Annotated in this window: 46 protein-coding genes and 1 riboswitch (1 of these 47 running past the window's edge); of the genes, 21 read left to right on the top strand and 25 right to left on the bottom strand. The window is 66.4% G+C overall.

The window, feature by feature from the left end; genetic code table 11:
• Nucleotides 1–283 (bottom strand): RseA family anti-sigma factor (locus tag C2U58_RS08540; RefSeq protein ID WP_253256687.1); only part of this gene is annotated, 283 nt, incomplete at its 3' end.
• Nucleotides 280–900, bottom strand: coding sequence for an RNA polymerase sigma factor RpoE (rpoE, locus tag C2U58_RS08535; RefSeq protein WP_102945429.1), 621 nt, complete (start codon nt 898–900; stop codon nt 280–282). The genes C2U58_RS08540 and rpoE, both read right to left, overlap by 4 nt.
• A gap of 214 nt (nt 901–1,114) precedes the next feature.
• Here rpoE and C2U58_RS08530 point away from each other — a divergent pair, with 214 nt between their 5' ends.
• The 4 genes from C2U58_RS08530 (at nt 1,115) to C2U58_RS08515 (ending at nt 5,574) form a co-directional block, all read left to right on the top strand.
• Nucleotides 1,115–3,178: a 3-hydroxyacyl-CoA dehydrogenase NAD-binding domain-containing protein gene (locus C2U58_RS08530; RefSeq protein WP_102945428.1), complete on the top strand. Its 2,064-nt coding sequence runs from the start codon at nt 1,115–1,117 to the stop codon at nt 3,176–3,178.
• Between the two features lie 145 nt (nt 3,179–3,323).
• A complete protein-coding gene (locus C2U58_RS08525; protein WP_102945427.1) occupies nt 3,324–4,187 on the top strand; it encodes a pirin family protein in 864 nt (287 codons plus the stop codon).
• 61 nt (nt 4,188–4,248) lie between these two features.
• Nucleotides 4,249–4,977: an aquaporin Z gene (gene aqpZ, locus C2U58_RS08520; protein WP_102945426.1), complete on the top strand. Its 729-nt coding sequence runs from the start codon at nt 4,249–4,251 to the stop codon at nt 4,975–4,977.
• Nucleotides 4,978–5,112: 135 nt separating this feature from the next.
• On the top strand, nt 5,113–5,574 hold the full coding sequence (locus tag C2U58_RS08515) for a hypothetical protein (RefSeq protein ID WP_102945425.1): 462 nt from the start codon (nt 5,113–5,115) through the stop codon (nt 5,572–5,574).
• A 47-nt stretch (nt 5,575–5,621) separates the two neighbouring features.
• On the opposite strand, the gene C2U58_RS08510 is transcribed toward C2U58_RS08515, so the two are convergent.
• Nucleotides 5,622–6,470 carry a pirin family protein gene (locus C2U58_RS08510; RefSeq protein ID WP_102945424.1) on the bottom strand — a complete coding sequence of 283 codons (849 nt, stop codon included), beginning with the start codon at nt 6,468–6,470 and terminating at the stop codon, nt 5,622–5,624.
• A gap of 199 nt (nt 6,471–6,669) precedes the next feature.
• Here C2U58_RS08510 and C2U58_RS08505 point away from each other — a divergent pair, with 199 nt between their 5' ends.
• Both C2U58_RS08505 and C2U58_RS08500 read left to right on the top strand, forming a co-directional pair.
• Nucleotides 6,670–8,751, top strand: coding sequence for a carbon starvation CstA family protein (locus C2U58_RS08505; protein WP_102945423.1), 2,082 nt, complete (start codon nt 6,670–6,672; stop codon nt 8,749–8,751).
• Nucleotides 8,751–8,975 carry a CstA-like transporter-associated (seleno)protein gene (locus C2U58_RS08500; RefSeq protein WP_068853636.1) on the top strand — a complete coding sequence of 75 codons (225 nt, stop codon included), beginning with the start codon at nt 8,751–8,753 and terminating at the stop codon, nt 8,973–8,975. Before C2U58_RS08505 ends, C2U58_RS08500 begins: the two co-directional genes overlap by 1 nt.
• 266 nt (nt 8,976–9,241) lie before the next feature.
• Here the strand turns inward: C2U58_RS08500 and C2U58_RS08495 are convergent, their stop codons facing one another.
• The 3 genes from C2U58_RS08495 to C2U58_RS08485 all read right to left on the bottom strand — a co-directional run bounded on the left by C2U58_RS08495 (nt 9,242) and on the right by C2U58_RS08485 (nt 12,549).
• Nucleotides 9,242–10,492 carry a DUF819 family protein gene (locus C2U58_RS08495; protein ID WP_102945422.1) on the bottom strand — a complete coding sequence of 417 codons (1,251 nt, stop codon included), beginning with the start codon at nt 10,490–10,492 and terminating at the stop codon, nt 9,242–9,244.
• A gap of 82 nt (nt 10,493–10,574) precedes the next feature.
• Entirely contained in the window at nt 10,575–11,861 is a 1,287-nt protein-coding gene (locus C2U58_RS08490) for a HAMP domain-containing sensor histidine kinase (protein ID WP_102945475.1), read from the bottom strand.
• The gene (locus C2U58_RS08485) at nt 11,848–12,549 is read right to left on the bottom strand and encodes a response regulator transcription factor (protein ID WP_102945421.1); all 702 of its coding nucleotides are present in this window, start codon (nt 12,547–12,549) and stop codon (nt 11,848–11,850) included. The genes C2U58_RS08490 and C2U58_RS08485 overlap by 14 nt, the downstream gene beginning before the upstream one ends.
• Before the next feature lie 131 nt (nt 12,550–12,680).
• Here C2U58_RS08485 and C2U58_RS08480 point away from each other — a divergent pair, with 131 nt between their 5' ends.
• The 3 genes from C2U58_RS08480 to C2U58_RS08470 all read left to right on the top strand — a co-directional run bounded on the left by C2U58_RS08480 (nt 12,681) and on the right by C2U58_RS08470 (nt 17,296).
• Nucleotides 12,681–14,393, top strand: coding sequence for a glycosyltransferase family 39 protein (locus tag C2U58_RS08480; RefSeq protein ID WP_253256686.1), 1,713 nt, complete (start codon nt 12,681–12,683; stop codon nt 14,391–14,393).
• Nucleotides 14,394–14,625: 232 nt separating this feature from the next.
• Complete coding sequence (locus C2U58_RS08475) at nt 14,626–15,237, top strand: phosphatase PAP2 family protein (protein WP_253256693.1); 612 nt, start codon at nt 14,626–14,628, stop codon at nt 15,235–15,237.
• Between the two features lie 79 nt (nt 15,238–15,316).
• Nucleotides 15,317–17,296, top strand: coding sequence for a M2 family metallopeptidase (locus tag C2U58_RS08470; protein WP_102945418.1), 1,980 nt, complete (start codon nt 15,317–15,319; stop codon nt 17,294–17,296).
• Between the two features lie 126 nt (nt 17,297–17,422).
• On the opposite strand, the gene C2U58_RS08465 is transcribed toward C2U58_RS08470, so the two are convergent.
• Both C2U58_RS08465 and C2U58_RS08460 read right to left on the bottom strand, forming a co-directional pair.
• Complete coding sequence (locus tag C2U58_RS08465; RefSeq protein WP_102945417.1) at nt 17,423–17,809, bottom strand: hypothetical protein; 387 nt, start codon at nt 17,807–17,809, stop codon at nt 17,423–17,425.
• 51 nt (nt 17,810–17,860) lie between these two features.
• A complete protein-coding gene (locus tag C2U58_RS08460) occupies nt 17,861–19,084 on the bottom strand; it encodes a multidrug effflux MFS transporter (RefSeq protein WP_102945474.1) in 1,224 nt (407 codons plus the stop codon).
• A gap of 291 nt (nt 19,085–19,375) precedes the next feature.
• A riboswitch (glycine riboswitch) is annotated at nt 19,376–19,477 on the top strand.
• 86 nt (nt 19,478–19,563) lie between these two features.
• On the opposite strand from C2U58_RS08460, the gene gcvP reads away from it, so the two are divergent.
• The 3 genes from gcvP to C2U58_RS19840 all read left to right on the top strand — a co-directional run bounded on the left by gcvP (nt 19,564) and on the right by C2U58_RS19840 (nt 23,514).
• Entirely contained in the window at nt 19,564–22,443 is a 2,880-nt protein-coding gene (gcvP, locus tag C2U58_RS08455) for an aminomethyl-transferring glycine dehydrogenase (protein WP_172448106.1), read from the top strand.
• Nucleotides 22,444–22,703: 260 nt separating this feature from the next.
• Nucleotides 22,704–23,018, top strand: coding sequence for a hypothetical protein (locus C2U58_RS08450; RefSeq protein WP_172448105.1), 315 nt, complete (start codon nt 22,704–22,706; stop codon nt 23,016–23,018).
• Between the two features lie 121 nt (nt 23,019–23,139).
• Complete coding sequence (locus C2U58_RS19840) at nt 23,140–23,514, top strand: hypothetical protein (RefSeq protein WP_146033437.1); 375 nt, start codon at nt 23,140–23,142, stop codon at nt 23,512–23,514.
• A gap of 80 nt (nt 23,515–23,594) precedes the next feature.
• Here the strand turns inward: C2U58_RS19840 and C2U58_RS08440 are convergent, their stop codons facing one another.
• The gene (locus tag C2U58_RS08440; RefSeq protein ID WP_102945413.1) at nt 23,595–24,989 is read right to left on the bottom strand and encodes an amino acid permease; all 1,395 of its coding nucleotides are present in this window, start codon (nt 24,987–24,989) and stop codon (nt 23,595–23,597) included.
• 136 nt (nt 24,990–25,125) lie between these two features.
• Complete coding sequence (locus C2U58_RS08435; RefSeq protein ID WP_102945412.1) at nt 25,126–25,836, bottom strand: AraC family transcriptional regulator; 711 nt, start codon at nt 25,834–25,836, stop codon at nt 25,126–25,128.
• A gap of 170 nt (nt 25,837–26,006) precedes the next feature.
• Between C2U58_RS08435 and C2U58_RS08430 the strand changes: the two genes are divergently transcribed.
• A complete protein-coding gene (locus C2U58_RS08430; RefSeq protein ID WP_102945411.1) occupies nt 26,007–28,091 on the top strand; it encodes a catalase in 2,085 nt (694 codons plus the stop codon).
• A gap of 12 nt (nt 28,092–28,103) precedes the next feature.
• The gene (locus C2U58_RS08425; protein WP_102945410.1) at nt 28,104–28,520 is read left to right on the top strand and encodes a hypothetical protein; all 417 of its coding nucleotides are present in this window, start codon (nt 28,104–28,106) and stop codon (nt 28,518–28,520) included.
• 136 nt (nt 28,521–28,656) lie between these two features.
• Here the strand turns inward: C2U58_RS08425 and C2U58_RS08420 are convergent, their stop codons facing one another.
• Nucleotides 28,657–29,001, bottom strand: a complete 345-nt coding sequence (locus C2U58_RS08420; protein ID WP_146033436.1) for a hypothetical protein — start codon at nt 28,999–29,001, stop codon at nt 28,657–28,659.
• A 284-nt stretch (nt 29,002–29,285) separates the two neighbouring features.
• Nucleotides 29,286–29,939, bottom strand: coding sequence for a hypothetical protein (locus C2U58_RS19835; RefSeq protein WP_146033435.1), 654 nt, complete (start codon nt 29,937–29,939; stop codon nt 29,286–29,288).
• Between the two features lie 434 nt (nt 29,940–30,373).
• Here C2U58_RS19835 and C2U58_RS08415 point away from each other — a divergent pair, with 434 nt between their 5' ends.
• Both C2U58_RS08415 and C2U58_RS08405 read left to right on the top strand, forming a co-directional pair.
• A complete protein-coding gene (locus C2U58_RS08415) occupies nt 30,374–31,732 on the top strand; it encodes a GlcNAc-transferase family protein (RefSeq protein WP_102945408.1) in 1,359 nt (452 codons plus the stop codon).
• Between the two features lie 521 nt (nt 31,733–32,253).
• On the top strand, nt 32,254–32,793 hold the full coding sequence (locus C2U58_RS08405) for a hypothetical protein (RefSeq protein ID WP_146033434.1): 540 nt from the start codon (nt 32,254–32,256) through the stop codon (nt 32,791–32,793).
• On the opposite strand, the gene C2U58_RS08400 is transcribed toward C2U58_RS08405, so the two are convergent.
• The 8 genes from C2U58_RS08400 to hflK form a co-directional block, all read right to left on the bottom strand.
• Nucleotides 32,759–33,577, bottom strand: a complete 819-nt coding sequence (locus C2U58_RS08400; RefSeq protein WP_102945406.1) for a hypothetical protein — start codon at nt 33,575–33,577, stop codon at nt 32,759–32,761. The two genes, C2U58_RS08405 and C2U58_RS08400, sit on opposite strands and share 35 nt — an antisense overlap.
• 64 nt (nt 33,578–33,641) lie before the next feature.
• Nucleotides 33,642–33,866 carry a hypothetical protein gene (locus C2U58_RS08395; RefSeq protein WP_102945405.1) on the bottom strand — a complete coding sequence of 75 codons (225 nt, stop codon included), beginning with the start codon at nt 33,864–33,866 and terminating at the stop codon, nt 33,642–33,644.
• An 86-nt stretch (nt 33,867–33,952) separates the two neighbouring features.
• Nucleotides 33,953–34,210, bottom strand: a complete 258-nt coding sequence (locus tag C2U58_RS08390; protein ID WP_102945404.1) for a helix-turn-helix transcriptional regulator — start codon at nt 34,208–34,210, stop codon at nt 33,953–33,955.
• Between the two features lie 112 nt (nt 34,211–34,322).
• Entirely contained in the window at nt 34,323–34,727 is a 405-nt protein-coding gene (locus tag C2U58_RS08385) for a hypothetical protein (RefSeq protein WP_102945403.1), read from the bottom strand.
• Nucleotides 34,690–35,367 carry a transcriptional regulator gene (locus C2U58_RS08380; protein WP_253256685.1) on the bottom strand — a complete coding sequence of 226 codons (678 nt, stop codon included), beginning with the start codon at nt 35,365–35,367 and terminating at the stop codon, nt 34,690–34,692. The genes C2U58_RS08385 and C2U58_RS08380 overlap by 38 nt, the downstream gene beginning before the upstream one ends.
• A gap of 105 nt (nt 35,368–35,472) precedes the next feature.
• A complete protein-coding gene (locus C2U58_RS08375) occupies nt 35,473–36,765 on the bottom strand; it encodes an adenylosuccinate synthase (protein WP_070207108.1) in 1,293 nt (430 codons plus the stop codon).
• Nucleotides 36,766–36,983: 218 nt separating this feature from the next.
• A complete protein-coding gene (locus C2U58_RS08370; protein ID WP_102945402.1) occupies nt 36,984–37,847 on the bottom strand; it encodes a protease modulator HflC in 864 nt (287 codons plus the stop codon).
• Nucleotides 37,844–38,977, bottom strand: a complete 1,134-nt coding sequence (gene hflK, locus C2U58_RS08365; protein WP_070207110.1) for an FtsH protease activity modulator HflK — start codon at nt 38,975–38,977, stop codon at nt 37,844–37,846. The genes C2U58_RS08370 and hflK overlap by 4 nt, the downstream gene beginning before the upstream one ends.
• Nucleotides 38,978–39,164: 187 nt before the next feature.
• On the opposite strand from hflK, the gene C2U58_RS08360 reads away from it, so the two are divergent.
• Nucleotides 39,165–40,160, top strand: a complete 996-nt coding sequence (locus tag C2U58_RS08360; RefSeq protein ID WP_102945401.1) for a YhdH/YhfP family quinone oxidoreductase — start codon at nt 39,165–39,167, stop codon at nt 40,158–40,160.
• A gap of 89 nt (nt 40,161–40,249) precedes the next feature.
• Nucleotides 40,250–40,633 (top strand): twitching motility response regulator PilH, encoded by a 384-nt coding sequence (pilH, locus tag C2U58_RS08355; protein ID WP_102945400.1) that lies wholly within the window; start codon nt 40,250–40,252, stop codon nt 40,631–40,633.
• 37 nt (nt 40,634–40,670) lie between these two features.
• Here pilH and C2U58_RS08350 read toward each other — a convergent pair whose 3' ends face one another.
• On the bottom strand, nt 40,671–41,570 hold the full coding sequence (locus C2U58_RS08350; protein ID WP_070207113.1) for a DnaJ C-terminal domain-containing protein: 900 nt from the start codon (nt 41,568–41,570) through the stop codon (nt 40,671–40,673).
• A 223-nt stretch (nt 41,571–41,793) separates the two neighbouring features.
• Here C2U58_RS08350 and C2U58_RS08345 point away from each other — a divergent pair, with 223 nt between their 5' ends.
• The 3 genes from C2U58_RS08345 to C2U58_RS08335 all read left to right on the top strand — a co-directional run bounded on the left by C2U58_RS08345 (nt 41,794) and on the right by C2U58_RS08335 (nt 43,761).
• Nucleotides 41,794–42,276: a peroxiredoxin gene (locus C2U58_RS08345; protein ID WP_102945399.1), complete on the top strand. Its 483-nt coding sequence runs from the start codon at nt 41,794–41,796 to the stop codon at nt 42,274–42,276.
• A 30-nt stretch (nt 42,277–42,306) separates the two neighbouring features.
• On the top strand, nt 42,307–42,903 hold the full coding sequence (locus C2U58_RS08340) for a ferritin-like domain-containing protein (protein ID WP_172448104.1): 597 nt from the start codon (nt 42,307–42,309) through the stop codon (nt 42,901–42,903).
• Nucleotides 42,904–42,984: 81 nt separating this feature from the next.
• On the top strand, nt 42,985–43,761 hold the full coding sequence (locus tag C2U58_RS08335) for a hypothetical protein (protein WP_253256684.1): 777 nt from the start codon (nt 42,985–42,987) through the stop codon (nt 43,759–43,761).
• Between the two features lie 26 nt (nt 43,762–43,787).
• On the opposite strand, the gene pbpC is transcribed toward C2U58_RS08335, so the two are convergent.
• The 4 genes from pbpC to acnD all read right to left on the bottom strand — a co-directional run.
• A complete protein-coding gene (pbpC, locus tag C2U58_RS08330; protein WP_102945398.1) occupies nt 43,788–46,169 on the bottom strand; it encodes a penicillin-binding protein 1C in 2,382 nt (793 codons plus the stop codon).
• On the bottom strand, nt 46,166–51,076 hold the full coding sequence (locus C2U58_RS08325; protein ID WP_102945397.1) for an alpha-2-macroglobulin: 4,911 nt from the start codon (nt 51,074–51,076) through the stop codon (nt 46,166–46,168). The genes pbpC and C2U58_RS08325 overlap by 4 nt, the downstream gene beginning before the upstream one ends.
• A gap of 158 nt (nt 51,077–51,234) precedes the next feature.
• Nucleotides 51,235–52,425: a 2-methylaconitate cis-trans isomerase PrpF gene (gene prpF / locus C2U58_RS08320; protein WP_102945396.1), complete on the bottom strand. Its 1,191-nt coding sequence runs from the start codon at nt 52,423–52,425 to the stop codon at nt 51,235–51,237.
• Between the two features lie 49 nt (nt 52,426–52,474).
• Nucleotides 52,475–53,233, bottom strand: partial view of a Fe/S-dependent 2-methylisocitrate dehydratase AcnD gene (acnD, locus tag C2U58_RS08315; protein WP_102945395.1) — the 3' portion only. 1,860 nt of this gene lie beyond the right edge of the window; only the last 759 of its 2,619 coding nucleotides appear in the window; its start codon lies off the right edge, out of view — the gene reads right to left on this strand; it ends in the stop codon at nt 52,475–52,477.

The raw sequence follows: 53,233 nt of genomic DNA, 5'->3' as shown, positions 1-53,233 counted from the left end.
GCGCGCGCGACACCGGCGCCGCCTGCGCAGCCGCCGGTCGCGGCTCGGCGCCCACGGCCGCCTGGATGCGATCGGCGAAATCGGCCGGGGCCGGCGCGCAGGCCTGGCCGCGCAGCACGTCGCCCAGCAGCTGCCAGCGTTCCTGGCAGCGGGAAAGGTCTTCGTCGTGTTCCAGTCGGCGCAGCAGGAAGCGGGCTTCCTCCAGCGGCAGCTCACCGTCGACCAGCGCCGACAGCTGTTGGCGGTGGTGGGCGTCGAATTTGTCTGGCAATTGATTGCTCATGCGCGGCTCTTTTCGCGGGTGGCGCTGCCGATATCCAGCAGCGGCCGAAGTTCAGTGTCGATCGCCTCGCGGGCGCGGAAGATCCGCGAGCGCACGGTGCCGATCGGGCACCCCATCTTCTGCGCGATGTCTTCGTAACTCAGGCCTTCCACCTCGCGCAGGGTGATGGCCGATCGCAGTTCTTCCGGCAGCGCCGCTACCGCCTTCATTACCGTGTTTTCCAACTCCTGGCGCATCAGCTCACGCTCGGGCGTGTCGGTGTCGCGCAGGCGGGTGCCGCTGTCGAACTGCTCGGCGTCACCGATGTCGATGTCATCGGTGGGCGGGCGGCGGTTGTGGGCGGCAAGGTGGTTCTTGGCAGTATTCACGGCGATCCGGTGCAACCAGGTATAGAACTGGGCGTCTCCACGGAAACTGTTGATCGCGCGGTAGGCGCGGACGAACGTGTCCTGGGCGACGTCCTGACATTCACTCCAGTCGGCGATGTAGCGCCCGATCAATGCGACGATCCGGTGTTGGTACTTGCGCACCAGCACATCGAACGCCGCACTTTCGCCGCGCTGCACGCGCCGGACCAGCTCCAGGTCCAGCTCCTGTGGTGTTTCGACCTCGGCCATTGGGGGCCGCACTCCTGTCAGCCCAACCGACGTCGGGCAATGAGACTGCCAATCCCGGGAAAAGTTCAGCGCCCATCCGTGAACGCCGCACCAGCTTTTAACTACGGTTCCGTTAAGGTTCCCTCCCTCCCCCCAGCTATAGGGATTTGACGGGGAGGAAACAACCTCTGGATCATAGCCCCCTTCTCCATACACAACCGGATGGAACGTCCCCATGCTCTCAGGCTTCGATGGGCTCCGCTTCTCACATTGGCACCCCGAGATCCGTGACGATGGTGTCGTGGTGCTCAGCCTCGACCGCCAGGACAGCAGCGTCAATGCGATGTCGCAGGACGTCCTGCTGGAACTGGGCGACCTGGTCGAACGCCTGGCGCTGGATCCGCCCAAGGCGGTGGTGGTGCAGTCGGTCAAGCCGGCCGGGTTCATCGCCGGGGCCGACCTGAAGGAATTCCAGGAGTTCGACCGCCGCGGCACCGTCAATGACGCGATCCGCCGTGGCCAGACCACCTACCAGAAGCTGGCCGAGCTGCCCTGCCCGACCGTGGCCGCCATCCATGGCCACTGCCTGGGCGGCGGCACCGAGCTGGCCCTGGCCTGCCGCTACCGCGTCGCCTCCAACGATCCCTCCACCCGGATCGGCCTGCCGGAAACCCAGCTGGGCATCTTCCCGGGCTGGGGCGGCAGCGCGCGCCTGCCGCAGCTGGTCGGCGCCCCGGCGGCGATGGACATGATGCTGACCGGCCGCAACCTGTCGGCATCGGCCGCCCGCAACATCGGCCTGGTCGACAAAGTGGTGGCCCCGGCCGTACTGCTCGACACCGCCGTGGCGCTGGCGCTGGCCGGCACCACCCGCCCGTTCAAGCAGCGCCTGACCGCGTGGGCGACCAACACCTGGCTGGCGCGCAAACTGCTGGCGCCGCAGATGGCCAAGCAGGTCGCGCGCAAGGCGAAGAAAGAGCACTACCCGGCCCCCTACGCGCTGATCAACACCTGGGCGCGCACCGGCGGCAGCGGCATCCAGGCCCGCCTGGACGCCGAGCGCCGCGCGGTGGTCAAGCTGGCCGGCACCCCGACCGCGCGCAACCTGATCCGCATCTTCTTCCTGACCGAACGCCTGAAGGCGCTGGGCGGCAAGGACCATGGCATCCGCCACGTGCACGTGGTCGGCGCCGGGGTGATGGGCGGCGACATTGCGGCTTGGTCGGCCTACAAGGGCTTCGAGGTCACCCTGCAGGACCGCGAGCAGCGCTTCATCGACCCGGCCATGGAACGCGCGCAGGCGCTGTTCGCCAAGAAGGTGCGCGATGAATCCAAGCGCCCGGCGGTGGCGGCACGGCTCAAGGCCGACCTGGCCGGCGACGGCGTGGCCGTGGCCGACCTGGTGATCGAGGCGATCATCGAAGATGCCGAAGCCAAGCGCGGCCTGTACCAGACGCTGGAGCCGAAGATGAAGGCCGACGCGCTGCTGACCACCAACACCTCGTCGATCCCGCTGGTGGAACTGCGCGACCACATCCAGCGTCCTGCGCAGTTCGCCGGCCTGCACTACTTCAACCCGGTCGCGCAGATGCCGCTGGTGGAAATCATCCATCACGACGGCATGGCGCCGGAAACCGAGCGCCGCCTGGCCTCGTTCTGCAAGGCGCTGGGCAAATTCCCGGTACCGGTTGCGGGCACCCCGGGCTTCCTGGTCAACCGCGTGCTGTTCCCGTACATGCTGGAAGCGGCGACCGCGTATGCCGAAGGCATTCCCGGCCCCGTGATCGACAAGGCCGCGGTGAAGTTCGGCATGCCGATGGGTCCGATCGAACTGCTCGATACGGTGGGCCTGGACGTGGCGGCCGGCGTCGGCAAGGAGCTGGCACCGTTCCTCGGCCTGCAGATTCCCGCCGCACTCCAGACCGTCGAACCCGGCAAGCGCGGCAAGAAGGACGGCCAGGGCATCTACAAGTGGGACAACGGCCGCGCGCAGAAGCCGGACGTGCCGGCCAATTACCAAACGCCGGACGACCTGGAAGATCGCCTGATCCTGCCGCTGCTCAACGAAGCGGTGGCCTGCCTGCACGACGGCGTGGTCAGCGACGCCGACCTGCTGGATGCGGGCGTGATCTTCGGCACCGGCTTCGCGCCGTTCCGTGGCGGTCCGATCCAGTACATCCGCGCGACCGGCGCCGATGCGCTGGTGGAACGCCTGAAGGTGCTGCAGCAGCGCCATGGCGACCGCTTCGCACCGCGCCCCGGTTGGGACGCGGCGGTGTTGCGTGAACCGGTGATCTGATTGAAACCACGACAACGCCACCGCACGGTGGCGTTGTTGTTTTCCGGGTACCGCAAACGAAACACCCTGTTACCCGAACGGGCCATGCACCGCGTGGATGCGCGTGCCATCCTTTCCGCCTGTCCCCGCCAGCGAGAAAGCCCGCATGACGACCATCATCGCCCCGCGCGTCCATGACATCGGCGGCCTGGAAGTGCGCCGCGCCGTGCCCAGCATCCAGGCACGCAGCATTGGCCCGTTCGTGTTCGTCGACCAGATGGGCCCAGCGGTGATGGCGCCCGGCACCGGCATCGACGTCCGCCCGCACCCGCATATCGGCCTGGCCACGGTGACCTTCCTCTGGTCCGGCGCCATCGGCCACCGCGACACGCTCGGCTCGGACCAGGTGATCCGCCCCGGCGACGTCAACTGGATGACCGCCGGGCGCGGCATCGCGCACTCCGAACGCACGCCGCCGGTGGAACGCGAACACGACCACCCGGTGCATGGCATGCAGACCTGGGTAGCGCTGCCGAAAAGCCATGAAGAAACCGATCCCGGCTTCTTCCACCACAGTGCCGCCACCCTACCGCAGCAGCGTCGCAACGGCGCATGGCTACGCGTGATCGCCGGCCGCGCCTACGGTGAAGAATCGCCGGTGAAGGTGTTCACCGACACCCTCAACGTAGCCATCGACCTGGACGCCGGCGCCGAACTCGACCTGGACACCGGCCACCTCGAGCGCGCGCTCTACATCCTCGAAGGCGCTGCACAGCTGGATGGTGTCGACCTGCCTGCACAGCACCTGGTCATCCCCGAAAGAAACGCACGTGGCCGGTTGCGTGCCAAGACGCCGTTGAAGGCCATGCTGCTCGGTGGTGAACCGCTGGATGGACCGCGCCACCTCTGGTGGAACTTCGTGTCCAGCTCGAAGGAACGCATCGAACAGGCCAAGCACGACTGGGAATCCGGACGGTTCGGCACCATCCCCGGCGACGACAAGGAATTCATTCCACTGCCGGAGCGTTGAGCGCACGCCGCATTGTCCGATTTCCGCCGTGTTCCCCCTTGGACACTCGTGGAGATTCCCAATGAGCATGGGCAAGCGCGTGGTTGCCGAATTCCTCGGCACGTTCTGGCTGGTGTTGGGCGGCTGTGGAAGCGCCGTCCTCGCCGCGAAATTCGGCGGCGATGGCAACCCGCTCGGCATCGGTTTCCTTGGCGTTGCACTGGCCTTCGGCCTGACCGTCCTGACCGGCGCCTACGCGTTCGGCCACGTCTCCGGCGCCCATTTCAATCCGGCGGTCAGTGTCGGGCTCTGGGCTGGCGGGCGCTTCCCCACCCGCGACCTGCTGCCGTACATCGTGGCCCAGGTGCTGGGCGGCCTGCTGGCCGCGTTCATCCTGCTGCAGATCGCCTCCGGCGCACCGGGCTTCCAGATCGACGGCAGCCAGGCCGGCGCGTTCGCCAGCAACGGCTACGGTGCGCTCTCGCCCGGCGGGTACAGCGTAGCCGCCGCGTTCCTGTGCGAAGTGGTGCTCACCGCCATGTTCCTGGTGGTGATCATGGGGGCCACCCATGGCCGGGCCCCGGCCGGATTCGGTCCGCTTGCCATCGGCCTGGCCCTGACCTTGATCCATCTGATCAGCATCCCGGTCACCAATACGTCGGTGAACCCGGCCCGCTCCACCGCCGTGGCCGTATTTGCCGGCAGCGGCGCGCTCGGGCAGCTGTGGCTGTTCTGGCTGGCGCCGCTGCTGGGCGGCCTGATAGGCGGGATCGTCTACAAGTGGATCGGAGCCGAGCCGTCACCTGGCTAACCGGCTTCAGATTCATTTGAAACGGTTATTTGAAGATCCAGTCACATTCCGTTAAGGTCAAAATCACCAGGCCGTCACCCGGCGGGCGTCATTGCGCCGCCGGGCATGGCTGGGCCAATTCATACGGGGGAACGCATGAAGATCCTGCACGCCTTGGTTGTACTGGGGTTGTCACTTGTTGCCAACGTTGCGTTGGCGCAGTCGGCGGCCAAATGTCCTGCACTGCCAGCCGACAGCAACCTGCAATGGCAGGAAACCGCGCAAAGCACCTATGTGCTGTGCAAGGCGGTCGACGCCGGCGGTCGCGAGGTCATGACCCTGATGCTGACCGGGCGCGACCCGAGCATTCCGCTCAACCGCGCGCTTCGGGAGGAAAAAGGCGGCTTCGCCGGGGAGTCGCTGTACTGGTACAAGCCGGACCTGGGCGGCCAGGAGCCACCGGGCTACGCGACCCGGCGCATGACCGTCGTGAAGTTCGACAAGAACCAGTACGCGCAGATCTCTCTGTACCCGGGCGATGCCAGCGAGCTGCGTTCGCTGCAGCTGATGTCGCAGGGCATGAACCTAAATCCGTCCGCGGTGGCCGCAGAACGGTGACGGCATCGGGGATGCTGCACGCATCCCCGACGACGCTGTCGAACGGTCTAAAAGCGGCCTTCCTGGAAATCCACGAAGGCCTGCATCAGTTCCTGCTTCGTGTTCATCACGAACGGCCCGTGGCGCATGACCGGTTCGCGCAGCGGACGCCCCGCGACCAGGATCAGGCGCGCACCGCCCGTGCCTGCGCGCAGCTGCAGCCGCTCGCCACCCCCGAGCACGGCCATGTCCTGCCGGCCGACCGGGCGGGCATCATCGCCCTCGCCCACCACCAGGTCGCCTTCGAACACGTAGGCGAACGCGTTGTGGCCTTCGGGCAGCAGGTAGTCCCAGCCGCTGCCGGCGGCAAGCTCAACATCCAGGTACAGCGGGTCGGTGGCCGGCTGCACGATCGGGCCGACGGTGTCGCCGACCTGTCCGGCAATCACCTTGACCTGCACGCCCGGCGCCGGCTGCACCACCGGAATGCGGTCGGGGGCGAATTCCTGGTACGTCGGGTCGGTCATCTTGTCGCGTGCCGGCAGGTTCACCCACAGCTGGAAGCCGCGCATCCGGCCGGATTCCTGCTCGGGCATCTCCGAGTGCACCAGGCCACGGCCAGCGGTCATCCACTGCACGCTGCCCGGGGTCAGCAGGCCTTCGTTGCCATGGTTGTCCTTGTGGCGCATGCGGCCGTCGAGCATGTAGGTGACGGTCTCGAAGCCACGGTGCGGGTGGCTCGGGAAGCCGGCGATATAGTCCTCGGCACGGTCGGTGCCGAATTCGTCCAGCAGCAGGAACGGGTCCAGGTCGGGCAGCGAGGGGCCGCCGATCACCCGGGTCAGGCGCACGCCGGCGCCGTCGGACGTGGGCATGCCGCGGATGGTGCGCTGCACGCGTGCGGGGGAGGTGCTCATGTTGGCTCCGACAAGAGGATACTGGGTACAAGATGGGCGCAGCCCTGGACGGCGCCAACCGCCACGCCCGCAACCGATTGTTCCAACGGTGGGGATTCGAGTCTACGACCAAAGTACTAGCGGCAAGCCTGCGCGCGCGCATTGACCCGGTCGATGCGAGGGCGGACCCTTAACGAGTTCTTCAGGGAGACGCAATCTCATGAAAGGTTTTTCCAAGCTGGGCTGGGCGGCGCTCGCGCTGCTCGGCGCATTCTGTCTGGGCACCGTCGCGTTGCGACGGGGTGAGTCCATCAACGCGCTGTGGATCGTTGTTGCTGCAGTCTCGATCTATCTGATCGCGTATCGCTTCTACAGCCTGTTCATCGCCGACAAGGTGATGCAGCTGGACCCGACCCGGGCGACGCCTGCGGTGCTCAACAACGACGGCCTGGATTACGTCCCGACCAACAAGCACGTGCTGTTCGGCCACCATTTCGCGGCGATCGCAGGTGCAGGTCCGCTGGTCGGCCCGGTGCTGGCGGCACAGATGGGCTACCTGCCCGGCCTGTTGTGGCTGGTGGTCGGCGTGGTGCTGGCCGGTGCGGTGCAGGACTTCATGGTGCTGTTCATTTCCAGCCGCCGCAACGGGCGTTCGCTGGGTGACCTGGTGCGCGAGGAAATGGGCCAGGTGCCCGGCACGATCGCGTTGTTCGGTGCGTTCCTGATCATGATCATCATCCTGGCGGTGCTGGCGATGGTGGTGGTGAAGGCGCTGGCGGAAAGTCCGTGGGGCATGTTCACGGTGATTGCGACGATGCCGATCGCGATCCTGATGGGCGTGTACATGCGCTACATCCGGCCGGGCAAGATCGGTGAGATTTCGGTGGTGGGGTTGATCCTGCTGCTGCTGGCGATCTGGTACGGCGGCCGTGTGGCGGCGGACCCGGTCTGGGGCCCGGCGTTCACGTTCACGGGGGTGCAGATCACGTGGATGCTGATCGGGTACGGGTTCGTGGCGTCGGTGCTGCCGGTGTGGCTGCTGCTGGCACCGCGCGACTACCTGTCGACGTTCCTGAAGATCGGTACGATCGTGGCGCTGGCGATCGGCATCCTGATCGTGATGCCGGAGCTGAAGATGCCGGCGCTGACGCAGTTCGCGGCGAGCGGCGATGGTCCGGTGTGGAAGGGCGGGATGTTCCCGTTCCTGTTCATCACCATTGCGTGTGGTGCGGTGTCGGGCTTCCATGCGCTGATCGCGTCGGGTACGACGCCGAAGCTGCTGGCCAATGAAAGCCACATGCGCTACATCGGCTACGGCGGCATGCTGATGGAGTCGTTCGTGGCGGTGATGGCGCTGGTGGCGGCGTCGATCATCGATCCGGGCATCTACTTTGCAATGAACAGCCCGGCGGCGGTGATCGGTGCCGATGCGGCATCGGCGGCGCACTACATCACGACGACGTGGGGCTTCACGATCACGCCGGAACAGCTGGAGGCGACGGCGCTTGCCATTGGCGAGCCGACCATCCTGCACCGTGCGGGGGGGGCGCCGACGCTGGCGGTGGGTATCGCGCAGATCCTGCACCAGGCGATCCCGAGCGGCAGCAACGCGATGATGGCGTTCTGGTACCACTTCGCGATCCTGTTCGAGGCGCTGTTCATCCTGACGGCGGTGGACGCGGGTACGCGTGCGGGCCGCTTCATGCTGCAGGACCTGCTGGGCAACTTCATCCCGGCGCTGAAGAAGACGGAGTCGTGGACGGCGAACATCATCGCGACGGCGGGCTGCGTGGCGCTGTGGGGCTACCTGCTGTACACGGGCGTGGTGGATCCGTTCGGTGGCATCCAGACGCTGTGGCCGCTGTTCGGCATCTCGAACCAGATGCTGGCGGGTATCGCGCTGATGCTGGGTACGGTGGTGCTGTTCAAGATGAAGCGTGATCGGTATGCGTGGGTGACGGCGGTGCCAGCGGTGTGGCTGCTGATCTGCACGACGTATGCGGGTCTGATCAAGATCTTCGACAGCAATCCGTCGCAGGGCTTCCTGGCGCAGGCGCACAAGTACCAGGATGCGATTGCGAGCGGGACGATCACGGCGCCGGCGAAGACGGTGGGGCAGATGCAGCAGATCGTGGTGAACGCGTATGTGAACACGGGCCTTACGGTGCTGTTCCTGTTCGTGGTGTTCGCGATCCTGGCGTATGCGATCAAGACGATCGTGGTGGCGCGTCGTTCGCCGCAGCGTACGGACCGTGAGACGGAGTACGTGGCGCTGCAGCCGCACCAGATGGCGGACCTGTGATGAGTACGGGTCTGGTTCCGGTCGGGCAGTACCAGGCGCATCGCCGGATCTGGCGGCGCCTGGTGCAGACGGCACGGCTGTGCTGTGGCATTCCCGACTACGACAACTATGTGCGGCACGTGCTGGAGAAGCATCCGGACCGCACGCCGATGGACTACAAGACGTTCTTCCGGGAACGTCAGGAGGCTCGGTACGGTGGGCGGAATGGTGGTCGTTGTTGTTGACCCTCCGTTTTTGTTGATCGTGTAATGCGAAAAGGCGGCGCCATTAGGCGCCGCCTTTTCTTTTGGCTCTGTCTTGCTATCGGTTTTGGGCGGGGCGGGGATGGGTTTGCGGGGGACGCCGTGAATCCGTCCATGGAGGCTAAGTCGCGGCATCCATGCCGCTCATTCCCCCGCAAACCCACCCCCGCCCCACCCTCGATACATTCCCGGTGACGGAACGGAAAGCAGTAGAGCCGGGCTCTGCCCGGCTGTTCTTGCATTCCTTCTTACGCGCCGGCCATCCACTTCAATATCAAACCGGTTACGTATGCGAGGCCGGTGCCTGTTGCGTACCCCACCGTGCCCAACAAGACGCCTACTGGCGCGAGGCTTGGATGGAATGCTGCCGCCACCACCGGTGCCGATGCCGCCGCACCAATGTTCCCCATCGAACCAATGCCGAAGAAGAACAGCGGCGCTCTTACCAGCTTCGCCACCGTCCACAGCACCAGGATATGGGTGAGCATCCAGATCACGCCGAGCAGGAACAGCCAGGGCCGGTCGAGCAGCGAGAGCAGGTTCATCTGCATGCCGATGCAGGCGATCAGGAAGTAGAGGAACACGGTGCCGAGGCGTGAGGCGCCGGCGGATTCCAGCGTGCGTGCGCGGGTGAAACTGAGGCCGAGACCCAGAAGGGTGGAGAGCAGGACGACCCAGACGAAGGCACTGTCGAGGCTGAACTGGCTGGCCCAGCTGATGTTGGCTTTGAACCAGGCGCTCAGGGGTGCGGCAATGGCATGGGCCAGCCCTACCCCGGCGAGGGCGACGCCGACGATCAGCATGAGGTCGGTGAGGGTGGGAATGCGGGCGTTCTGGGCCTCGTAAGCGCTGATGCGCGCTTTCATTTCGTCGATGGCGCGGGTGTCGGCGCCGTTGCGGGTGTCGATCTGGGTGGCGCGGTTGGCGAGGAACAGCAGGACGGCCATCCACAGGCTGGCGCAGGCGACGTCGACGACGGCGAACTGGCCGAAGGTGGTGGCGTCGGTGCCGAATACTTCGCGCATGGCGACCATGTTGGCGCCGCCGCCGATCCAGCTGCCCGCCAGGGCGGCCATGCCGGACCAGGTGTCACCGGCCACGGTCTCGGGGTGGATCCAGGACATCAGCTGGAAGGACACCACGGCGCCGAGCATGATGCCGAAGGTGCCGGCGCAGAACACGACGAGCAGTTTGGGGCCCAGCTTGAGCACGCCTTTGAGGTCGATCGACAGGGTCAGCAGCACCAGTGCGGCGGGCAGCAGGACGTCGCGGGCGATGGGGTTGTACAGGGCGGTGTTGTGGCCGTCGATCAGGCCGGCGGTGTTGTAGATGGCCGGGATGAAGTAGCACAGCAGCAGTGCGGGGACCCAGGCGAAGATCTTTTTCAGCAGCGGGGTCGGGCCGCTGGCGGCCCAGAAGATCAGGGCCAGGGTGGCGGCGATGAGGCCAAGGCCAACGATGTCGTTGGTGATGAGGGCGGTACTGGGTTCGGTCGGCATGCGGTCCTCTGTCGATCGAAAAGCAAAAAAAAGCGTCGCAGGGTGCGACGCTTCTGGAGCTTAACATTGTCTTCACCGGACATCAGGGCAGCGAGGCACCCAGGTCGAGGATCACGCGGGTCCCGCGCGGCTGGCTCTGTTCGAGGGTCAGCAGCCAGCCGAGGTGTTCGCACAGGCGTGCGATCAGCTCCAGGCCGATGCCGCCCTGTTCGTTGCGGTCGCCGCGTGCCATGCGTGCGTATACGGCGGCGATCTCTTCCGGGCTCATGCCCTCGCCCGGGTCCTGCAGGGTGACCACGCCGCGCTCGGAGACGCTGAGGGTGATGGTGCCGCGACCGCTGTTTTCGATGGCGTTGCGCAGCAGGTTGCCGATGGCGGCCTGGACCACGCCGAGCGGCGCGACGATGTCCACGCGCGCCAGGTGGCTTACGGTGATCTGCAGGTCCTTGTCGCCCATCAGGTGGCGGTGGTCTTCGATGATCTCCGGGACCAGCTGGTCGAGCGCGATGCGCTCTTTCAGTGCGGCCAGGCGTGCCGGGTCGCGGGCCAGCACCAGCAGCAGCTGGATCAGCTGCTCCACGCCCTGCGCGGTGCGGTGCACGCGCTGCATCTGATGGCGTGCGCGGTCGGGTACGCCCGGTTGGTCCAGCGCCAGTTCGGCCGCGCCGGTGATCACGGCGATGGGCGTTCGCAGTTCGTGGCTGGTGGTGCTGATGAACACCCGTTCGCGTTCGACGAACTGCTCGTTGCGGGCCAGGTAGTCGTTGAGCGCGGCGGCGATCACGTACAGCTCGGAACTGCCGCGCGGGTCGACATCGACGCGCTGGCCCGGCACGCCGGGTTTGAGGCCATCGATGTGGCGGGCCAGCGAACGCAACGGGCTGACCAGGCGGCTGACCCCGAACGAGGCCATGACCACGGTGACGAAGATCATCACCACGCCGGCCAGCATCACCCAGCGGGTGGCGAACTCTTCCAGTTCGTGGAAGTCGTTGATATCCAGCGCCAGCGCCAGGCGGCCTTGGTTTTCGGTGTCGCGCACCATGACAGCGGCCGAACGGCCGTCGATGTCGATGCCGTCGTGCAGCCCGGGGTGCAGGCTGCGCAGGATCGCCGGCACCTCGGGACGGTCGTCGATGGTGAACAGACGCAGGGTGTCCGAGTCCTGCCAGCGGTAGTGCGGTTCGTGTTCGATGTGGCTGACGATGCTGTCCAGTTCGGAGTTCAGCAGCGCGCGCCACGCCGAGTGTTCGGCATGTTCGTGCACGTAGTTGCCCACGCTGAACACCGCCAGCGAGATCAAGGCCAGGTAGCCCAGCAGCCACCACAACAGGCGCCGGTGCAGCGGTGCAGGTTTACGCAGGCTCATTGCGACCTTCGGCAGCCGGTGCACCGAGACGGTAGCCGACCCGTGGCAGGGTGTGGATCAGCTTGCGTGCGAACGGGCCGTCCACGCTGCGGCGCAGTTCATAGATATGCGAGCGCAACAGGTCGCCGTCGGGCAGTTCGTCGCCCCACAGCGCGAACTCCAGCTGCTGGCGGGTGACCGCACCCGGGCTGGCGCGCATCAGCACTTCCAGCAGCTTGCGGCAGGCCGGGTACAGGTGCAGCGCCTGGCCGGCGCGCTGCGCTTCCAGCGTGGCCAGGTCCAGCACCAGGTCGTCCACCTCCAGCACCTTGCGTGGGTTGCGGCCCTGCGCGCGCACGTGCAGCGCTTCGAGCCGCACCTCCAGTTCCGGCAGCGCGAACGGCTTGGTCAGGTAGTCGTCGGCACCGGCGCGGAACCCGGCGATCTTGTCGGGCAGCTCGTCGCGCGCGGTCAGCATGATGACCGGTACTTCCAAGCCATGTTCCTGGCGCAGGCGACGCAACACCTCCGGACCTTCCATGCGCGGCAGCATCCAGTCCAGGATCAGCGCGTCGTAGTTCTGCGTGGTCGCCAGGTGCAGGCCGGTGATGCCGTCGGGCGCCACGTCCAGCACGTGTCCGCGTGCTTCGAAGTATTCGAACAGGTTGGTGACCAGCTGGCGGTTGTCTTCGATGACCAGGAGCCGCATGCGTCGGGTACTCGGGGGCAATGCCCCATGGTAGCGGCTGGATTGTCGGAATCAGGTCGCAATCAACCCATTCGACACATTTCCTACATGAAATAGGCCAAAGTCCCCCCTTTCCCTGCGAGCGGCCGCCCTTGTCGACGACCCTGCTGCGCCATCACTGGCGCCTGTTGACCCTGCTGGCCCTGCTGCTGGCATTGGCGGCCGGCATCGGCCTGCGTGCGCCTACCCCGCCAGACGAGCCGCGCTTCGTGCTGGCCGCGCGCGCCATGGTCGAGACCGGGCAGTGGCTGTTGCCGCACCGGGGCAGCGAGCTCTACGCAGAGAAGCCGCCGGTGTTCATGTGGATGCAGGCGGCCACCTACAAGGTGATCGGCCATTGGAACCTGGCCTTCCTGCTGCCCTCGCTGCTGGCCGCGCTGGCCACGCTGTGGCTGAGCTGGGACCTGGCCCGCCGCCTGTGGAACCGACGCGTGGCATGGTGGGCGGTGCTGGCGCTGGCCAGCTGCCTGCAGTTCGGCCTGATGGCCAAGCGCGCGCAGATCGACATGGTGCTGGTGGCGCTGACCACGCTGTCGCTGTGGGCGTTGCTGCGCTACCTGCTGGAACGTCCGGACAAACGCCTGCTGTGGGTGGCCGGCTTCGCCGCCGGGCTCGGCACGGTCACCAAGGGCGTCGGCTTCCTGCCCCTGCTGGTGCTGCTGCCGTGGGCGCTGTGGCGCTGGAAAGGACGACCGCACGGCGCCGCCGCCCTGCCCCGCGCCCGCGCGCTGCTGTGGCTGATTCCCGCCTTCCTGCTCGGCACGGCGGTGTGGCTGGGACCGCTCGGCATCGCACTGCTCAACGACCCGTCGCCGGAGCTGCAGGGCTACGCGCGCGAACTGTTGTTCAAGCAGACCGGCACGCGCTACGCCAACGCGTGGCACCACGTGCAGCCGGTCTGGTATTACCTGCAGGTAATCGCCACCCTGTGGCTGCCGGGCAGCCTGCTGCTTCCCGCGCTGCTGCCGGGCTGGTGGCGCCGGCTGCGCCGCGGCGATGGCCGCTGGTGGCTGCTGCTGGGCTGGTCGCTGCTGGTGCTGCTGTTCTTCAGCGCCAGCCCGGGCAAGCGCGAGGTCTATATCTTCCCGATGCTGCCGGCGCTGTGCGTGGCCGCTGCGCCGCTGCTGCCCGGCCTTCTCCGCCGCGCGGGAACGCGCTGGCTGCTGCTGGCCTATGTGCTGGTGCTGGGCGTGGCCGCCACCGGCATCGGCGCGGAGTTGCTCGCCGATGGCGCGTGGGCGCATGCGCAGCTGGCCAAGCGCGGCATGCCGGACGTACTGCTGCCGGTACTGGGCGGCTGGCTGCTCGGCTTTGGCGTGGTGGTGCTGCTGCTGGCGGCGTGGCTGCGCCAGCGCCGCGCCGGCGCGCTGGTGGTCATCACCGCGCTGCTGCTGTGGAACCTGCACGGATGGGGCCTGATGCCTGCGCTGGGGCCGTACAGCTCCGCGTCGGCGTTGATGCAGCAGGTCGGTGAGCGCATTGGCCCGGAGGCGGAACTCGGCGCACTCGCCTGGCGCGAACAGAACCTGCTGCAGGCCGACCGGCCGGTGACCGATTTCGGCTTCCAGCGGCCGTGGGACGACCAATGGCATGACGCCGGCCCGTGGCTGGCGCTGGCACCGCACAACCGCTGGCTGCTGGTGCTGGAACAGGCGATCAGCCCGTGCGTGAAGCGCGACCAGGCGGTGATGATCGGCAGTTCCAACCGCAATCAGTGGTGGCTCGTGCCCGGCACAGCGTGGGATCCGGCCTGCCATGCCGCGTTGCCACGCGATGCAGGGGCTGGCGTCGACGACGGCGACTGAATCACAGAGGCACGGTGCTGCCGGTTAACGCGTGGGCAACAAAGCTCCGACCGCCCTCCGACACGCCGCTGACGACGATGGCGCCGGTTTCCCCGCCGGCCTTGCCTTGATGCTTCCTGTTCCCGCTTCGTCCGTTTCCTTCGCGTCGAGCACGCCCGCGTCGACGTCCGTGTTCCTGCGTCGCCACCTCGCGTGGCCGCTGCTGGCCGTACTGGCCGCCAGCGGCCTGCTGATGGGCGCCGGTGGCGACCAGTGGCTGGCCGACCAGGTGTATCGCCTCGAAGGCCACCATTGGCTGCTGCAGAACGCCTGGCTCACCAGCCAGCTGATCCACAAGGGTGGCAAGTGGCTCAGCGCTACCGCCACGCTGGTCGCGATCCTGCTGTGCTTCCATGCCTGGCGCAGCGAACGGGCGGCAGCGTGGCGCTGGCCGCTGCTGTACCTGGTGCTGGCGGTGGCGCTGGGCACCGGCGCGGTGTCCCTGCTGAAGTCGGTCACGCACATGGACTGTCCATGGGATCTGTCGCGATACGGCGGCCTGCGCGAATTCGTGGGCCTGTTCGAAACGCGGCCACAGGGCATGCCGCGCGGTGCGTGCTTCCCCGGCGGCCATTCCAGCGCAGGCTATGCGTGGGTCAGCCTGTACTTCCTGGCGCTGCTGGTGCACCCGGCCTGGCGCTGGCGCGGACTCGCGGTAGGCCTGGCCGCCGGCGGCATCTTCGGGGTGTCCCAGCAACTGCGCGGCGCCCATTTCCTCTCGCATGACCTGTGGACGCTGGCGACCTGCTGGACGGTGTCACTGCTGCTGTACCTGCTGGTCCGCCGGCGCTGCCTGCCACGGTAGGCCCGGGACCTGTGGCCCTTGCGGTGCGGCGACGGCCCCACTAGCCTTCGCCGGTCTGTCACCACCCAAGGATGTCCCCGTGAACCACCGCCCGCTCCTGCTGGCCCTGGCTGTCGGTGCTGCCGCACTGACCCTGGCGGCCTGTCAGAAGGAACCGTCCCCAGCCGATGCGCCGGCCGCCGGCACCGCCGCGCCGACCGAAACCGCAGATCAGTTCATTGCCCGCGTCAACGCCGAGTACAAGGCCCTGTACCCGGAAATGACCTCGGCTCAGTGGCTGTCCTCGACCTATATCAATGACGATTCCGAGCGCGTGGCGGCCAAGGCCAACGAGCGCTGGCTGACCATCCTCAATGGTTGGATCGCCCAGGCCGGCACGTACGACGGCAAGCCGATGAGCGAGGACACCAAGCGCCAGATCCACCTGCTCAAGCTGATGACCGCCATGCCGGCCCCACGCGACCCGGCCAAGCTGGGCGAGCTCACCCGCATCGCCAGCCGCATGGAAGGCGCCTACGGCTCGGGCAAGTACTGCACCGACGAGGCCAACCCGGCCACCTGCCGCCAGCTCGGCGACCTGGAGCAGGTGCTGGCCAGCAGCCGCGACTACGACAAGCAGCTCGACGCCTGGCAGGGCTGGCACGCCACCACCAAGCCGATGCGCGCCGACTACCAGCGCTTCGTCGGCCTGGTGAATGAAGGCGCCAAGGAAATGGGGTTCGCCGACGCCGGCCAGATGTGGCGCAGCGGCTATGACATGCCGGCCGAGCAGATCGGCCCGGAAACCGACCGCCTGTGGGAGCAAGTCAAGCCGATGTACGAGCAGCTGCATTGCTATGCGCGTACCAAGCTGGACGGCACCTATGGCAAGGACAAGGCCGAAACCGAAGGCGGCCTGATCGCCGCGCACCTGCTCGGCAACATGTGGCAGCAGGACTGGTCCAACCTGTGGGACCAGCTGGAGCCGTACCCGGGTGCGGGCAGCCTGGATATCACTGCAGCCCTGGAAAAGCAGTACCAGGCCAACCTGAGCGGCGCGCTGGCCAAGGCCGGCAGCAGCAATGGCAACGTCGAAGCGCTGTTCAAGGCGCAACGTGAAGCCGAACTGCGCACCGCCAAGCAGATGACCGAACGCGCGCAGGACTTCTACGTGTCGTTGGGCATGCCGGCGCTGCCGAAGTCGTACTGGGACAAGACCCAGTTCATCAAGCCGCTGGACCGCGACGTGGTCTGCCATGCCAGCGCGTGGGACATGAACATGGACGGCGATGTGCGCACCAAGATGTGCATCAAGCCGAACGAAGAAAACTTCACCACGATCTACCACGAGCTGGGCCACATCTATTACGACCTGGCCTACAACCCGCTGCCGCCGTTGTTCCAGGGCGGTGCCAACGATGGCTTCCATGAAGCGATCGGCGACACCATCGTGCTGGCGATGACCCCGCAGTACCTGAACTCGATCGGCCTGGTCGACAAGCCGCAGGAAAGCCGCGAAGCCACCATCAATGCGCAGATGCGCATGGCGCTGAGCGGCGTGTCGTTCCTGCCGTTCGGGCTGATGATCGACCGCTGGCGCTGGGGCGTGTTCGACGGTTCGATCACCCCGGACAACTACAACAAGGCGTGGTGGGACCTGAAGGCCAAATACCAGGGCGTGGCCCCGGCCAGCGCGCGTGGCGAGGAGTTCTTCGACCCGGGCGCGAAGTACCACGTGCCGGGCAACACTCCGTACACGCGCTACTTCCTGGCGCGCATCCTGCAGTTCCAGTTCTACAAGGGCCTGTGCGACGCGGCTGGTTACAAGGGGCCGCTGCACCAGTGCAGCTTCTACGGCAACAAGGAAGCCGGGCAGAAGTTCTGGGCGATGCTGAGCAAGGGTGCCAGCCAGCCGTGGCAGGCGACGTTGAAGGAGATCACCGGCGGCGACAAGCTCGATGCCGGCCCGATGATTGAATACTTCACGCCGGTCAACGAGTGGCTGAAGCAGCAGAACCAGGGGCAGATGTGCGGGTGGCAGCCGCCGGGTGCGGCAGCCGCTGCGCCGAAGGCGCCGTAAGATGGAAAAAGCCGGCTGAAAGGCCGGCTTTTTCTTTGGGGGTTACGCAGCCACGCAGGGCGTGGCTCTACCCCAATACGACGGTAGAGCCACGCCCTGCGTGGCTGAACCACCGGTACGCGTGTGTCAGGACTTCGGCTTCAGGGAGGCCGCGAGTTCGGTCTTGAACTGGTCGAAATCCTTGCCTTCGGCCTTGGCTTCGGCGTGTGCGGCGTCCTTCAATGCATCCGAATACACCAGGCGCACGGGCGTGCCCTGGCGTTCGTGCAGTTCGGCAGCCTGCATGATCAGCGCCAGCACGCGGGCCGCGCTGGGGGTCTGGCCGGCGATGCGGCCGTCCATGCCCAGCACCCACTCACCGTCGCGGCGGACCACGCCGGCCAGCAGCGTGCGCTGCTGGTCGCGCAGTTCGGCATGCGGTTCCACCGGCGAGGCATGCGCCTTTTCTCGGTTGGCTTCTTCGATTTCGCGGCGCCGGCGCAGGTCACGGCGCAGTTTGGAGGTGGTCGACATCAGGGGGACTTCCGGACTGCATCAATGGGGACAGAATAGCGCACGGGGGGCTCAGGCCAGGCTTGCCGCCGCCTCGCGTCGGCGTTCACAGCGGCGTTCCCAGAACCAGAAGCTGGCGCCGATGGCAAAGAAGCCGGCGTAGCCCAGCGCCAGGTGCAGCGGCGTGCCGCTGAGCAGCGGCGAGACCGCGCCGGCCACCACGGTGTTGATCATCAGCTGGATGAACATCTGCATGGACGAGGCCAGGCCGCGCTGGTGCGGGTACATGTCCAGCACCGCCAGCGCCAGGATCGGGAAGATCAGCGCCATGCCCACGCCACCGATGAAGATCGGCAGCACCGCCCACGGCAGCGCGATCTGCCCCACTGCCAGCACATAGGCCAGGTTGACCAGCGCCGACACCGCGCACAGGCTGAAGCCGATGCCTACCTGGCGCTGCGCGGTGATCCGCCCGGCCATGCGTCCGGACAGGAACGAGCCCATGGTCATGCCACCGATGGTGGGAATGAACAGCCAGGCAAATCCGCCCTGCCCCAACTGCAGGTGCTGCATCACGAACACCGGCGCCGAGGCGATGTACAGGAAGATGCCGGAGAAGTTGAAGGCACCAGCCGCGGCCAGCCGCAGCAGGCGCGGATTGGTGCCCATCTGCAGGTAGCTGCGCAGCAGCGTGCCGGTGGACAGCGGCGTGCGCGCTTCCACCGGGTGGGTTTCCGGCAGCCACCTGCCGGTGGCCACCAGCAGCACCAGCGCGAACGCCACCAGGAACCAGAAGATCAGGGGCCAATCGCCGCCGCCGAGCAGGATCCAGCCGCCGATGATCGGCGCGATCGCCGGGGCGATGCCGAAGATCATCGAGACCTGGCTCATCAGCCGCTGCGCGTCGGCACCGTGGTACAGGTCGCGGATCACCGCACGGCCCACGATCACGCCGACGCCGGCGGTCACGCCCTGCAGCGCGCGGAACACCAGCAGGGTGGTCAGGTCGCGCGACAGCGCGCAGCCGATGGACGCCGCAATGAACAGCACCAGCCCGCCCAGGATCACCCGGCGACGTCCGAACGCGTCCGACAGCGGACCATGCGCCAGGCTCATCAGGCCGTAGAACAGCAGGTACACGCTCACGGTCTGCTGCACCGCCACCTGGTCGACCTGCATGCGCTCGCCGAGCAGCAGGAACGCCGGGAAGATGGTGTCGATCGAGAACGGACCGAACATGGCCAGGCCGGCAAGCAGCAGGGCCAAACGGCGGGTGGAGGGCGAGGCGGCGGTCATCGGGGCTTCCGTCAGCGGCGTGCGCGAACGCACGCGGGGCGCCCGGCCGCAACGCGGTGGCGCCTGATGAATACGAGGATCCGGCCATGATAGGCCGTCCGCCTGCCTGGCACCATGCCCGGGCGCCGGTTACGGCCCTGTCCGCGCCCCCTGTTCAGGTGCTGGACGGCCGCTGCGGGCCGGGTCGCTGGGCTATAATCGCCGGGCTACATGGTGGGAGAAGCGGCGCGTTGTCCAGCGCCCGCTGCCGAAGGCGCAACGCCCGTAATCGCTCAGGCCCGATACCACCCGCACCAAAACTCTGGAGAGACCGGCCAGTGCCGGCGCCGAAGGGGCACGAAGCGCGCAGATGCGTACTTCCAAACTCTCAGGCAAAAGGACAGAGGGGCACCCAGGAAGACCGCGAGGTCCGGTGGTTCGTTGTCGTTTTCGACACGCCCGGCCCCAGGGCTTCCGAACGTGCGTGCCCACTCTTTTGGATGCCAGCCATGTCCCAGAACACCCCCTCCCTGCGCGAGCTTGAACACCACAACGCGTTCGTCGAACGCCACATCGGCCCGAACGACGCCGAAATCGCGCAGATGCTCGACGTGGTCGGCCACGCCTCGCTGGACGCCCTGACCGACGCCATCGTGCCGGCCGGGATCAAGTCGCCGGCCCCGCTGGCCCTGCCCGACTCGCTGACCGAAGTGGAAGCATTGGCCAAGATCCGCGCCATTGCCGACAAGAACCAGGTGTTCCGCACCTTCATCGGCCAGGGCTACTACGGCACCCACACCCCGAACGTGATCCTGCGCAACGTGCTGGAAAACCCGGCGTGGTACACCGCGTACACCCCGTACCAGGCCGAGATCTCGCAGGGCCGCATGGAAGCGCTGATCAACTTCCAGACCCTGTGCGCCGACCTGACCGGCATGGAGATCGCCAACGCCTCGCTGCTGGACGAAGCCACCGCCGCCGCCGAAGCGATGACCCTGGCCAAGCGTTCGGCCAAGAGCAAGTCCGACACCTTCTTCGTGCATGACGCCGTGCACCCGCAGACGCTGGAACTGCTGCGCACCCGCGCCGAGCCGCTGGGCATCGTGCTGCGCGTGGGCACCCCGGCTGAAGCGCTGGAAGCCGACTCCTACGGCGTGCTGCTGCAGTATCCGGACACCTTCGGCCACGTGGGCGACTACAAGGCCCTGGCCGACGCCGTGCACGCGCGCGGCGGCCTGGTGGCCGTGGCCACCGACCTGCTGGCCCTGACCCTGATCGCCGCCCCCGGCGAATGGGGCGCGGACATCGTGGTCGGCAACAGCCAGCGCTTCGGCGTGCCGTTCGGCTTCGGTGGCCCGCATGCCGCCTTCATGGCCTGCCGCGACGCCTACAAGCGCTCGATGCCTGGCCGCCTGATCGGCGTCTCCATCGACGCCCAGGGCAATGCGGCGTACCGCCTCACCCTGCAGACCCGCGAGCAGCACATCCGCCGCGAGAAGGCCACCTCCAATATCTGCACCGCACAGGTGCTTCTGGCGGTGATGGCCTCGATGTACGCCGTGTACCACGGCCCGGACGGCCTGACCCGCATCGCCCGCCGCACCCACCGCCTGGCCGCGATCCTGGCCGCCGCGCTGCGCGCAGCAGGGGTCAACGTGGGCGAGCACTTCTTCGACACCCTGCACGTCAAGGACATCGACGCCAAGGCGATCCACGCCAAGGCCGCCGCCGCCCGCATCAACCTGCGCGCGATCGACAGCGAAGCCGTCGGCATCAGCCTGGATGAAACCACCACCCGCGCCGACATCGTCGCGCTGGGCCAGCTGTTCGGCGCCACCGTTGATGTGGACGCGCTCGACGCCGCCACCGCCGACGCGCTGCCGCCGGGCCTGGTGCGCACCAGTGCGTTTCTGACCCACCCGGTGTTCAACACCCACCACAGCGAACACGAGCTGCTGCGTTACCTGCGCTCGCTGGCCGACAAGGACCTGGCGATGGATCGCACCATGATCCCGCTGGGCAGCTGCACCATGAAGCTCAACGCCACCGCCGAAATGATCCCGGTGACCTGGCCGGAGTTCGCCAACATCCACCCGCTGGCCCCGGCCGACCAGGCCACCGGCTACACCCAGCTGATCGACGGGCTGGAAGCGATGCTGGTGGAATGCACCGGTTACGACGCGGTGAGCCTGCAGCCGAATTCCGGCGCGCAGGGCGAGTATGCCGGCCTGCTGGCGATCCGCGCCTACCACCGCTCGCGCGGTGAAGCGCACCGCGACATCTGCCTGATCCCGGACTCGGCGCACGGCACCAACCCGGCCTCCGCACAGATGTGCGGCATGAAGGTAGTGGTGACCAAGACCGACGCCAACGGCAACGTCGACGTGGAAGACATCCGCATCAACGCGGAGAAGTACAGCGACCGCCTCGCCGCGCTGATGGTCACCTACCCGTCCACGCATGGCGTGTTCGAGGAAGAGATCATCGAGATCTGCGAAATCGTGCACAAGCACGGTGGCCAGGTGTACACCGACGGCGCCAACATGAACGCCCTGGTCGGCGTGGCCAAGCCCGGCAAGTGGGGCTCGGACGTGTCGCACCTGAACCTGCACAAGACCTTCTGCATTCCGCACGGCGGTGGCGGCCCGGGCGTCGGCCCGTGTGCGGTGAAGTCGCATCTGGCTCCGTTCCTGCCGAAGGTGCTGGGCGGCGAAGGCGACGTCGGCATGGTCAGCGCGGCCAGCTTCGGCAGCGCCTCGATCCTGCCGATCAGCTGGATGTACATCACCCTGATGGGCAGCGCCGGCCTGCGCAAGGCGACCCAGGTCGCCCTGCTCAACGCCAACTACATCGCAAAGCGCCTGGCCCCGTACTACAAGACCCTGTACACCGGTCGCAACGGGCTGGTGGCGCATGAGTGCATTCTCGACGTACGTCCGCTGGAGAAGACCTCCGGCGTGGTCGCCGAAGACGTCGCCAAGCGCCTGATCGACTTCGGCTTCCACGCCCCGACCCTGAGCTTCCCGGTCGCCGGCACGCTGATGGTGGAACCGACCGAAAGCGAATCGCTGCACGAGCTGGACCGCTTCATCAACGCGATGATCCAGATCCGCGAAGAAATCGCCGCGATCGAAGACGGCCGCCTGGACCGCGAAGACAACCCGCTCAAGCACGCGCCGCACACCGCCACTGCTGTGTCCGGCAGCGAGTGGGGCCACGCCTACCCGCGCGAACTGGCCGCCTTCCCGCTGGCCAGCCTGCGCCAGCAGAAGTACTGGCCGCCGGTGGCGCGCGTGGACAACGTGTACGGCGACAAGAACGTGATGTGCGCCTGCATCCCGATCGACGCGTACAAGGAAGACGAGGGCGTGGAGGTCTGAGACCTCAACGCTGGAAACGACAACGGCCCGCGCAAGTGGGCCGTTTGTTTTGGGGCAACCGATCGCGCATCGGCAAACGGACACGGGCGGTAGGGTCGCATCCCAATCGACCGCCGATATCCCTGCAACACCCGGTAAGGCATGGACCCTCATCGAAGGCGCCCAACCGAAGCACGTCGCACCAGCACGATCAAAAGCTTGAAGCCTCACACGCCAACGACAATCACACTCAATGCTCCAACCGCATTGAGCTGACTACCATGGTGAATACAACCTCCTCTTCCTGGGCTGCATCCGTGCCCTCGACCAGAACGCCCGAAGCTACCCGCGTATCCGCCGAGCGCGCACGCGTAGTTGCCGGTTCCGTCACCCCGGGCAGCATCCGCAACGAGGACATTCCGGCGCTCACAAAACAACTCGACGAAGCGCTGGCACCGCATCGCGAGGCGGCGTTGTTCCGTTCACTCTCCGACCCCAAGCCGCAGGAACGCGCAGCGGCGAGCGAGCGCAGCGCCTTGACTGCCAGCATCCTTCGCGAGTCCCGCATGGCCAACGGCGGTGCATCCAACCTCTGAGTTCCACATTGACGGTGACCTGGCCCACCGGTGGACCAGGTCACCTGCGATGGAAAGCTGAAGGCGTCGCGCGGCCCGTGACGCCACGCTTGACGGTCCCCGTCGCACCGAGCAGATGTTCATGGTCAATACCCTACCCGCCCCACCCGTAACCGGATCTTCCGCCGCCAATCGTGCGCTAGAAACACACGCCGCACGTCCTGCCTCCACCGCTGCCCCCAGCAGCGTCGCCAACGAGCACGTTTCCGAACTCTTCGGACGCCGTGGTCTGGTGCGCCTCGCCAACCCGGCGCCCGAGCCGACCGAAAGCGCCGCACATGGTCTTCCGCGCGGCCGCAGCTATTTCATCGATGACACCAGCATGAAGATCCCACGCGCAGCGCCAATCAAGCCGACGCAGATCGGTTCGGGCGGGCCGCACGCCATGCCGTTGGCGGCGGAGGGTGCGCGATCAGCGTCGCAGCCCGTCGCCCGCAGCGGCCCGGAAGACCGGTAACGTTACAGACATCCCGCCAAATGCCTACGGCCCGCTTTCGCGGGCCGTATCGTTTCAGCGTTTCGTCTCACAGACCCGCGTCAGCAATCCCCGCGGCTCCGCCGCACCCGCCGCGCAATCTCACTGCTCGCGGCAATCACCGCCGTCAACGTCGCCATCGACAGGAACTGCAGGCGGGTGTGTTCTTCAGAGAGCAGCAGGCCGAAGATCAGCGCCAGGATGCACAGCGCGGCCACCGTGAGGTACGGATAGCCCGCCATGCGGAACGGCAACCGGGTGCCGTCGCGGTTGGCGCGGTGGCGCAGGATCAGCTGCGACAGCAGCGCCATGGTCCACACCAGCAGGCAGGTGGAGCCGACGATGTTCAGCAGCACCGGCAGCACCTGGTCGGGGAACAGCAGCTCCATGATGGTGGCGGCGAAGCCGAACAGCACGCTGGCCAGCACGGCCACGATCGGTACCTGGCGCGGGTCGGTCCAGCCCAGCACTGCCGGCGCTTCGCGGCGCCGGGCCAGCGAATACATCATGCGCGAGGCGCCATAGAGGTTGGCGTTCAAGGCCGACAGCAGCGCGATGACCGCGATCAGGGTGATCGCCGCCGCCGCGCCCGGGATGTTGGCTACTTCCAGCACCGCCGCGAACGGGGACTTCAGCGACTCGCTGTTCCACGGCACCACCGCGATGATCACGGTCAGCGAGCCGATGTAGAACACCAGGATGCGCCAGGCCACGGTACGGATGGCGCGCGCGATGCTGCGCTCCGGGTCCTGGGTTTCCGCCGCGGCCACCGCCACGATCTCGGTGCCGCCGAAGGCGAACACCACCACCAGCAGCGCCGCGCCGATCCCGGCCAGGCCGTTGGGGGCGAAACCGCCATGCGCGGTGAAGTTGCTCAGGCCAGGCGAGGTCACGTTCGGCAGCCAGCCCATCAGCAAGGCCACACCGATCAGGATGAAGCCGATGATCGCCACCACCTTCAGGATGGCGAACCAGAATTCGAACTCACCGAAGTTCTTCACTCCGAGCAGGTTGATCGCAGTGAAGACCAGCATGAACGCCAGCGCCGCCATCGGCACCGGTATCACCGGCCATACCGTGGCCAGCAGGCCGGCCGCACCCACCGCTTCGGCGGCAATCACGATCACCAGCTGCACCCACCACAACCACCCCACGGTGGCGCCGGCGGTGGCGCCCATGGCGTCGGCGGCATTGACCGAGAACGCACCGCTGGTCGGCTTGGCCGCGGCCATTTCGCCCAGCGCATTCATCACGATGATCACCAGCGCGCCGGCGACCAGGTAGGACAGCAACACGGCGGGGCCGGCGGCCTGCACGCCCACCCCGGAGCCCAGGAACAGGCCGGCGCCAATGGCGCTGCCCAGCCCCATCATGATCAGCTGGCGGGGCTTGAGCGCGTGCTCGAGGCGGGTGTTGGGGGGCGAAACGGGCGTGGCCGAGGTCTGGGGTGCGGGCATCGGTGTCGAAGGCGGGCAACAGGTGCGACACGATACCCTTTCCGGGCTGTCGCAGGCATCCTGCTGTGCGTCATGGATGTGGCCGGGTTGGTCGGGGACACGCATGGCGTGTCGCTACGCGGGAACCGGCGCCCCTTCAGGCTTCGGCGCGGCCGGTTACCTGGGCGCGGTAGGCGCGGGGCGAGACGCCGACCTCGGCCTTGAACTTGCGGGTGAACGCACTCTGGTCGGTGAAGCCGCAGGCCTGGCCGATGCTGGCGATGGTGTCGCTGCCGTGCAGCAGGTGCACCGCCATCTGGATCCGCAGGCGGGTCAGCACCTGCTGCGGGGTCATCTGGAACACCTTGCGGAAGGTGCGCTCGAGCTTGGACAGCGAGAACCCGGTGATGTCCAGCAGGGTCTGCATGCGCACGTTCTCGGCGTAATGCGCGTTCAGGTGCGCCAGCGCCAACCGCAACTGTTCGTACTGGGTGCCCAGGCTGTCCTTCTGGCCGAGGTCGCGGGAAATGCCGATCAGCCCACGGATCTCGCCTTCCACCAGCAGCGGTCGCTTGCAGGTCAGGCACCAGCCCGGCTCGCGGTTGGCGAACAGGTGCAGCTCCATCAGGTTCTCGATGACCTTGCCGGCCAGCACCTGCGCGTCTTGGGTGGCGTAATCGGCGCCCAGCCCGGTTGGGTAGATTTCCGCCGCCGTGCGCCCGATCACCTCCTTGCGCGACTTCAGGCCCAGCCGCCGCAGCATGGTCTGGTTGATGTGCGTATAGCGCCCCTCGCGGTCCTTCATGAAGAACAGCACGTCGGGAATGGCATCGAACAGGGCTTCGATGTCGGCAGGTTCAACGCGCATGCGGGGCGGAGTGAGGAGGAGTTCTCCGTAAGGATACCCCGCGCGGCCGATCCGGCGAGCGCGCGCGTCCATGTGAAGCACAGGTGCAGGCAGCGCCCGGTTCGGCGACCGGCGATTAACGCGCGCATCGCCAGTGTTGGGCATTGACCCCCGCCAGCCCGGAGCGCCAGATGGCCACCAGCAAGCCCCGCAGCAAATCCGCCCCGCCCGCCGACCTCCGTGGAGAGGGCGACGAACTGCACCAGCGCGCCGGTGGCACGCACCCGGCGCTGACCACCAACCAGGGCATTCCGGTTGCCGACAACCAGAACTCGCTGCGCGACACCCCGCGCGGACCGACCCTGCTCGAAGACTTCATCCTGCGCGAGAAGATCACCCACTTCGACCACGAGCGCATTCCCGAGCGCATCGTGCACGCCCGTGGCAGCGCCGCACACGGCTACTTCGAACTGACCCGCTCGCTTCAGGACTACACCCGCGCCCGCGTGCTGACCGAAGTGGGCGTGCGCACCCCGGTATTCACCCGCTTCTCCACCGTGGCCGGCGGCGCCGGCTCGGTGGACACCCCGCGCGACGTGCGCGGCTTCGCGGTGAAGTTCTACACCCGCGAAGGCAACTGGGACCTGGTCGGCAACAACATTCCGGTGTTCTTCATCCAGGACGCGATCAAGTTCCCCGACCTGATCCATGCGGTGAAGATGGAGCCGGACCGCGCCTTCCCGCAGGCCGCCAGCGCGCATGACACCTTCTGGGACTTCATCTCGCTGATGCCCGAGTCGATGCACATGGTGATGTGGGCGATGAGCGACCGCGCCATTCCACGCTCGCTACGCATGATCGAAGGCTTTGGCATCCACAGCTTCCGCCTGCTCAACGATGCGGGTGAGTCTACCTTCGTCAAATTCCACTGGCGCCCGAAGCTGGGCATCCAGTCCACGGTGTGGGACGAGGCAGTGAAGCTGCAGGGCGCCGACAACGACTTCCACCGCCGCGACCTGTTCGAGGCGATCACCGGTGGGGACTTCCCGGAGTGGGAACTGGCCGTGCAGCTGTTCACCGAGGAGGAGGCGGAAGGCTTCCCGTTCGATCATCTGGACTCGACCAAGATCATCCCCGAATCGCTGGTGCCGCTGACCGTGATCGGCCGCATGGTGCTGGACCGCTGGCCGGACAACTTCTTCGCTGAAACCGAGCAGGTCGCCTACTGCCCGGCGAACGTCCCGCCGGGCATCGACTTCAGCAACGACCCGCTGCTGCAGGGCCGCCTGTTCTCCTACCTGGACACACAGCTCAGCCGCCTGGGCGGGCCCAACTTCCACCAGATCCCGGTCAACGCCCCGAAGTGCCCGTTCGCCAACCACCAGCGCGACGGCCACATGCAGATGAACATTCCCAAGGGTCGGGTCGCCTACGACCCCAGTTCGCTGCAGGGCGACAGCCCGCGCGAAACCGCGGATGGCTTCCCCAGCCACGCCACCCCGGCCGACGACGGCCGCAAGGGCCGCGTGCGTGCGGCCAGCTTCGCCGACCATTACAGCCAGGCGCGCATGTTCTTCCGCAGCCTGGAGGCGCCGGAGCAGGCCCACCTTGCGTCAGCGCTGGTATTCGAACTCTCCAAGGTGGAAACCGCCGCCGTGCGCGAGCGCACCGTGAGCCACCTGCGCAACATCGACGAGTCGCTGGCCAAGCGCGTGGCGGATGGCCTGGCCCTGCCTGCCCTGCCCGACCCTGCTCCCACCGCCACGCCGGCCAAGGACATGCCCAAGGCGCCGGAAGTGCGGATCATCGGCCGCACCAAGGACCTGTTGAAAGGGCGTTGCGTAGGCATCCTGTTCGACGAAGGTTCGGACGCGGGGCTGATCGCCAACCTGCGCAAGGCCGCTGAGAAAGCGGGCGCCACGGTCAAGCTGGTCGCCCCCAAGGTGGGCGGCGGCAAGCTCAGCGACGGAAAGCTGCAGCCAGCGGACGGCCAGCTCGCTGGCACGCCGTCGGTGGTGTTCGATGCCGTGGCGATAGTGCTCAGCGCAGACGCCGCCAAGCAGCTGTCCAAGGAATCGGCCGCGATCGACTTCGCCGCAGATGCCTGGGCGCACCTGAAGGCGATTGCCGCCGACGAAGGCGCCCAGCTGCTGCTCAAGACCGCCCGCGTGGGCAAGGACAGCGGCGTAGTGGAAGCCGAAGATGCCAAGGCCTTCCTCGCCGCCGCCGCCACCCGCCAATGGGCCCGCGAACCCAAGGTCCGCACCCTTGCCTGAGGAGACACCCGCATGCCCCGTGGAGACAAATCCAGCTACACCGACAAGCAGAAGCGCCAGGCCGCCCATATCGAGAAAAGCGAGAAGGCGGAAGGTCGCAGTGAAGAGGCCGCAGAGCGCATCGCTTGGGCCACCGTGAACAAGCAGGACGGTGGCGGGAAGAAGGCACCTGCGAAGAAAGCGGCCACCAAAAAGGCGGCGAAGAAGTCCACTGCAAAGAAAACTGCGAAGAAGGCGACCAAGAAGGCCGCGAAGAAGACGACAAAGAAAGCGGCCACAAAAAAGGTCGCAAAGAAGGCCACGAAGAAGGCAGCAAAAAAGACGACCAAGAAAGCTGCGACGAAGAAAGCCGCTACCAGGAAGACTGCCACGAAGAAGGCAGCAAAGAAGACCGCCAGGAAGGCCACAAAGAAGGCTGCTGCCCGGTAGGGTTGGTTCCCAAACAACCGCCGATAAGCCGTCCACGCTCTTTAACGCATGGACCCAAATCGAATCAGGCTTTCGCATCTCCCCACAACACGGGGTGTCGGCAAACCCGGCACCCCGTCGTCGTTTCAGACCCCCACTACGCCGCCTCTCCCAGCACCGCATTCGACTTCCGCCGCATCGCCAGCGCATGCAGCACCGTCCGCCGGGAAGCAAACCGCGACTCCGCCCCAACAGGCGCATGCGCCAACGTCAGCAACACGCGGCCCGGCCCAATCGACACAACCACCCGGCTCCCAACCTCCAACCCGGCCATGCTCATCCACATGCCACGCAGGAACAGCGAAGGAACACACAACTCCTCCCCCTTCGCCCCGGAACGCCAGTCATACAGCGCGCGGATCTTCAGACTGACCGGCCTGATCCAATACAAACCATGCCCACCAGACGCGCCAATGGGCGCAACAACCTTGGAAACATGCATATGCCACCTCCAACGGAAGATGTCCCTCGCCGGAATGGCGAGGGAGTCGGGAGGCTGAAATCCGTGCAAACGATACGGAGCGGCGTATTCCCCGGGGGTGTTCTATTGCGCCACCCTCCCGACGCATAACTATCCAACTTCAACTCGTTCGCGGAGATTTCAGTCTCCAGAGCACAGCTTGGCCGATGCGAACGCCTATGACCAATCGAATGTTCCAAATGATATACAAGCTTCGATTGGCACGACCAATCTACTGACGCAACCAGCTCGAAACTCGTCTCTGATCACAATTCAGCGGGCGTCACGATTGCATTCAGCGCTGGATCCGTCGAAAAGACGAACCGGATTTCATTGAACCCACCTACTCTCTCAGCCGTATCAACGTAGCTATACGTTAGCGCCGACTTGTCATCGTTCAAACGCGATACCCATGCATCCTGATCGACGTCCAGTCGAGACCTCACCGAACCGGCACACACACTCAGCCCACAAGCAAAATTCTCGACTGCGCCATCGGACCCGACCGCGCGTGAGATGGCGCTGCGGTAATGCTTGGCCAGATCCTGAGCCTCAGGGCTTCCAGAAGCGTCGCGCTCCATCTTCTGAACAGCCTTGGCGAGTAGCTCAGGCGATGAGAGCAGATCCGTTGCGACCTGCGCAGACACACCCTGGTCCGCAACCAACGTCGATTCGGTGGCAAGAAGGCCGGAGGGTTCCCGCATCAGGCCCTGCGCTATGGTGCCGCCGCGGCTTTCCTTCCGGACGGAATGTCCACGATCACGAGCCGCCCCGTTCCCATCCAATGGAGGGAACCCACCGGCGGAGGGCACTCCTTGCGCTTGCTCCCTACCCAGTTCATCCAGTTGACCAGAACCGCTGCATGCACAGAACAGCGCCAAGATCGACAGAAGCGGAGCCATCTTCAGTGAAACGCTCATTTAGAAGAGCCTTGACTACTCATTCACGCACCCCATCAAGGCCTGTAGCAGTCTTCATGGTCGCAGTGTGGATATGTCGGAAGAATCCGCCATGACACCCTTCCTCCCATGGAGTCAGTAACGCTCCAGTTGTTGCCGTTAACCGTAATGACGCACCTGTTCTCGCAGGTGTACCTACGCCCCTGAAAGTCCACGCTGTTCTGCGCGATCGCTTCTGCGCTGCCCAAGGCAAGCCCAGTACCAACCAGCAGCCCACCAACCAATCTAGTTTTCATTGCCGATCTCCTTGCGCCTGGACAATCCTCCAGTGACGAGAAGCTTCAGACAGATGAGACATGACACACTCTCGTATAACTCCGAAGTGATCCAGGCGCTCTTCGCAAATGCGCACTCCGTCGCAAAAGAAGTGATCCAGGCTGAAGCATGATCTACGCATGACCTCTGCCAACGATATTTTCGTCCAGATCCCAAGCTACAGAGATCCAGACCTGGCCTCCACCCTGGTCAGCTTGATTGACCAAGCAGCGACCCCCACCAACATTCGCGCAGTTGTCTGCTGGCAGCACGGCGATGACGAACGTATTTCCGCGATCATTGCATCAGGGTTTGACCTTGCCTCAACAGTCAACATCGAAGGCTCTGTTACACATCATCTGGCGAGAAAAGGTGCGCAGATCGAGCTTGTGGATGTACCCTTCGAGCAGGCTCAAGGAGCGGGCTGGGCACGTTTCGTTGCACAGCAGCGTTTCAATGGAGAGGCTTACAACCTGCAGATCGACTCCCATCATCGATTCATCTCCGGGTGGGATGCCATGCTTGTCAGGATGCTGGAGGAACTTCGCAAGGTATCGTCCAAGCCTCTTCTGACTGGATACCCGCCCTCGTTTCATCCAAAGACGCACCCGCATGGCAGCCAGAAATCGACAGGCGTGATGCTTGTTGATACCTTTGCTGCCCCAGGAATCGTCCGCTTCCGCGCAACGACCCTGCCGCCGGACCACGAATTCACCTCTCCACTCAGAGCGCGATTCATGAGCGGCGGCTTTGTTTTCTCGGACGGGTGCTTCATCCAGGAAGTTGCACAGGATCCGGACCACTTCTTCTCGACCGAGGAGATCGTACTGAGCGCAAGGGCCTTCACGCACGGATTCGACCCGTTTCACCCGCATATCCCGGTTCTCTGGCACGACTATGCTTCAGAGGCCCCCGAAGTCTGGGATGACCTCACAGATGAACTGCGGACGCAGGGCAAGATCGAAAAATCCGCCAATGACATGACTTCGGCGTCGCTGCTACGCGCGCTGCAGCTTCTGGAGCTTTCCCCATCCTCATCTGATCTATCAACTACTCCCTACGGTCTCGGCGGAAGCCGCAGCCTTCGCGACTACGAAAGATATGCAGGCCTCAGTTTTTCAAGGCGGGCCGTACACCGAAGTGCGCTGTCATTTGGCGAGCCGGATCCATCACATATACAGCTTCCTGATGAGGATTGGGAAAAGGAACTGATCTATAAGCGAAACATGGAGATCGCTCTGATTTTCCACCCAACGCAGGAGACTGCCCTGCACTCGGCAGAGGTCATCGCAGAGAGCAGCAGCGGCGAGCAGATATTCTCTCGACAATTGGATGAAGAAGAGCTAATCAGGCTATCCAGTGGGCTTACGGTAACGATTAACCAGCCCTTCTTCGCCGTGCTGGAAGGCCTGCCTGCTGCATTCCTGCTCCGGTCGAGCTCGGACTCCGAACTGGCGCATGAGTTCTTCTCGATTGCGGCACGGGAAATTTTCGAATAGCACGCATGAAAGGGGACCAGCCGAGTGCTCCGAATGATATGCGAACCTCGGTAGACAGCATCTTTGGTACGAGGCAATCAAGTCCATGCCGCAATCGAGCCAGAACTTACTCAACGCTTCTACGAGCCTCAGCAATCTTCGGCGTGGACTGCGCAGGAATGACAATCGCGTCACAGCACACATCACATTCGCCTACCAGCACGTCACACACCATGCCCCGACCGTCTCGAAAAGGGACATCTTTGTACACGAAGGTCGCGGTTACCCTTCCATCCCGGTGACACAGAGCGGGCCTCATTTCGCCCAGCACGGGAATTGCCATTGTCATTCTCCAAAGATCGATGATTGGCCCCAGAAGCGCCTACCCTGCATGCGCAACCCGGGAATGGGAAGTTCATTTCGCCTATCGCCGAAAGGCCGCACTCAAGCGCCGCCTGGTTACCCCCGTTGACGCCCCATGGCTCGAATCGGCGATACTCCAGACATCACCGCAGGACGCGGCTACCGGGGGAATCCGCTTCATGAAATTCGCACACACACTCGCCTTCGCAGCCCTGCTGTCACCGCTGTCGGCACTGGCCCAATCAGCGCCGGGGAATGCACCGGGCACTGCCCTGCCAGGGGCTTCTGCCTCCCAAACAAGCGACGGCTTTTCCGCCTCGCTGGTGATCACCGCCGATCCGGACTGGCAGCAGAAGTGGGAGAGCCCGCCCGAGGTGGCGCCGCGCTTCGACCTGGCCACCGAGGTCAAGGAAGGCGGCTCGCTCTACATCCTCTCGTTCCTGTCCAATCCGAAGCTGGACGCGCAGGGCATGACCCAGGTGCGCTGCGACCTGCGCATCAGCAAGCCCGACGGGAGCCTGAGCGGCGACGAGCGTGACCTGCCCTGCTTCGTCACCCCGCTGGAGACCGATCCCAAGCTGGTCTACCTGTCCACGGTGGGCGTGAAGTTCACGGCTGAAGCCGGTGATCCGAAAGGCACCTGGACGGTGGCGATCAACGCGCGCGACACGCTGCGCAACGTGACTATCCCGCTGCAGTCTTCGTTCGAGATGCGCTGACCGGAGGCGCGGCGACCGGCTTTGCCGGCAGCACTACCGACTGCAGGCGTTTGATCGCCGAGATAGGCAGCGCTTCGGCGCGGCGCTGCTGCGGCCACCACAGGAACACAAAGGCGCTGCTGCTGCCGAGCAGGCGCGCCTGCTCCTTGAGGGGTCCTGCATCGCCGTTGAGGTGTACGGTGACCGTGGCACCCGCGCCGTTGTCGCGGATGTCCTCGGCCTTCTTCATCGAATACTGGGCCGCACCGATGGCCATGAAGAACACCACGGCGATGGTCAGGCCGGTCAACGGCCGCATGCCCGAGGTGTCCCAACTGGTCAGCGGCGACTTTGAGAACAGTATCCGCCACCCCCAGTGCCGCGCGCGCAGCGCTTCCACCCTGGCCGGATTGCGTCGCCGCAGTGTATCCGGCCAGCCCAGTACCACCGCCAGGAAGATGCCGCCCGCCAGGATCCCCGCATACATGGGGTCGCGCAGGCCGGCGACCAGGAAGTCGCTGATCTGCAGGTAGTCCAGGATCGACAGATTGAAGCGCAGGTAGAAGAAGTAACTCGACCACAGGCCGAGCAGCGACAGCAGCACGTACCCCGCGCTGACGATCAGTGCCGGCTCCTGCTTCAGCAACCGCCACAACTCCATCACCACCGAATCTTCGCTGCCCTTGACCACCGGCATGACCGACCAGTCGGTGGGCGTGACCTCGCCGGCGACGGCAACCGTGCCGTCCAGCTGCCCGGTCGCGGGTACGTCACCGATGATGCTGTCCCTGTCCTTGTTGTCCATGTCGCCCCCTGTGATGGGACGAGCATCGCCGAAATCCGGCCGGGTGGATAGTCAGGGCGGTCGGTCAGGGGTTTGAACGCATTCCGGTAATGGCCTTGGCGATGCGGCCGATCACATAGACCACTACGCCACCGGGAATCAGCACCATGGCGATGTTGGCCAGCCAGGGAAACTGGCCCATGCGCGGGCCCAGCAGCAGCCCCAGCGCGAAGATCAACGCCCCCAACAGCATCATGCCCAGCCCCAACTTCAGATAGATGTTGGTAAGCCCGAAATTCCTGCCAGCCATATGGCCTCCTTGCCTGTGTTGTTCTGCCGCGATTGCGGTGCCCACTGATGAAAACATGCAAAAGGCTGTAGCTCAACACCCAGGCATCAGTACTTCGGCCGCTTGGGCTTCGGAGCCATGAAATCATCAGGTACGTGCAGGGACACCTTGATTCCAAGCTCATCGAGCGCGTGCAGTACCCTTCCGAGCTGCACGGACGGCTTACCGCGCTCAACATCCCTCATGAACACATGACTGGAATTGATATACGCGGCGAGATCGTCCTGACGGATGCCTTGGTTCCGCCGAACCTGACGAATGATCTTCCCGATGTCCTCGGCTGTCTTGACTCGAACATCGATCACGGCAGTCCAACCATTTCGAAACGAGCGTTTCGTTTTGAGTTCAAATTGACTTCGAACCCCTTAAAGCGAAACAGCGGCTTAGAAGTAGCCTGTGTTTGCACCGCCATTCTCTTCATTCCAGTGCGGACCGCACCGCGTCACAAGCCGTGATCAGATCTAGTACCAGCCGCTCGGTCACTTCGAGGTGCCCCTCGTACTCTGCGATGTTGCGCTGCTGATGGCATTTGTCGAGAACGCGCCAGACCTCGGGCCCCAGCCCGAGTGTGTGCGGAAGGAGCTGGAACACGAGATAGCGGTGCGCCGGTCGAAAACCCTGCCGGCGCAATGCGGCCAGCCATAGCGCGTGAGCTGCGTAGTAGGCCAGATCGAAACGACTCTCCAAAGAGAGATCCGTGCGACGCGCATCCAGAAGACGTGCCTTGCCAGAGCGTAGTAGTCCGTCAGACTCGCGCGTGTCCGGTGGTTCGATGCTTAGTGACTTACCTGGTCCCGCCAGGTTGTGCAGCGCTGAGTTCATGCTCGCCTCCGATCACCCAGATTTTCGGCTGCGCCATCACGCGCATCAAGAAGGAATTTTCTTCGTGAATACGTGTACGCCATTCATGGCGTGAATAGATGGTTGGATTGATCGGGCGGGCTAGTGTCTGATGTGCTGTTTCAAGACACTGCATGACGTCTGCGTACCCCAATGTGTCGGAAACGATCATCAGATCGATATCGCTTCGTGCGGTGTCGCTTTGCTTGGCGACCGAGCCGTAGACGAACGCGGCAAGGATGTTGTCTGCGAGGGGACGCAGCGCGTCTTGAAGCGGTCCAGCCAGTCCGACGGTTTTCCGGATCATCGAGACAAGTTCGTCATGGATGGGCGCGGCTGGATCGGCTTTATAGCGTTTCTGGTTTCCTGAGCGACGGATGCTGAGTAGACCGGCAGCGGTCAGCTTGGCAAGTTCGCGCTGGACGGCGCCGGAGCCACTGCCAGTGGCAGTAATCAGTTCTGAAACAGCGAAGTCCCGATTGGGCTGTCCGAAGATCAGGCCCAGAATGCGTTGCTGGGTCTGGGTGAAAAGGGCGTCGGCCAGGGTGGATCGCTGAAATGGCCCGGTAGCGGCGGTGATTGAGTTGCCCATATTGGGCATATTAATGCCCATAATGGGCATGTTCAAGCGGTCCGGGTGGAAAAGCAGAAGCCCCGCTTTCGCGGGGCTTCCTTGCCGGGCAGAGCCCGGCACTACCAGCCAGGCAGGGCCTGGCTCTACCTCATATCAGGCGAACGGGTCCTGCAGGACCATGGTGTGGTCGCGGTCCGGGCCGGTGGAGACGATGCTGATCGGGCAGCCGGCCAGCTCTTCCAGGGCGCGCAGGTAGGCGCGGGCGGCAGCCGGCAGCTTTTCCCAGTCGGTGATGCCGTGGGTGTTCTCGCTCCAGCCCGGGAACTCCAGGTACACCGGGGTGCAGTCTTCCCAGCCCTGCGCGTCCAGCGGGGCGTATTCGGTACGCTTGCCGTTGTATTCGTAGGCAATGCAGACCTTCAGCTTTTCCATGCCGTCGAGCACGTCCAGCTTGGTGATGCACAGGCCGCTGATGCCGTTGATGGCCACCGCACGCTTCAGTGCGACGATGTCCATCCAGCCGCAGCGACGCGGACGGCCGGTGGAGGCGCCGTACTCGGCACCGCGGTCGCGGATGCCCTGGCCGACTTCGTCGTCCAGCTCGGTCGGGAACGGACCGCCGCCGACGCGGGTGGCGTAGGCCTTGGCGATCCCCAGCACGTAGTCGATGGAATCCGCGCCGACGCCGGTGCCGGCCAGTGCGCCGCCCACGGTGGTGTTGGAGCTGGTGACGTACGGGTAGGTGCCGTGGTCGATGTCCAGCAGGGCGCCCTGCGCGCCTTCGAACAGCACGCGCTTACCCTGCTTGCGCAGGTCGTGCAGGATGCCGGCCACGTCGGACTTCATCGGCTGCACGTATTCGCCGAACGCCAGCGCTTCGTCGAAGGTCTTCTGGAAGTCGACCGCGTCGGTGTTGAGGTACTTGGTCAGCACGAAGTTGTGGTAATCCAGCGCGGTGCGCAGGAGCTCTTCGAGCTGGGCTGGGTAATGCAGGTCGGCGATGCGGATGCCGCGGCGCGCCACCTTGTCTTCGTAGGCCGGGCCGATGCCACGGCCGGTGGTGCCGATCGCCTTGCCGCCGGCGGCGCGTTCGCGCGCCTGGTCCAAGGCGATGTGGTACGGCATGATCAGCGGCGCAGCCGGGGAGATCTTCAGGCGCGAACGCACTTCCACGCCGGAAGTTTCCAGCTCCGCGATTTCCTTCTGCAGCGCGGCCGGCGAGATCACCACGCCGTTGCCGATCAGGCACAGCGCATCGTCACGCAGGATGCCCGACGGGATCAGGTGCAGGACGGTCTTCTTGCCATTGATGACCAGGGTGTGGCCGGCATTGTGGCCGCCCTGGAAACGCACTACGGCACCGATTTCCTCGGTAAGCAGATCGACGATCTTGCCCTTGCCTTCATCGCCCCACTGGGCACCAAGCACTACGACAGACTGACCCATGACGGGCTCCTCGAATTGTTGCGGCCATCGGGGCCGCGGACGGGTAAACCGTAGCAGGGTCGGCCGACGCAGGAGTGACGGCTCCAATCGGGGAGCAGTCGGCGCTGGCAGGCCCAGACACGGAAAAAGCCGAACGGGGAGGCCCGTCCGGCTTTTGTGCATTATCCGGGTTTCCGGGGTCGGCCGCCACCCCGTGGGGTGGCGGGTTCAACCGGCGGTCAGCGGTCGTTCTTCATGTACTGCAGGAACGGGTCGTTCTTGTCCAGCACGATCACCCCGTTGCCGTCGGTCATGGAGTTCCGGTAGGCCTCCAGGCTGCGGTAGAACGAGAAGAACGCCGGGTCGGCCGAGCCGGCCTTGCCGTAGATGCGGGCCGCCTCGGCGTCGCCGGCACCGCGCAGGCGCTGGGCGTCCCGTTCGGCTTCGGCCACGATCACCGTGCTCTCGCGGTCGGCCTGGGCGCGGATGGTGAGCGACTGCTCTTCACCCTCTGCCCGCAGCTTGGCCGCTTCCTGCTTGCGCTGGGCGCGCATGCGCTCGTACACGTCGCTGATCACCTGGCTGTCGGTCGGCAGGTCGATCTGCTTGATGCGCAGGTCGATGATCTGCATGCCCAGGCCCTTCACCGCCTCGTTGATGCCGGTCAGCTGCCCGGCGATCAGTTCGCTGCGGTCGCCGGACACCAGCTGCTGCAGCGAGCGCGAGTTGATCTGGTTGCGCAGCGAGTCGGTGATGATGGGCGCAAGGCGCGCGTCGGCCACGCTGGCATCGCCGCCGGTGGCGCGGTAGTAGGCGCGCACGTCGGAGATGTAGCCAATGGCGAAGAAGTCGACGCTGACGTCCTTCTGCTCGGCGGTGAAGTAACGCGCCGGCGCGGTGGCCAGCACCTTCAGGCGACGGTCGAACACGCGCACCGATTCCACCACCGGCACCTTGAAGTGCAGGCCCGGCTTGATGTCCGAACGGACCACCTTGCCCAGGTTCAGCACCATCGCGGTCTGGTCCTCACGGACCACGTATACCGAGCCCAGCAGGCCCAGCACGACGGCTACGGCCAAGCCGATCCACAGGGAACTCTTCATCGAATGGCTCCTTCACGACCGGTCGGTCGCGTGGTCGGGCGCTCGGTGTTGCGCACGCCGTCCACCGGCGTACTGGCCGGCAGCGACGGCATCATCACTTCCGGGGTCACCAGCGGGGTGCTGCTGCCGGTGGCGGCAGCGCCTGCGCGGTTGTCGGGCATGGGCACGTAGATCAGCTGGCGGCCATCGCCGCCGATCACCTTGCGGTTTTCCTTGAGCACGCTTTCCACGGTTTCCAGCCACAGGCGCTTGCGGGTGACTTCCGGCGCGCCCTGGTACTGCTGCTGGAGCAGGCTGAAGCGTTCGGCGTCACCTTCGGCGCGGGCCACGGCGGCCTGCTTGTAACCTTCGGCGGTGGTCCGGGCGCGCGAGGCCTGGCCGCGCGCTTCCGGCACGACCTTGGCGGCATAGGCCTGGGCTTCGTTGATCAGGCGTTCCTTGACCTGCTGGGCGCCGTTGACCTCGTCGAAGGCCGGCTTGACCTCTTCGGGCGGGCGGGCGTCGGGCAGGGTCAGGCCGGTCACGACCAGGCCGGTGCGGTAGGCCTTGAGCGCGGCCTGCAGGCGTTCCTGCGCGACCACCGCGAGCGGGCCGCGGTTATTGAGCACGGCGTTGAGATCGGCGCGGCCGACCTGCTCACGCACGGCGCTCTGCGCGGACTGCTCCAGCACCTGGTTGGCGTCGACCGAACCGAACAGGTACAGGCGCGGGTCGTCGATGCGGTACTGCACGTTGAGCGACACGCGCACGATGTTCTCGTCGCGGGTCAGCACCGGCACGTCGCTGCTGAAGGTCTTGATCTGGGTCGCGTTGACCTTGGTCACCGACTCGATCGGCCACGGCAGCTTGAAGTTCGGGCCCGGCTGCAGGATGCGCGAGAACTGGCCGAAGCGCAGCACCACGCCGCGTTGCTGTTCGCCGATCAGCTGGAAGCTGGAGAACAGCAGCAGCAGGACCACTGCCACCACCACCCAGCGAAGGATGCCGCCATCGAACAGGTCCTTGAGCGGCCCGGGGAAACCGCCCCAGCCACTTCCACCGCCGCTGCCACCGCGGGGACCGAACGGTCCTCGTCGATTCTCGTCGGGGCCTTGTCCGCCCTTGTTGCCGCCGGGTGTATTCCAGGCCATGCACGCTCCATCAGTAATAAGGTTGCCTGCGGGCCAGTCCCGCACCGTCAACCGTGAATCCCGCTCGATTCTACTAGATGGGGCTGGCCGACAGGATTGGAAGGGCGAATGCGTCGCAGGCCGCGATTCATCACCCGGCCCGCCCCTGCCGGGTAAGGTGGAGCCCCCCACTTCCCGAGGCCCAACCATGGCACTCCCCGACCGCTTCACCGCCTTCCGCATCCACCAGGACGAGGCTGGCCACCGCAGCGGGCTGGAGTCTGTCGCCCTGGACCAGCTGGCGCCGGGCCAGGTGGTGGTGCGGGCCGAGTGGTCGTCGGTGAACTACAAGGACGCACTGGCCGGCACCGGCCAGGGGCGGATCCTGCGCCGCTTCCCGCTGGTCGGCGGGATCGACGTGGCCGGCACGGTGGTCGCATCCACCGACCCGGCCTGGCGCGAGGGCGACGCGGTGCTGGCCACCGGCTGCGGGCTGAGCGAGACCCGCGACGGTGGCTACAGCCAGTACGTGCGGTTGGAGTCCAGCGCGGTGATCGCCCGCCCGGCCGGCCTGGGCGCGCGCGAAGCCATGGTGATCGGGACCGCCGGCTTCACTGCCGCGCTGGCCCTGCTGCGCATGCTCGACAACCGACTCACCCCCGGGCACGGGCCGTTGGCGGTCACCGGGGCCACCGGCGGGGTCGGCTCGCTGGCGGTGGACATCTACAGCCGCGCCGGGTTCGAGGTGCATGCGATCAGCGGCAAGCCCGACCAGGCCGGATACCTGCGCGGGTTGGGCGCGCGCGACGTGCTGCCGCGCGAGGTCCTGGCCACCACCCGGCCGATGGAGTCGGCCCGCTTCGGGGGTGGCCTGGACAACGCCGGTGGCGCGATGCTGGCCAGCCTGCTGGCGCAGACCGTGCCTTACGGCAGCGTGGTCAGCGCCGGACTGGCCGCCAGCCCGGCGCTGGACATGACGGTGATGCCCTTCATCATCCGTGGCGTCTCGCTGCTCGGGGTGTCGTCGTCTTCAGCCCCCCGTGCGCTGCGCGAGCAGGTCTGGGAGCGGCTGGGCAGCGACTGGGCGCCGCAGCACCTGGACACGATCTGTACCCGTGAAGTGGGTCTGGACGGGTTGCCAAGCGTATTCGAGCAGATGCTGGCCGGCGGCTCGCACGGACGCACGGTGGTGCGGATCGACTGAGCGTTGCAGCGGGGCGACGGACGGCACGGGGGATGCTTCACGCTGACACAGGCGCAGCACTACACTGCGGGCATCACTTGGGGAAGCACATGGCACGCATTCTGATCGTTGACGATTCACCGGTGCAGCAGCTGGGCATCAAACGCATCGTTGAAAAGCTGGGGCATGAAACGATGGTCGCCGAGGACGGTGCCGCCGGCGTCGAGAAAGCCAAGGCCGAGCTGCCCGATCTGGTGCTGATGGATGTGGTGATGCCGAATCTCAACGGATTCCAGGCCACCCGTACGCTGGCGCGCGAAGCGACCACCAAGCACATCCCGGTGATCCTGGTGACCACCAAGGACCAGGACACCGACCGCATGTGGGGCATGCGGCAGGGTGCCAAGGCCTACATCACCAAGCCGTTCTCCGAGGACGAACTGTCCGAGGTGCTGGAGCGTGTTTTCAGCGGGCAGACGCCGCCGGCAGGTTGATCGGCGCAGGTAGTGCCGGGCCCTGCCCGGCAACCCCTTAAATCTTTTCGCCGAACGCCTTGGCCAGGCTGCGGTACGCCTTCTTCTGTGCGTCGTCGGTCGGTACCGGGGCGATGATCTCCAATTCGACGATCTGGTCGCCGTCCGGGTTGCCCGGCAGGCCGCGGCCGCGCAGGCGCAGCTTGCGCCCGGCATCGGAGCCGGCCGGCACCTTCAACTCCACCGCCCCGCCCAGGGTCGGCACGCTGATCGAGGTGCCCAGCGCGGCCTGCCACGGGGTGACGTCCAGGGTGTACAGGATGTTGCGCCCGTCGACCTCGAACTGCGGGTGCGCGGCGTATTCCACTTCCAGCAGCAGGTTGCCGCCGTTGGTGCCCTGCCCGGTCAAGCGGATCACCTGGCCGGGGCGGATACCCTTGGGCACGCGCACGTCCAGCTGCTTGCCATTGACGGTAATGCGCAGGCTGTCGCCGCCGTAGGCCGCTTCCAGCGGTACCGAAAGCTTGGCGCGGGTGTCGCGCACCGGCTGCGGACCGGCGCCGGCGCCGCCGAAGCCACTGGCCCGGCCTGCACCACCGCCGCCGCGCTGGCGCGCGAACAGGCTCTCGAAGAAGTCGCTGAAGCCACCGCCACCGGCGCCGCCGCCGAACACTTCCTCGAAGTCGAAGCCCTGGGCCCCGCCGTAGTTCGGCGGGGCGTGGAATTCTTCGCCCGGACGATAGCCCTGGGCCTTGAGCTGGTCGTAGGCCGCGCGCTTCTGCGGGTCGCGCAGCGCCTCATAGGCTTCGTTGACCGCCTTGAACTTCTCTTCCGCGCCGGCCTCCTTGCTGACGTCGGGGTGGTACTTGCGCGCCAGCCGGCGGTAGGCGGTCTTGATTTCGGCATCGCCTGCACTGGGTTCCACGCCCAGGGTGGCGTAGTAGTCCTTGAATTCCATCCATACACCTCGAATAAGTTCGGCCGCCCGCGCCGGCGGGAGCCCTGCGCGCAATTCTAGCGGCTGGCCGCCCCGCTGCCGTGATCGGCGAATGATCCTGCGCAATGCAGCGGCCATCTGGCCGGGGTACGGTGCAGGAGATGGGAATGAACAGGCGCTTTTCAACGTTTTGACATGGCCCTCCCATGGCCCTGACTACCCTGCCCTTGAATCAGGAGACCCCATGACCATCCACGTTGGCGACCGCATCCCCGAAGTCACCCTCAAGCGCATCCGCGAGGGGATGGAAACCCTGGACACCACGGCGCTGTTCGATGGCCGCAAAGCGGTGCTGTTCGCGGTGCCCGGCGCATTCACCCCGACCTGCTCGGCGCAGCACCTGCCCGGCTTTGTTGAACGCTTCGCCGAGTTCCGCCAGCGCGGCATCGACGTGTTCTGCATGGCGGTCAACGACCCGTTCGTGATGAAGGCCTGGGGCGAGAGCCAGCAGGTGCCGGATGGGCTGCAGCTGCTGTCCGACGGCAATGGCGACTTCACCCGCGCGCTCGGCCTGGAACTGGACGCCAGCAGTTCCGGCATGGGCATGCGCTCGCGCCGTTTCGCGCTGTATGTGGAAAACGGCGTGGTCCGCGAAACCTTCATCGAAGAGCCCGGCAAGTTCGAGGTCTCTTCGGCCCAGTACGTGCTGGAGCACCTGCCCAGCTGACACTCCCGCAACAAAGGAAACCGGCCAGCCATGTCAAAGCCAGCCAAGCAGAAAGCGACTACCCAACCCGAACCGACCCAGCAGCCGTCGCGACCCAGCGGCATCAGCGACACCGCGACGCTGCGTGCACGTGCGCGGAAGAACATCGACGACGGTGCGATCACCGATACCTACAGCGCCGACCGCAAGGCAGTGATCAAGCTGCTCAACGATGCGCTGGCCACCGAGTACGTGTGCGTGCTCCGCTATTACCGCCACTACTTCATGGCCAAGGGCATGCTCGCCGACGCGGTCAAGGGCGAGTTCCTGGAACACGCCCAGCAGGAACAGGCGCACGCGGGCAAGCTGGCCGAACGCATCGTGCAGCTCGGCGGCGAACCGGACCTCAACCCGGCCACGCTGACCCAGCGCTCGCATGCCGAATACAAGGAAGGCAAGGACCTGCGCGACATGGTCCGTGAGAACCTGATCGCCGAGCGCATCGCCATCGACAGCTACCGCGAGATGATCAACTTCGTTGGCGACCGCGACACCACCACCAAGCGCATCCTGGAAGAGATCCTGGCCCAGGAGGAAGAGCATGCCGACGAGTTTGCCGACCTGCTCGAAGGCTGGATTGGAGAATAGCGTCACAGGGTAATGTCCCGGCAATGCAATCGCATTGCCGGGGATGCTAAGGTCGGGCGATCCCACTGCAAGGACTGCATCGTGACCATTGCCCTGCGCCGCGCGCCGCTTGTTGTTGCCCTGTTTGCCTCCGCATCTGCACTGGCCCAGCCAGCGTCCGCGCCGGAAGCGCGCACGCCCCCTGCCCCGCATTGCCTCGACGCCCGTGCGGTGCGCCAGATGGAGCAGGCCAGCCCGGAGGCCATCGCCGTACTTGGCAGCAACGGCCAGCCGTACCGCCTGGACTTCGCAGCGGCCTGCCCGGGCGTCAACGACGCCGAACAGGTGCGCCTGGACGCGCCGGACGGCTGGGCCTGCGGTCGCCCCAGCGAGCGGTTGGTCGTGGACGGGCGCAGCTGCCCGCTGGCGGCGGTGAGCGTAATGGACAACCGCAGCTTCGCCGAAGTAGCGCGCGAGAGCAGCCGCCAGTTTGCGACCACGCTGGAGGCGGTGACCGTGACCGCCAAGGGCGCTGCGACCAGCGAGAGACGGCAAGCGTTCCGGGGTTCACCGGAGTTCTGCTTCGCCACCCGGAACGTGCGCGGCTGGAGCGAAGACCCCAGCGGCGTGGTGGTTGAAACCAACCCGCGCCGCAACGGTGGGCACAAGTTCTACCGGGTCGAATTGGGCAGCAGCTGCAGCATCCTGGCCGGCGCCACCGAGGTGGACTTCCAGTCCGGCTTCCAGAACGGGCTGATCTGCGGCAATCCGGGCGACCGCATCGTCATGCAGCCCAGCGGCATCGAAAACGATGGCCGTTCGTACACGCCGCGGTTTGCGCGTCCCGGCTGCGCGGTGATGGCGGTCTACCCCCTGTAGGTACTGGCCGCTGGCCAGTACACCGATTATCTCAACACCCGGAACCGCACCTGGGTCCAGGCACCGTCGGCGGCGAGTGCGGTGAGCGTGTGCTCGCCGGCCTGGTCGAACTCGCGGTGGAAGGTGCGCGCGCCTTCGGTGCGTGCGATCCAGCGGTCGTCCAGCAGCCAGTCCACCGCCTGCTCGCTGCCCAACGCGCGCAGCTGCAGCCGCACGCCGTGTTCGGCGTTGGGTGCGCGGGCCAGGGTGGCGCGGTCGTTGAGCCCTTCGATATGCAGGCTGCCGGCGCTGCTGCGGCCATCGTCGCGGCAGTCGGGCGACAGCGCCGGCAACTGCGCGGCACGGCGCTGGGCCAGCGGCAGCCACGGCGACACCAGCGCTGGCCAGCGCGCGATCTCGCGCTGGGCTGCCTCATGCGGCAGCGTGCACTCCGGTGACAACCGCAAGCCGCTGCGCTCGTCCACCTCGAAGGCCACCCTCCCCGCCTGCCACAGGCGCGCGTCGCGCTCGGCGAAGGTGGGCGGCACCACGCCGTCCAGTACGTACGCCTGCAGGCGGCGCTGGCACAGCGCCGGCGGCGTGCTGTCGGCACGCTCGCCGGTAGGCCAGCACACCTCTGTTTGAGTGACGCTGGCCGGCAGCGGCGCGGCGGCGGCATCACCGCTCTGGCGCGGCAGGCTGTCCACCACTTCGAACATCAACGGCAGCGCAGTCACTGCGCCGTACTGTCCGGGCAACGGGGTGCCATCCGGGCGGCCCACCCACACGCCTACGGTGTAGTGGCGGGTGCTGCCGATCGCCCACGCATCGCGATACCCGTAACTGGTGCCGGTCTTCCAGGCCACGCGCGGGCGGCCGGTGACATCGAAGGTACCGGCGCCGTAGCCAGGGCGCGGGTTGGATTCGAGCATTTCGCGGGTGATCCATGCCGCGCCCGGCGACATCAGCCGCCGCTCGATCACCGCGTCGTCGGCGGTGTAGCGCACGCGTCCGGCGATGCCGTTGCGGTTGAACGCAGCGAAGCTGCCGACCAGATCTTCCAGCCGTGCGCCGGTGCCGCCGAGGATCAGCGACAGGTTCGGCGCGCTGCCGCGCGGAAAGCGCAGGGTGATGCCGGCATGCGCCAGCCGTGCGGCGAAACGCGCAGAACCCACCCGGTCCAGCAAGTCCACCGCGGGCACGTTGAGCGAGAGGCGCAGTGCGGTGGCCGCGCTGACCGGGCCGTTGAACGCCGCGTCGAAGTTGCCTGGGCGGTACCCGGCAAAACTCTGCGGTGCGTCCACCATCAGGCTTTCCGAATGGATCAGGCCGTCGTCGAGGGCCATGCCGTACAGGAACGGCTTGAGCGTGGAGCCCGGCGAGCGCCAGGCCTGGACCATGTCGACATGGCCCAGCCGCCGCTTGTCGCCGAAGGCGACCGAGCCGACATAGGCGCGCGCTTCCAGGGTGCGGTTGTCGACCACCAGCAGCGCAGCCGAGGTGCGCTCGGGCAACTGCGAGAAGTACGACGACACGCGCTCTTCGAGGGTGCGCTGCAGGCCGATGTCGAGCGTGCTCTGGATGCGCGCCGCCTGTGGTTGCGCGGCGTGCAGGCGCTGGGCCAGCAGCGCGGCGTGCAGCGGCGGCTGCAGGGCGCGGGTCACCACCGGCTCGATGCGTGCATCGTCCACCTCGTCGCGCGACCACACGCCGAGCGCGACCATGCGTTCAAGCACCTTGTCGCGTGCAGCCTGTGCAGCTTCGGGGTGGCGATCCGGACGTAGCCGGCTGGGCGACTGCGGCAGCACCGCCAGCAGCGCGGCCTCGGCGTGCGACAGCTGCACGGCCGGTTTGCCGAGGTAGGCCCAGCTGGCCGCTTCCACGCCTTCGATGGTGCCGCCGTAGGGCGCGCGTTCCAGGTACAGCGCCAGGATCTGCGCCTTGTCCAGGTGCAGTTCCAGCTGCACCGCGCGCAGCAGCTGCTTGGCCTTGCCCCACGGGGTGCGCGTATGCGGGTCGAGGATGCGCGCGACCTGCATGGTCAGGGTGGAGCCGCCGGAGACGATCCGCCGCTCCAGCACCCACTGCTTGCCGGCACGCAGCAGCGCCCAGGGGTTGACCCCGGGATGCCGCCAGAACCAGCGGTCCTCGTAGTTGAGCAGCGCCTGCAGGTACAGCGGCGAGACCGAATCCGCCGAGGCCGGGTAGCGCCACACGCCGTCCGCGTCGGCGAACGCGCGCAGCGGCGTGCCGTCGCCCGCGACCACCAGCGTGCTGGTGTCGCGCATTTTCGGCAGCGGCGGCGGAAACGCCAGGTCCAGCACCAGCAGCAGCGCCAGCAGCGCCGCCGTGCCCCAGCGCAGGCCCGGCCACAGCCAGCGCCGCCACCGGGCGGGCCCCGGCGTCGGCCGGGGCCCGCGCGTGCTCACGGCTGGACCACCGTGAGGGTGGTCGGGGTGCTGCGGCCCACCCCACGCAGGTCAGGACGGTACATGTCTTCCACCAGCGGCGGCGGCACCGTGTAGGTGCCCGGGGTGACCGCGCGCACCAGATAGAACACCTTGGCGGTACTGCCACGCGACAGCTTGAGCGCGGCCACGTACCGGTCGTCGCGGAATTCTTCATGGCGCAGCGTGGCCGCGTCGCCCCGGTCTTCCACGCGCAGGCCGTCCACCACCACGTCGGCCCACTGCTTGGCATCGCCCAGGTTGAAGTTCTCGATCTCCAGGCCGGCCGGCAGCAGGTCGGTCAGCAGCGCGTCGGGCATGTCCACGTTGGGGGTGACGCTGACCCGCACGATCAGGGCCTCGCCTTCCTTCAACGCACGCGGGGTCCACGGCTTGCCGTCGGTGGTGAACCAGCTGCGTTCCACGCCCAGGGTGCGGTTGTCCGGCTCCGGCGCGGTGCGCGGAATGCCGGCCACTTCCAGGCTGGCGAACATCGGCGGCTCGCCCTTCGGACTGAAGCGCACGCCCTTGGCCAGGGCGGCGTAGTCGAAGCTGCGCCCGAACATGCGCCGCGCGGCGATGGCTTCGACCTCGCCACCGATGGCCAGCTCGCCCGACACCTGCTTGCTCTGGTTGGCGGCCAGCGCCTTGCCGAGGCGCGCGATGGCGACCTGCTCCTGCGTGCTCAGCCACATCCAGCCGTTGTTACGGCGTGCATCCAGCGCGCGACCCAGTTCCACCGCGCGGGCGTCATAGGCGGGCTTGGCCAGCTTGCGCTCGTGCAGCAGCGCGATCATCAAGGCGTCGTCGCGCACCGCGCTGCCGTAGTCGCCGAAGTACTGCGGGCGCTCGCTGCTGGGCTTGGCGAAGCCGGCCGCAATGGCGGCGTCGCCCCGCTTGTGGTCGCCCTGCAGCGACAGCGCGATGCCCAGGTGGACCAGCGACAGACCGGTCAGCGACTTGCTGCGTTCGTTGTCGTACAGCGCGCGCAGGGTGCCCAGCGGGGCGCGATTGACCCGGGCCAGCACGTAGCCGGAGTAGGCCTGGTTGGCAAACTTCAGGTTCTCGCGGCGGTCTTCGCCGTAGAACGGGTTGCCGCCGGAGAGCAGGTCTTCGCTGAGCCGGTTCAGCGCCTTCTGCAGCACGCCGTCGGGCACCGCGAAACCGGCATCCTTGGCATCGAGCAGGAACTCGGCGATGTACGGGGTCAGCCACGGATTGACGTAGCCGTCGTCGCCCCACATCGAGAAGTTGCCGTTGGCCACCTGCATCGAGGCCAGCCGGCCGAACGCGCCTTCCATGCGCTCGCGGCGTGTCTTGGCGTCCAGGCCGTCGGCACCGAGCATGGCCGAGGTGGCCTCGTCCAGCATCAAGGCGGCGTAGCCCTTGCTGGTGGTCTGCTCGGCGCAGCCGTAAGGGTAGTTCAGCGCGCCGTTGAGGGCGCTGGCAAACGGGATCGGCGGCAGCGCGCTGACCAGCATGCGCGCGGTGACCGAATCGCCCATCAGCCCGTCGGCCAGGCCGGCGCCCATCTCCACGTCGGCCAGCGGGTCCAGCGTGCGTGTCTGCGCGCGCAGCACCTGCGGCCACGCGGCACGCACCGGCAGGTCGTAGCGTCGGTCGACCTTGAAGCCGTTGCCTTCCACCCGCACCCGCACCTTGGCCACGGTATAGCCTTCGCGCGCCTGCAATGGGAAGCTCAGCGTGTTCTTGGCGTCGGCGTTGAGCTTGAGCGTGCGGCTGGGCTCGCCCAGGCTCAGCGGCCCGATGCCATCGACCTGCACCTTGAACTCACCGGGCGTACCGGTGAAGTTCTGCACGTCCAGGGTGACGGTACTGCGGTCGCCCGGGGCGAGCACGCGCGGCATGCTGGCTTCGGCCAGGATCGGCGCGCGCACCACGGTTTCCAGGTCGCGCTTGCCGTACTGGTCGTCGGAGTACACCAGCGCCGAGACCCGCAGGGTGCCGTTGAAGTCCGGCACCTTCAGCGCGATCCGGGCAATGCCCTTGGCGTCCAGCTTCACCGGACCGGAGAACAGGTCCACGGTCTGCACGCGCGCGGTCGGCCGCTTGGCCTGCGGCAATGCCGCCAGCGCCATGTCGCCACCGAACTTGAGCTTGCCGCTGCTGCCGTCGAAGCTTTCGATCACGCGGCTGTAGATGTCGTACGCATCCACGCCCAGGCGACGCTGGGCGAAGAAGTGTGCCGAGGCGTCCGGCACCGGGAATCGGGTGATGTTGAGGATGCCCACGTCCACCGCCGAGACCGTCACGTGCGCCAGCTTGCCCGCCAGCTGCGGTGCGCTGACCGTGACCGGCAGGGTCTGCTCCGGCCGCATCTGCTTCGGCGCGGACAGGCCCACGGCCACGGTGCGCGCCTTGCGGTCCATCGGCACATGGACCACGCCGACCGCACGCGCCGGGGTGATCTTGCTCGGGGCGCTGCCGCCGCGGAACACCAGCGCGGTGATGTAGACGTCGTGGCGTTCCCAGTCGGCGGTGACCGGAATGTCGAAGGTGCTGCCGGGCTTGGCGTCGATCTCCTGCACGTACAGCATCTTGTCGCTTTCAACCATCAACAGGCCCTTGCCGGCGTGCGGCGGGGTGACGCTGACGCGCAGCGTGTCGCCCGCTTTATACGCGGTCTTGTCCAGGCCCAGCTTGACCTTGTCCGGGCGTGCATCCAGCCCGCGGTTCTCGTCGTTCCAGCTCCAGCCGGCGTGGAACGGGTAGCGGCTGGTCAACCCGGTGGCCGGGTCGAACACATCCAGCCGGTACTCGCCCCACTTCACCGGGAAGTCCACGCCCACCGCCGCGCTGCCGGCGTCAATGGTGCGGGTGTCCTTGTTTTCGAAGCGGCGGCTGAAGTCGTAGTCCCAGCGATTGTCGTTGAAGGTCCAGTGGTAGTCGCGCAGCTCGCGCACCAGGGTGACCTTCAGGCCCTTGCCCGGCTGCGGCTTGCCGGCCGCGTCCACCCGCATCACTTCGAAGCGGGCATTGCTGTTGGCGTCGGCCCCGTCGTCCGGGTTGAACAGCGGGCGCACGCCGACCAGTACCGGGGCCGGCCACATCACCCGCTTCAGGGTGCGGGTGACCGTGCGGCCGCCGGTCTCGTACACGCTGCCGGACAGCACCACCGCCACCGGCGCGCTGGCCTTGACCTCGGCGGGCAGCTCGACGTCCTGGCGCAGTTTGCCGTCGGCCGGGAATTCGGTGTCGATCACATCACGCGCTTCGCGCGGCAGTTCCAGGGTCGGGTCGCCGAAGAAGTAGCCCGGCAGCGACTCCACCGGCGACTGTTCTGCAGCCACCGCCAAGCGCGCGGTGAAACGGTTGCCGTCGGCCGGCGCGCCGTACAGGTAGGCCGCGTCGGCCTGCAGCTTCAGCGGCTCGCCGGGCTTGAGGGTCTTCTGCGCGCTGTCCAGGTCCAGCTTCATGCGCTCGGGCAGGAACTCTTCGATGCGCAGGGTCATGCCCTGGATCGCTTCCTTGCTGGCCGGGTTGGTACGGAATTCAACCTGCCAGCGCCCGGTGGGCGCTTCCACCGGAATGGTCTGTTCGAAGCTCAGGTAGCCCTGCTCGCCCGGCTGCAGCCGGGTTTCGCGGAAGGTCTTGCCGTCCGGCTGCTTCAGGCGCAGGAACACCGGTTGTGGCTTGACCGGCTTGCCGTCGTTGTCGCGCAGCAGCGCGGAGATGCGCACGGTTTCGCCGGGGCGGTACAGGTCGCGGCCGGACCAGGCGAACACGTCGAACCAGGCGTTGTCGCGGCCGGCCACGGCGAACTCGCTCAGGTCCAGCGCCGGCTGGTTGAACGGCAGCATCGAGGTGTCCGGACCGCTGCTGGCGATCAGCACGTGACCCGCGTCCAGCGTGTAGTTGAGCAGCGCGTTGCCGTTGCCGTCGGTGCTGCCCTTGAGCACCACCTCGCCCTTGGCGTCGAGGATGCGCAGGTCGACCTTCTTCAGCGCCGCGCCGCTCTGCAGCGAGGCGGTGTGCACGAACAGGGTGTCCTTGTAGGCGCGGGTATGCAGGCCAATGTCGCTGACGGTGAAGAAGGCGGTGTCGAATTCACTGTCGAACGAACCGCTGCGCTTCATCACCGCGAAGTACAGGCCAGGCTCCTGCAGCTCCTTGATGTCCTGGGTGGGCAGATAGGTGAGCACGCGCTCGTTCTGCTTGCCGCCGAGCACGAAGCGGTTGACATAGACCGGCTCGGCCAGTTGCGACATCGGGGCCTTGTCGCCATACTCGCTGTCCAGCTCCCAGCTGCCGCGCCGGCCGCCGCGCTGGTACTGGCTGAAGAAGGCGGGCAGTTCCTTTTCGCGCACGCGCAGGAACTCCACGTCCACTTCGCCCACGTTGACCGAGACCACCGGCAGGCCGCGGCTTTCGCGCGCCGGCAGCACGCTGCCCTGCGAGGCGAACCCGGCGACCGGCTTGAGTTCGCCGGTGAACACCTTCTGGCGCAGCTCCTTGCCGATCCGGCTGCCGTCGGCGGCGAGCAGGTCCGGGGAGACGATCAGGGTGTATTCCTTCGCCGCTTCCACGAACGGGTAGCGCAGGGTCTTGCCGTCATCGGACAGGGTCCAGCTGCTGTCCTCGGTGCCGACCTTCTCGCCGAAGCGGACCAGCTTGTCGAAGTCCTGGGTCCCGACCAGCGGGCGGGAGAACTCCAGCGCGAGCGACAGGCCGTCGCCGCTCTGGTCGGGGAAGGCGCGCAGCAGGGTGAAATCCGTGACCGCTTCGGCCTTGGCCGCAATCGGGGCACCGGTGGCGGTGGGCAGCTGGCCGCTGTTGTTGCGGTTGCAGCCGGTGATGCCCAGTGCCAGCCCGGCGGCCAGCGCCAGTGTGGCGATTCCCTTCCAGTTCCGCAGACGGACCGTGCGCATATGTCGCTCCTTGAACAAGGGCTTCATTATGCACCGCGAGGTTACGGGCTGGCGGTTGGGTTACGTGGGACACGCATGGCGTGTCGCTACGCATTGCCGGCGCTACCCGCGTAGCGACACGCCACGCGTGTCCCACGCGGTGCCCGAACCATTCGCGATTACACGGTGCCGGCCGGCACCCGGACCGCGCCGTCCATCAATACCCGGGCGCTGCGGCTCATGATCGCCTTGGTCACCGTCCACTGGCCGTCGACCAGGCGGGCCTCGGCGCCTACGCGCAGGGTGCCGGACGGGTGCCCGAAGGTCACCGCGCCACGCTCGCCGCCCCCGGCGGCCAGGTTGACCAGGGTGCCGGGAATCGCGGCGGCGGTACCGATCGCCACGGCAGCAGTGCCCATCATGGCGTGGTGCAGCTTGCCCATCGACAGCGCACGCGCGTGCAGGTCGATATCGCCGGCGCCGATCTGCTTGCCGCTGGACGACACGTAGTCCTGCGCCGGCGCCACGAACGCCACCTTGGGCGTGTGCTGGCGGGTGGCGGCCTGGTCGATGTGGTCGATCAGCCCCATGCGCACCGCACCGTGCGCGCGGATCGCCTCGAACCGGACCAGCGCGGCCTTGTCGTCGTTGATTGCCGGCTGCAGCTCGGTCCCGGTGTAGCCCAGGTCGGCGGCATTGAGGAAGATGGTGGGGATTCCGGCGGTGATCATGGTCACCTGGAAGCTGCCCACGCCAGGTACGTCGAGGGTGTCGACCAGGTTGCCGGTCGGGAACATCGAACCGCCCTCGCCTTCACCGTCGTCGGACGGATCGAGGAATTGGAGCGCGATCTCGGCTGCCGGGAAGGTCACCCCGTCCAGCTCGAAGTCGCCGATCTCCTGCACCTGCCCGTCCACCACCGGCACGTGGGCCAGGATGGTCTTGCCGATGTTGGCCTGCCAGATCCGCACGGTGCAGGTGCCGTTGTGCGGGACCCGCGACGGGTCGATCAACCCATTGCTGATCGCAAACGGGCCCACCGCGGTGCTGAGGTTGCCGCAGTTGCCGCTCCAGTCCACGAACGCGGTGTCGATGGACACCTGGCCGTACAGATAGTCCACGTCATGATCCGGCACGGAGGCTTCAGAAATGATCACGCACTTGCTGGTGCTGGACGTCGCCCCGCCCATGCCGTCGGTGTGCTTGCCATACGGGTCCGGCGAACCGATCACGCGCATCAGCAGCGCGTCGCGTGCCGGGCCCGGCTGCTGTGCGGCGGCCGGAAGATCCTGCAGGCGGAAAAACACGCCTTTGCTGGTGCCACCGCGCATGTAGGTGGCCGGAATGCGGAGCTGTGGGAGATAAGACATGCAAGCGGTCCTGGGAAATGAGACGGTCCGCTGCCGGACCGTCGTGGAGTCATGCGACCTGGCTGGATTCCAGGAAGTCCTGTGCGAAGCGCTGCAGCACGCCACCCGCTTCGTAAATGGCCACTTCTTCGTCGCTGTCGAGGCGGCAGGTGACGGGCACCACCACGTCCGTACCGTCGCGGCGGTGGATGACCAGGGTCAGCTCCGCGCGCGGGGTGCGTTCGCCGATGACGTCGAAGGTTTCGGTGCCGTCGATGCCCACGGTCAGGCGCGTGGTGCCGGGCTTGAACTCCAGCGGCAGCACGCCCATGCCGATCAGGTTGGTGCGGTGGATGCGCTCGAAGCCTTCGGCGACGATGGCCTCCACGCCGGCCAGGCGCACGCCCTTGGCGGCCCAGTCGCGCGAGCTGCCCTGGCCGTAGTCGGCGCCGGCGATGATGATCAGCGGCTGCTTGCGCGCCATGTAGGTTTCAATCGCTTCCCACATGCGCATGACCTTGCCTTCCGGCTCGACCCGGGCCAGCGAACCCTGCTTCACGGTGCCGTCTTCATTGCGCACCATTTCATTGAACAGCTTCGGGTTGGCGAAGGTGGCGCGCTGCGCGGTCAGGTGGTCGCCGCGATGGGTCGCATAGGAATTGAAGTCTTCCTCGGGCAGGCCCATCTTCGCCAGGTACTCGCCGGCGGCGCTGGAGGCCAGGATCGCATTCGAGGGCGAGAGGTGGTCGGTGGTGATGTTGTCGGGCAGCACCGCCAGCGCACGCATGCCGGCCAGCGTGCGCTCGCCCGCCAATGCGCCTTCCCAGTA

The sequence above is a fragment of the Stenotrophomonas sp. VV52 genome, from assembly GCF_002893095.1.
In the GTDB taxonomy this organism is placed as follows: Bacteria; Pseudomonadota; Gammaproteobacteria; order Xanthomonadales; family Xanthomonadaceae; genus Stenotrophomonas; species Stenotrophomonas aracearum.
This window is presented reverse-complemented; position numbering and strand designations above follow the sequence as displayed.

Coding starts and splice junctions, on each gene's coding strand:
- C2U58_RS08465 (WP_102945417.1), bottom strand. CDS start 17,809: ATGTCGACCACCTCCAAACTGCGCCGTGACCTGCGCCGGCGCCGCGAA.
- C2U58_RS08370 (WP_102945402.1), bottom strand. CDS start 37,847: ATGAAGAGTTCCCTGTGGATCGGCTTGGCCGTAGCCGTCGTGCTGGGC.
- C2U58_RS08485 (WP_102945421.1), bottom strand. CDS start 12,549: ATGCGGCTCCTGGTCATCGAAGACAACCGCCAGCTGGTCACCAACCTG.
- C2U58_RS08510 (WP_102945424.1), bottom strand. CDS start 6,470: ATGAGCACCTCCCCCGCACGCGTGCAGCGCACCATCCGCGGCATGCCC.
- C2U58_RS08415 (WP_102945408.1), top strand. CDS start 30,374: ATGACCTCTGCCAACGATATTTTCGTCCAGATCCCAAGCTACAGAGAT.
- C2U58_RS08385 (WP_102945403.1), bottom strand. CDS start 34,727: ATGAACTCAGCGCTGCACAACCTGGCGGGACCAGGTAAGTCACTAAGC.
- C2U58_RS08425 (WP_102945410.1), top strand. CDS start 28,104: ATGCCCCGTGGAGACAAATCCAGCTACACCGACAAGCAGAAGCGCCAG.
- C2U58_RS08400 (WP_102945406.1), bottom strand. CDS start 33,577: ATGGACAACAAGGACAGGGACAGCATCATCGGTGACGTACCCGCGACC.
- C2U58_RS08430 (WP_102945411.1), top strand. CDS start 26,007: ATGGCCACCAGCAAGCCCCGCAGCAAATCCGCCCCGCCCGCCGACCTC.
- C2U58_RS08495 (WP_102945422.1), bottom strand. CDS start 10,492: ATGCCGACCGAACCCAGTACCGCCCTCATCACCAACGACATCGTTGGC.
- C2U58_RS08525 (WP_102945427.1), top strand. CDS start 3,324: ATGACGACCATCATCGCCCCGCGCGTCCATGACATCGGCGGCCTGGAA.
- C2U58_RS08460 (WP_102945474.1), bottom strand. CDS start 19,084: ATGACCGCCGCCTCGCCCTCCACCCGCCGTTTGGCCCTGCTGCTTGCC.
- C2U58_RS08395 (WP_102945405.1), bottom strand. CDS start 33,866: ATGGCTGGCAGGAATTTCGGGCTTACCAACATCTATCTGAAGTTGGGG.
- pilH (WP_102945400.1), top strand. CDS start 40,250: ATGGCACGCATTCTGATCGTTGACGATTCACCGGTGCAGCAGCTGGGC.
- C2U58_RS08435 (WP_102945412.1), bottom strand. CDS start 25,836: ATGCGCGTTGAACCTGCCGACATCGAAGCCCTGTTCGATGCCATTCCC.
- gcvP (WP_172448106.1), top strand. CDS start 19,564: ATGCCAGCCATGTCCCAGAACACCCCCTCCCTGCGCGAGCTTGAACAC.
- C2U58_RS08360 (WP_102945401.1), top strand. CDS start 39,165: ATGGCACTCCCCGACCGCTTCACCGCCTTCCGCATCCACCAGGACGAG.
- hflK (WP_070207110.1), bottom strand. CDS start 38,977: ATGGCCTGGAATACACCCGGCGGCAACAAGGGCGGACAAGGCCCCGAC.
- C2U58_RS08340 (WP_172448104.1), top strand. CDS start 42,307: ATGTCAAAGCCAGCCAAGCAGAAAGCGACTACCCAACCCGAACCGACC.
- rpoE (WP_102945429.1), bottom strand. CDS start 900: ATGGCCGAGGTCGAAACACCACAGGAGCTGGACCTGGAGCTGGTCCGG.
- C2U58_RS08325 (WP_102945397.1), bottom strand. CDS start 51,076: ATGCGCACGGTCCGTCTGCGGAACTGGAAGGGAATCGCCACACTGGCG.
- C2U58_RS08405 (WP_146033434.1), top strand. CDS start 32,254: ATGAAATTCGCACACACACTCGCCTTCGCAGCCCTGCTGTCACCGCTG.
- C2U58_RS08515 (WP_102945425.1), top strand. CDS start 5,113: ATGAAGATCCTGCACGCCTTGGTTGTACTGGGGTTGTCACTTGTTGCC.
- C2U58_RS08420 (WP_146033436.1), bottom strand. CDS start 29,001: ATGCATGTTTCCAAGGTTGTTGCGCCCATTGGCGCGTCTGGTGGGCAT.
- C2U58_RS19835 (WP_146033435.1), bottom strand. CDS start 29,939: ATGAGCGTTTCACTGAAGATGGCTCCGCTTCTGTCGATCTTGGCGCTG.
- C2U58_RS08375 (WP_070207108.1), bottom strand. CDS start 36,765: ATGGGTCAGTCTGTCGTAGTGCTTGGTGCCCAGTGGGGCGATGAAGGC.
- C2U58_RS08440 (WP_102945413.1), bottom strand. CDS start 24,989: ATGCCCGCACCCCAGACCTCGGCCACGCCCGTTTCGCCCCCCAACACC.
- C2U58_RS08530 (WP_102945428.1), top strand. CDS start 1,115: ATGCTCTCAGGCTTCGATGGGCTCCGCTTCTCACATTGGCACCCCGAG.
- C2U58_RS19840 (WP_146033437.1), top strand. CDS start 23,140: ATGGTCAATACCCTACCCGCCCCACCCGTAACCGGATCTTCCGCCGCC.
- C2U58_RS08500 (WP_068853636.1), top strand. CDS start 8,751: ATGAGTACGGGTCTGGTTCCGGTCGGGCAGTACCAGGCGCATCGCCGG.
- C2U58_RS08380 (WP_253256685.1), bottom strand. CDS start 35,367: ATGCCCATTATGGGCATTAATATGCCCAATATGGGCAACTCAATCACC.
- C2U58_RS08490 (WP_102945475.1), bottom strand. CDS start 11,861: ATGAGCCTGCGTAAACCTGCACCGCTGCACCGGCGCCTGTTGTGGTGG.
- C2U58_RS08450 (WP_172448105.1), top strand. CDS start 22,704: ATGGTGAATACAACCTCCTCTTCCTGGGCTGCATCCGTGCCCTCGACC.
- C2U58_RS08505 (WP_102945423.1), top strand. CDS start 6,670: ATGAAAGGTTTTTCCAAGCTGGGCTGGGCGGCGCTCGCGCTGCTCGGC.
- C2U58_RS08475 (WP_253256693.1), top strand. CDS start 14,626: ATGGGCGCCGGTGGCGACCAGTGGCTGGCCGACCAGGTGTATCGCCTC.
- C2U58_RS08350 (WP_070207113.1), bottom strand. CDS start 41,570: ATGGAATTCAAGGACTACTACGCCACCCTGGGCGTGGAACCCAGTGCA.
- prpF (WP_102945396.1), bottom strand. CDS start 52,425: ATGTCTTATCTCCCACAGCTCCGCATTCCGGCCACCTACATGCGCGGT.
- C2U58_RS08345 (WP_102945399.1), top strand. CDS start 41,794: ATGACCATCCACGTTGGCGACCGCATCCCCGAAGTCACCCTCAAGCGC.
- aqpZ (WP_102945426.1), top strand. CDS start 4,249: ATGAGCATGGGCAAGCGCGTGGTTGCCGAATTCCTCGGCACGTTCTGG.